55 protein-coding genes, 4 tRNA genes and 1 other annotated feature (1 of these 60 cut by a window edge) are annotated in these 57,671 nt (G+C 51.0%); of the genes, 7 read left to right on the forward strand and 52 right to left on the reverse strand.

Annotated elements, in window-relative coordinates:
* Positions 1–23: 23 nt before the first annotated feature.
* The 4 genes from T458_RS50875 to T458_RS50890 form a co-directional block, all read right to left on the reverse strand.
* Positions 24–100: transfer RNA gene (locus T458_RS50875), tRNA-Met, on the reverse strand.
* A gap of 47 nt (positions 101–147) precedes the next feature.
* Positions 148–223, reverse strand: a tRNA-Val gene (locus tag T458_RS50880).
* A gap of 46 nt (positions 224–269) precedes the next feature.
* Positions 270–346 (reverse strand) — tRNA-Glu (locus T458_RS50885).
* A 17-nt stretch (positions 347–363) separates the two neighbouring features.
* Positions 364–456: transfer RNA gene (locus tag T458_RS50890), tRNA-Ser, on the reverse strand.
* A gap of 752 nt (positions 457–1,208) precedes the next feature.
* Between T458_RS50890 and T458_RS50895 the strand changes: the two genes are divergently transcribed.
* Positions 1,209–1,652 (forward strand): GNAT family N-acetyltransferase, encoded by a 444-nt coding sequence (locus T458_RS50895; protein WP_023558870.1) that lies wholly within the window; start codon positions 1,209–1,211, stop codon positions 1,650–1,652.
* Positions 1,653–1,676: 24 nt separating this feature from the next.
* On the opposite strand, the gene T458_RS50900 is transcribed toward T458_RS50895, so the two are convergent.
* The 6 genes from T458_RS50900 to T458_RS50925 all read right to left on the reverse strand — a co-directional run bounded on the left by T458_RS50900 (position 1,677) and on the right by T458_RS50925 (position 6,715).
* Positions 1,677–2,444 (reverse strand): type III pantothenate kinase, encoded by a 768-nt coding sequence (locus T458_RS50900; protein ID WP_023558871.1) that lies wholly within the window; start codon positions 2,442–2,444, stop codon positions 1,677–1,679.
* A 12-nt stretch (positions 2,445–2,456) separates the two neighbouring features.
* Positions 2,457–3,302, reverse strand: a complete 846-nt coding sequence (gene nadC / locus T458_RS50905) for a carboxylating nicotinate-nucleotide diphosphorylase (protein WP_023558872.1) — start codon at positions 3,300–3,302, stop codon at positions 2,457–2,459.
* 165 nt (positions 3,303–3,467) lie between these two features.
* On the reverse strand, positions 3,468–3,893 hold the full coding sequence (locus tag T458_RS50910) for a Fur family transcriptional regulator (protein WP_023558874.1): 426 nt from the start codon (positions 3,891–3,893) through the stop codon (positions 3,468–3,470).
* 24 nt (positions 3,894–3,917) lie between these two features.
* The gene (locus T458_RS50915; RefSeq protein ID WP_023558875.1) at positions 3,918–4,766 is read right to left on the reverse strand and encodes a metal ABC transporter permease; all 849 of its coding nucleotides are present in this window, start codon (positions 4,764–4,766) and stop codon (positions 3,918–3,920) included.
* A gap of 29 nt (positions 4,767–4,795) precedes the next feature.
* Entirely contained in the window at positions 4,796–5,566 is a 771-nt protein-coding gene (locus tag T458_RS50920) for a metal ABC transporter ATP-binding protein (protein ID WP_023558876.1), read from the reverse strand.
* 147 nt (positions 5,567–5,713) lie between these two features.
* Positions 5,714–6,715 carry a metal ABC transporter substrate-binding protein gene (locus T458_RS50925; protein ID WP_023558877.1) on the reverse strand — a complete coding sequence of 334 codons (1,002 nt, stop codon included), beginning with the start codon at positions 6,713–6,715 and terminating at the stop codon, positions 5,714–5,716.
* A 184-nt stretch (positions 6,716–6,899) separates the two neighbouring features.
* Between T458_RS50925 and T458_RS50930 the strand changes: the two genes are divergently transcribed.
* The 3 genes from T458_RS50930 (at position 6,900) to T458_RS50940 (ending at position 9,193) form a co-directional block, all read left to right on the forward strand.
* The gene (locus T458_RS50930; RefSeq protein WP_031306180.1) at positions 6,900–7,406 is read left to right on the forward strand and encodes a PCYCGC motif-containing (lipo)protein; all 507 of its coding nucleotides are present in this window, start codon (positions 6,900–6,902) and stop codon (positions 7,404–7,406) included.
* 144 nt (positions 7,407–7,550) lie between these two features.
* On the forward strand, positions 7,551–7,886 hold the full coding sequence (locus T458_RS50935; RefSeq protein WP_023558879.1) for a PadR family transcriptional regulator: 336 nt from the start codon (positions 7,551–7,553) through the stop codon (positions 7,884–7,886).
* Positions 7,883–9,193, forward strand: coding sequence for an FtsW/RodA/SpoVE family cell cycle protein (locus T458_RS50940; protein ID WP_023558880.1), 1,311 nt, complete (start codon positions 7,883–7,885; stop codon positions 9,191–9,193). The genes T458_RS50935 and T458_RS50940 overlap by 4 nt, the downstream gene beginning before the upstream one ends.
* A gap of 66 nt (positions 9,194–9,259) precedes the next feature.
* Here T458_RS50940 and T458_RS50945 read toward each other — a convergent pair whose 3' ends face one another.
* The 15 genes from T458_RS50945 to T458_RS0129345 form a co-directional block, all read right to left on the reverse strand.
* On the reverse strand, positions 9,260–10,123 hold the full coding sequence (locus T458_RS50945) for a Cof-type HAD-IIB family hydrolase (protein WP_023558881.1): 864 nt from the start codon (positions 10,121–10,123) through the stop codon (positions 9,260–9,262).
* 51 nt (positions 10,124–10,174) lie between these two features.
* On the reverse strand, positions 10,175–12,145 hold the full coding sequence (gene ftsH, locus T458_RS50950; RefSeq protein ID WP_023558882.1) for an ATP-dependent zinc metalloprotease FtsH: 1,971 nt from the start codon (positions 12,143–12,145) through the stop codon (positions 10,175–10,177).
* A gap of 69 nt (positions 12,146–12,214) precedes the next feature.
* Entirely contained in the window at positions 12,215–12,754 is a 540-nt protein-coding gene (gene hpt / locus T458_RS50955; protein ID WP_023558883.1) for a hypoxanthine phosphoribosyltransferase, read from the reverse strand.
* Positions 12,751–14,181, reverse strand: a complete 1,431-nt coding sequence (gene tilS, locus T458_RS50960) for a tRNA lysidine(34) synthetase TilS (protein ID WP_023558884.1) — start codon at positions 14,179–14,181, stop codon at positions 12,751–12,753. The genes hpt and tilS overlap by 4 nt, the downstream gene beginning before the upstream one ends.
* Positions 14,153–14,605: a threonine/serine exporter family protein gene (locus tag T458_RS50965; protein WP_023558885.1), complete on the reverse strand. Its 453-nt coding sequence runs from the start codon at positions 14,603–14,605 to the stop codon at positions 14,153–14,155. Before T458_RS50965 ends, tilS begins: the two co-directional genes overlap by 29 nt.
* Before the next feature lie 6 nt (positions 14,606–14,611).
* Positions 14,612–15,361, reverse strand: a complete 750-nt coding sequence (locus tag T458_RS50970) for a threonine/serine exporter family protein (RefSeq protein ID WP_023558886.1) — start codon at positions 15,359–15,361, stop codon at positions 14,612–14,614.
* A 15-nt stretch (positions 15,362–15,376) separates the two neighbouring features.
* On the reverse strand, positions 15,377–16,312 hold the full coding sequence (locus T458_RS50975; RefSeq protein WP_023558887.1) for a protein kinase domain-containing protein: 936 nt from the start codon (positions 16,310–16,312) through the stop codon (positions 15,377–15,379).
* Positions 16,302–17,063: a VWA domain-containing protein gene (locus T458_RS50980; RefSeq protein WP_023558888.1), complete on the reverse strand. Its 762-nt coding sequence runs from the start codon at positions 17,061–17,063 to the stop codon at positions 16,302–16,304. Before T458_RS50980 ends, T458_RS50975 begins: the two co-directional genes overlap by 11 nt.
* 66 nt (positions 17,064–17,129) lie before the next feature.
* The gene (gene spoIIE / locus T458_RS50985) at positions 17,130–19,604 is read right to left on the reverse strand and encodes a stage II sporulation protein E (RefSeq protein WP_023558889.1); all 2,475 of its coding nucleotides are present in this window, start codon (positions 19,602–19,604) and stop codon (positions 17,130–17,132) included.
* 332 nt (positions 19,605–19,936) lie between these two features.
* On the reverse strand, positions 19,937–20,305 hold the full coding sequence (locus T458_RS50990; protein WP_023558890.1) for a S1 RNA-binding domain-containing protein: 369 nt from the start codon (positions 20,303–20,305) through the stop codon (positions 19,937–19,939).
* A gap of 43 nt (positions 20,306–20,348) precedes the next feature.
* Entirely contained in the window at positions 20,349–20,666 is a 318-nt protein-coding gene (locus T458_RS50995; RefSeq protein ID WP_023558891.1) for an FtsB family cell division protein, read from the reverse strand.
* Positions 20,667–20,675: 9 nt separating this feature from the next.
* The gene (gene yabQ, locus T458_RS51000; protein WP_023558892.1) at positions 20,676–21,248 is read right to left on the reverse strand and encodes a spore cortex biosynthesis protein YabQ; all 573 of its coding nucleotides are present in this window, start codon (positions 21,246–21,248) and stop codon (positions 20,676–20,678) included.
* Positions 21,245–21,529: a sporulation protein YabP gene (gene yabP / locus T458_RS51005; protein WP_023558893.1), complete on the reverse strand. Its 285-nt coding sequence runs from the start codon at positions 21,527–21,529 to the stop codon at positions 21,245–21,247. Before yabP ends, yabQ begins: the two co-directional genes overlap by 4 nt.
* A gap of 162 nt (positions 21,530–21,691) precedes the next feature.
* Complete coding sequence (locus tag T458_RS51010) at positions 21,692–23,728, reverse strand: copper amine oxidase N-terminal domain-containing protein (RefSeq protein ID WP_023558894.1); 2,037 nt, start codon at positions 23,726–23,728, stop codon at positions 21,692–21,694.
* A gap of 85 nt (positions 23,729–23,813) precedes the next feature.
* Positions 23,814–25,601, reverse strand: coding sequence for an ABC transporter substrate-binding protein (locus T458_RS0129345; RefSeq protein ID WP_031306182.1), 1,788 nt, complete (start codon positions 25,599–25,601; stop codon positions 23,814–23,816).
* Positions 25,602–25,710: 109 nt separating this feature from the next.
* On the opposite strand from T458_RS0129345, the gene T458_RS51015 reads away from it, so the two are divergent.
* Positions 25,711–26,976 carry an MDR family MFS transporter gene (locus tag T458_RS51015; RefSeq protein WP_023558895.1) on the forward strand — a complete coding sequence of 422 codons (1,266 nt, stop codon included), beginning with the start codon at positions 25,711–25,713 and terminating at the stop codon, positions 26,974–26,976.
* A gap of 27 nt (positions 26,977–27,003) precedes the next feature.
* On the opposite strand, the gene T458_RS51020 is transcribed toward T458_RS51015, so the two are convergent.
* From T458_RS51020 to glmU, 12 genes are all read right to left on the reverse strand, one after another.
* A complete protein-coding gene (locus tag T458_RS51020; RefSeq protein WP_031306183.1) occupies positions 27,004–29,139 on the reverse strand; it encodes a GDYXXLXY domain-containing protein in 2,136 nt (711 codons plus the stop codon).
* Between the two features lie 106 nt (positions 29,140–29,245).
* Positions 29,246–29,539: an RNA-binding S4 domain-containing protein gene (locus tag T458_RS51025; RefSeq protein WP_023558897.1), complete on the reverse strand. Its 294-nt coding sequence runs from the start codon at positions 29,537–29,539 to the stop codon at positions 29,246–29,248.
* On the reverse strand, positions 29,539–31,029 hold the full coding sequence (mazG, locus tag T458_RS51030) for a bifunctional methyltransferase/pyrophosphohydrolase YabN (RefSeq protein WP_023558898.1): 1,491 nt from the start codon (positions 31,027–31,029) through the stop codon (positions 29,539–29,541). The genes T458_RS51025 and mazG overlap by 1 nt, the downstream gene beginning before the upstream one ends.
* A 13-nt stretch (positions 31,030–31,042) precedes the next feature.
* Positions 31,043–32,722, reverse strand: a complete 1,680-nt coding sequence (locus tag T458_RS51035; RefSeq protein ID WP_023558899.1) for a putative polysaccharide biosynthesis protein — start codon at positions 32,720–32,722, stop codon at positions 31,043–31,045.
* Positions 32,723–32,869: 147 nt separating this feature from the next.
* Complete coding sequence (spoVT, locus tag T458_RS51040) at positions 32,870–33,412, reverse strand: stage V sporulation protein T (RefSeq protein WP_023558900.1); 543 nt, start codon at positions 33,410–33,412, stop codon at positions 32,870–32,872.
* Positions 33,413–33,660: 248 nt separating this feature from the next.
* Entirely contained in the window at positions 33,661–34,737 is a 1,077-nt protein-coding gene (locus T458_RS51045; RefSeq protein WP_031306184.1) for a peptidylprolyl isomerase, read from the reverse strand.
* 40 nt (positions 34,738–34,777) lie between these two features.
* Positions 34,778–38,326 carry a transcription-repair coupling factor gene (gene mfd, locus T458_RS51050; RefSeq protein WP_023558902.1) on the reverse strand — a complete coding sequence of 1,183 codons (3,549 nt, stop codon included), beginning with the start codon at positions 38,324–38,326 and terminating at the stop codon, positions 34,778–34,780.
* 165 nt (positions 38,327–38,491) lie between these two features.
* Positions 38,492–38,722 (reverse strand): anti-sigma-F factor Fin, encoded by a 231-nt coding sequence (locus T458_RS51055; RefSeq protein WP_023558903.1) that lies wholly within the window; start codon positions 38,720–38,722, stop codon positions 38,492–38,494.
* 71 nt (positions 38,723–38,793) lie between these two features.
* The gene (gene pth, locus T458_RS51060) at positions 38,794–39,360 is read right to left on the reverse strand and encodes an aminoacyl-tRNA hydrolase (RefSeq protein WP_023558904.1); all 567 of its coding nucleotides are present in this window, start codon (positions 39,358–39,360) and stop codon (positions 38,794–38,796) included.
* Between the two features lie 127 nt (positions 39,361–39,487).
* Complete coding sequence (locus T458_RS51065) at positions 39,488–40,108, reverse strand: 50S ribosomal protein L25 (RefSeq protein WP_023558905.1); 621 nt, start codon at positions 40,106–40,108, stop codon at positions 39,488–39,490.
* Positions 40,109–40,207: 99 nt separating this feature from the next.
* The gene (locus tag T458_RS51070) at positions 40,208–41,158 is read right to left on the reverse strand and encodes a ribose-phosphate diphosphokinase (protein ID WP_023558906.1); all 951 of its coding nucleotides are present in this window, start codon (positions 41,156–41,158) and stop codon (positions 40,208–40,210) included.
* 21 nt (positions 41,159–41,179) lie between these two features.
* Entirely contained in the window at positions 41,180–42,565 is a 1,386-nt protein-coding gene (gene glmU, locus T458_RS51075) for a bifunctional UDP-N-acetylglucosamine diphosphorylase/glucosamine-1-phosphate N-acetyltransferase GlmU (RefSeq protein ID WP_023558907.1), read from the reverse strand.
* Positions 42,566–42,759: 194 nt separating this feature from the next.
* On the opposite strand from glmU, the gene T458_RS51080 reads away from it, so the two are divergent.
* Positions 42,760–43,773 carry a CobW family GTP-binding protein gene (locus tag T458_RS51080; protein WP_023558908.1) on the forward strand — a complete coding sequence of 338 codons (1,014 nt, stop codon included), beginning with the start codon at positions 42,760–42,762 and terminating at the stop codon, positions 43,771–43,773.
* A gap of 45 nt (positions 43,774–43,818) precedes the next feature.
* Here the strand turns inward: T458_RS51080 and spoVG are convergent, their stop codons facing one another.
* From spoVG to metG, 11 genes are all read right to left on the reverse strand, one after another.
* Complete coding sequence (spoVG, locus tag T458_RS51085) at positions 43,819–44,106, reverse strand: septation regulator SpoVG (protein WP_023558909.1); 288 nt, start codon at positions 44,104–44,106, stop codon at positions 43,819–43,821.
* Between the two features lie 182 nt (positions 44,107–44,288).
* Complete coding sequence (locus tag T458_RS51090) at positions 44,289–44,675, reverse strand: RidA family protein (RefSeq protein WP_023558910.1); 387 nt, start codon at positions 44,673–44,675, stop codon at positions 44,289–44,291.
* A gap of 3 nt (positions 44,676–44,678) precedes the next feature.
* Positions 44,679–45,527 (reverse strand): pur operon repressor, encoded by an 849-nt coding sequence (gene purR / locus T458_RS51095; protein WP_023558911.1) that lies wholly within the window; start codon positions 45,525–45,527, stop codon positions 44,679–44,681.
* 55 nt (positions 45,528–45,582) lie between these two features.
* Positions 45,583–46,461 carry a 4-(cytidine 5'-diphospho)-2-C-methyl-D-erythritol kinase gene (ispE, locus tag T458_RS51100; RefSeq protein ID WP_023558912.1) on the reverse strand — a complete coding sequence of 293 codons (879 nt, stop codon included), beginning with the start codon at positions 46,459–46,461 and terminating at the stop codon, positions 45,583–45,585.
* A 226-nt stretch (positions 46,462–46,687) separates the two neighbouring features.
* Positions 46,688–46,879 carry a small, acid-soluble spore protein, alpha/beta type gene (locus tag T458_RS51105; protein ID WP_023558913.1) on the reverse strand — a complete coding sequence of 64 codons (192 nt, stop codon included), beginning with the start codon at positions 46,877–46,879 and terminating at the stop codon, positions 46,688–46,690.
* A 74-nt stretch (positions 46,880–46,953) separates the two neighbouring features.
* Positions 46,954–47,226 carry a biofilm formation stimulator Veg gene (veg, locus tag T458_RS51110; RefSeq protein WP_023558914.1) on the reverse strand — a complete coding sequence of 91 codons (273 nt, stop codon included), beginning with the start codon at positions 47,224–47,226 and terminating at the stop codon, positions 46,954–46,956.
* Positions 47,227–47,438: 212 nt separating this feature from the next.
* Entirely contained in the window at positions 47,439–48,335 is an 897-nt protein-coding gene (gene rsmA, locus T458_RS51115; RefSeq protein ID WP_023558915.1) for a 16S rRNA (adenine(1518)-N(6)/adenine(1519)-N(6))-dimethyltransferase RsmA, read from the reverse strand.
* Entirely contained in the window at positions 48,332–48,886 is a 555-nt protein-coding gene (gene rnmV, locus T458_RS51120) for a ribonuclease M5 (RefSeq protein ID WP_023558916.1), read from the reverse strand. The genes rsmA and rnmV overlap by 4 nt, the downstream gene beginning before the upstream one ends.
* A 199-nt stretch (positions 48,887–49,085) precedes the next feature.
* Entirely contained in the window at positions 49,086–50,186 is a 1,101-nt protein-coding gene (locus T458_RS51125; protein WP_023558917.1) for a 3D domain-containing protein, read from the reverse strand.
* 387 nt (positions 50,187–50,573) lie between these two features.
* On the reverse strand, positions 50,574–51,344 hold the full coding sequence (locus T458_RS51130) for a TatD family hydrolase (RefSeq protein WP_023558918.1): 771 nt from the start codon (positions 51,342–51,344) through the stop codon (positions 50,574–50,576).
* A gap of 26 nt (positions 51,345–51,370) precedes the next feature.
* Positions 51,371–53,401: a methionine--tRNA ligase gene (gene metG / locus T458_RS51135; RefSeq protein WP_023558919.1), complete on the reverse strand. Its 2,031-nt coding sequence runs from the start codon at positions 53,399–53,401 to the stop codon at positions 51,371–51,373.
* A gap of 51 nt (positions 53,402–53,452) precedes the next feature.
* Positions 53,453–53,704 (reverse strand) — a binding site (T-box leader).
* 411 nt (positions 53,705–54,115) lie between these two features.
* Here metG and T458_RS51140 point away from each other — a divergent pair.
* Complete coding sequence (locus T458_RS51140; protein ID WP_023558920.1) at positions 54,116–54,367, forward strand: AbrB/MazE/SpoVT family DNA-binding domain-containing protein; 252 nt, start codon at positions 54,116–54,118, stop codon at positions 54,365–54,367.
* Between the two features lie 166 nt (positions 54,368–54,533).
* On the opposite strand, the gene T458_RS51145 is transcribed toward T458_RS51140, so the two are convergent.
* The 4 genes from T458_RS51145 to rsmI all read right to left on the reverse strand — a co-directional run.
* Positions 54,534–55,130: a copper amine oxidase N-terminal domain-containing protein gene (locus T458_RS51145; protein ID WP_023558921.1), complete on the reverse strand. Its 597-nt coding sequence runs from the start codon at positions 55,128–55,130 to the stop codon at positions 54,534–54,536.
* On the reverse strand, positions 55,127–56,593 hold the full coding sequence (locus T458_RS51150) for a M56 family metallopeptidase (RefSeq protein WP_023558922.1): 1,467 nt from the start codon (positions 56,591–56,593) through the stop codon (positions 55,127–55,129). The genes T458_RS51145 and T458_RS51150 overlap by 4 nt, the downstream gene beginning before the upstream one ends.
* Positions 56,590–56,970, reverse strand: a complete 381-nt coding sequence (locus T458_RS51155) for a BlaI/MecI/CopY family transcriptional regulator (RefSeq protein WP_023558923.1) — start codon at positions 56,968–56,970, stop codon at positions 56,590–56,592. Before T458_RS51155 ends, T458_RS51150 begins: the two co-directional genes overlap by 4 nt.
* Before the next feature lie 170 nt (positions 56,971–57,140).
* Positions 57,141–57,671: the 3' portion of a 16S rRNA (cytidine(1402)-2'-O)-methyltransferase gene (gene rsmI / locus T458_RS51160; protein WP_023558924.1), read on the reverse strand. Its footprint extends 342 nt past the window's final position; the window shows 531 of its 873 coding nt (coding positions 343–873); its start codon lies beyond the right edge, outside the window; the stop codon is at positions 57,141–57,143.

Below are 57,671 nucleotides of genomic sequence, written 5' to 3' on the forward strand. Positions count from 1 at the left end.
CAAAGCAGTACAAGTGAAAAATTTGGTTGCGGGAGCAGGATTTGAACCTGCGACCTTCGGGTTATGAGCCCGACGAGCTACCGAGCTGCTCCATCCCGCGACGACTAGGACATTGTCCTGATAAAAGTTGCTATCCATTTTTTAAAATGGTGGAGGCTGACGGGATCGAACCGCCGACCCTCTGCTTGTAAGGCAGATGCTCTCCCAGCTGAGCTAAGCCTCCAGATACCCCAAAGCTTATTGGGGCCCCAACAACTAGTTGGGTAATATGGTGACCCGTAGGGGATTCGAACCCCTGTATGACAGCGTGAAAGGCTGCTGTGTTAAACCGCTTCACCAACGGGCCATCTTATGTAAGGATAATGGCGGATGGAGTGGGATTTGAACCCACGAGACGAGTTGACCCCGCCTACACGATTTCCAATCGTGCTCCTTCGGCCGCTCGGACATCCATCCACATAACGGGGCAACAAAGTAAATTTCGTTTATCCCCTGCAGAATCAAAATTCTATCACATCGAAAGTCCAATTGCAACTACTTTTTTAATTTCGCTTAAAAAGTTCAGTCCAGAAAGACTTATGTGCAATTGACACAATAGCCATTGTAGCGCCTTGATTGATTGCTGTCAAGTAAAAGAATTCAATTATCGGAGTAAAATCGACTACGGCATTAGCATAACCTCTAAGAAGGAATATAATCTTGTTTCTATTTCCCACAAACCAGGCTCTAGATGAAAAAAGTTCAGCAATATTGAAAGAGTGGTGAGGAGAGAAAAAGCTACAGAGGCCTTCCTGAAAATGGTATACTTACCCTCAAGACAAGATAGGCGGTGGCGAACCTCGGCGTAGCTCCTGATAAAGGGGGTGACGCTGATCGACACGCTCGGCACGCTCTACTTCTTCCTAAAGGTACTGGCAACCCTGCTCAGCCTCTGGTTTAGCAGCAGAAAACTGTACCGATGGTGGAAAAGGAAGCGTAACAAGCGAAAACCCACCGCCTAAGGTTGACCGCCCGACGGTGGATTCGCTGGTTTTGTAAACAAGCGCGCCGTGGGTGTTCCACAGCCTTCTTGTCCAGAGGAGCCTCCGCTGCAACGGCGGCTCCTTTATTTGTATGTCTGAATCAGCAATTGTTATACACCCATCTTATCACGCTTGTGGACCTCAAACAAGAAATCAATCCCTACGAGAAGAAAGGATGCGATCCATATGCCTCAGGTTCGCCCCGCTACCCTTCAGGACTATGCCGCCATTTGTCGCATCGATGCCATGATTTTGGGTAACACCAGCCGCTCTCAGGAATTGCATGATGCCATCTCTGCTGGACATGGCTATGTCGCTTCCCTCGACAATGATGTATCCGGCTTTGCCATCATGACACCGTCGTTTTACAATCAAGCCTTTGTCTCCCTGCTCGCTGTCCATCCACAGCACCAGCGCCAGGGAGTCGGCCAGGCACTCCTGCAGCATCTGGAAAAGAACTGTCCTACCGAAAAGCTGTTTACCTCCACCAACCTATCCAACAAGCGAATGATTCACCTCTGCCGCAAACTGAACTTTGTTGAAAGCGGTTCCATCGACAATCTGAACAACGACGGTGATCCCGAACTCTTGTTCTGCAAGTACATCAAAAAGCCGCAGTTCTCCAAATAAGCAAAGAAAGCTGCGGCTGATCCTCTAACCAAGATTACGCTCGTAAATAAAGCGAAGCCCTTTCAGGGTCAGGTTGGGGTCCACAATATGGATGCAATCCGTCTCATCGGCAATCAACGAAGCGAATCCTCCTGTCGCCACTACCTTTGGCTCAGACCCATTTTCGGCCATCATCCGGCGGACAATCCCCTCGACCTGGCCCACAAATCCATAAAAAATCCCCGACTGCATCGCCGCAATCGTATTTCGGCCGACGACTTGGGACGGCTTGGACATCCCAAAACGCGGCAGCTTGGAGGCGCGGCTCACCATCGCTTCGGTAGATGTACGGATTCCAGGAGCAATAGCTCCACCCCAATACTGACCTTTCTCATCTACATAGCAATACGTCGTAGCTGTTCCGAAATCGACGATGATCAGAGGCGCGCCATAATGGTGGATCGCAGCTACCGCATTCGCGATTCGGTCCGAGCCGACTTCGCGCGGATACTCGTATTTGATGTTCAAGCCTGTCTTGACTCCCGGTCCGACGACGAGTGCTTTGCGTTGCAGATACTTTTCACACATGCGTTCAATGGTAAAGTTCAGTTGTGGCACTACCGAAGAGAAAATCACCCCGCGCACCTGATCCAGCGCGAGTCCGGCACTGTCAAACAAACTTTTGACCAGCATTCCGTACTCGTCTTCTGTCTTTTCCCGATCCGTGGAAATACGCCAATGGCAGCGCAATTCCTCTCCTTCGTACACACCTATGACAATAGTGGAATTCCCGACGTCCATGACCACGATCATACAAGCCGCTCCTTATCGTTTCCGTGTGTTCAAATCAAGACTGATATCAAAAGCATTAATGGAATGGGTCAACGCACCGACAGAAATAATATCGACTCCCGTTTCAGCGATTGAACGAATCGTCTCCAGGTTGACGCCGCCTGATGCCTCGACAACTGCTTTTCCGCCGATCAGTTGGACCGCTTCCCTCATCTGCTCGTTCGACATATTATCCAGCATGATTGTATCTGCTCCGGCAGCCAAGGCCTCCTGCACCTGCTCAAGCGTCTCTGCTTCCACCTCAACAGTCATCGTATGGGGAATCGCCGCTCTCGCCGCCGCGACCGCCTGCGCGATCCCGCCCGAGCCTTTGATGTGATTGTCCTTGATCATGACCGCATCATACAGGGCAAAACGGTGGTTATGTCCTCCCCCTACGCGTACCGCGTACTTTTCCAAAAAACGCAACCCTGGCGTCGTCTTGCGGGTATCTACGACACGCGCCTTTGTGCCGGCTACGGCTTGGACATACTCGTTGGTTTTGGTAGCGATGCCGGAGAGACGCTGCAGCAAATTGAGCGCCAGCCGTTCACCGATCAAGATCGGGCGTACGGAACCGCTCACTTCCGCTATTTGATCGCCGACCTCCACCCGGGCGCCATCCTCTACGCCGGCGCTGAAAATCAGACTGGGATCGACCGTCGCGAACACCTGCTGAGCGATCGGCAGACCCGCGATGACTCCCGCTTCCTTGGCGTACAGAATGCCTACTCCTTGCTCGTCCGCAGGGATCGTGCTCATCGTGGTCACGTCACCGACTCCTACATCTTCTTGCAGCCACTCTTCTATTTTTCGTTGAAGTTCACGTGTATTCCACATCGTACGAATCACTCCTTGCCGGGAAAATTGCGGTTGCCTTCCCTGGCTTTGCCACCTATTATAGCAAATTTTTTCTTGGATCTACGCTGTTTTGCCATGCCAGCCAAAAGCAAAAAAAAGAAGCATTCGCCAGTAAAACCGGGATGCTTCCTTTTGGTAGTAAATTCAATTCGCATGGGCAACGCATTCTTTGCACATGCCATATACCTCAAATTTATGCCCCGTTACCTGAAAATCATCCGGAACCGACGACATGACATTCATCGGACAGCCCGGCAACGAAGATGTTTTGCCGCACTCGGTACAGATGACATGATGGTGGTGGTGGCCGTCAGCCGAGCAGGCCAAGCGGAATCTGCCTTCGCCTTCCAGCTCCGTCTCCTCCAAGATGCCCAGTCGAACAAAAGTGGAGATGTTGCGATAAACCGTATCAAAGCTGAGCGTAGGGTACAGCTCCCTGATTCGTTCCATGATATCCTTCGCCGAGAGGTAGCGCTTTTCTTCCGCGCAGATGCGGATCATCTCCTCCCGTTTGCCCGTGTACTTGTATCCATGTTCCTTCAGGATTTGCAGCGCTTCTTCTACTTTCATCGTCAAACACTCCTTCCCTTTGTTCTACAATCCTGTAAGCAAGAGGGCTTTTGCTTTTTTCACGCCCAAAACCGTCAACAAAATGAGAACGGCCATCAAGACAATTGTACCACCAGATGCCCAATCAAGCATGTAGGCAAAATACAAGCCCCCCAGCACAGAGATTTCCGCAAACAAAATTGCGAAAAAGATCGTCTGGCGAAAACTGCCTGAGATCTGCAAACTGGCTGCCACCGGCAAGGTAATCAGGGCGGAAATCAAAAGTACCCCTACTATGCGCATGGAAGCGGCAATCGTCAAGGCAACCAGCACCATGAACCACAAATTGATTGCCCTGCGGGAGACGCCGGACACGCGTGCGAATTCCTCATCGAACGAGACAGCAAACAACTCCTTGTAGATCAGGAACACCGTCCCCAGCACGACTGCAGCAACCCCCAACAGCGCGTACAAATCCTCAATCGTGACGGTCACAATTTTTCCGAACAGATAGGAATACAAATCCGCATTAAATCCGTCCGCGACACTGATCAGCACCGTGAACAATCCCAGACCGCTCGATAAAATAATCGGAATCGCCAGGTCCTGCTGCGCTTTGAATACCTTTCGCAACCGCTCGATAAACAGGGAGCCGATCACAGAGAACAGCATTCCGAAAAACAGCGGATTTACTGCGTTCAAAAAAGCTACCTTTTTCGAGAGCAGCATCCCCGCCGCCACACCGGACAAGGTCACATGCGACAAGCCGTCTGCCATCATCGACAGCTTACGGACGATCAAAAACGTCCCGAGGATGGGACAAATCAAACCTATTAAAATACCGGAAAACAAGGTATATCGCAAAAAATCATACTGCCACCAATCAGCAAGCATGGTCATACTCCCTTTTATCGTTTGCAGCCTTAGTGATGATGGGACAACACCTTCATGGAGCCGCCGTACATCTGCTGCAGGATTTGTTCTTGGTTATGCTCAAAATCATGGGCGGTTCCGTGGAAGTGGATTTTTTGCTGCACACATGCCACCTTGTTCACCCATTGCGTCATCACGCCTACATCGTGGCTGACGATCATCATCGTAAGACTGTTCTCTTCTTTCAGAGATCGCAACAGCCCGTAAAATTGTTCGATTGACTCCTGATCGACACCGACGGTCGGTTCATCCAGAATCAAAAGCTCCGGCTCCGCCACGAGGGCGCGAGCGATAAATACCCGTTGCAACTGCCCTCCCGAAAGGCTGCCAATCCGCTGATCCAGCTTGGCTGTCAGGCCGACTCGCTCGACGACCTCTTCTACACTCTTATGGTGATGGGCTTGCAGCCTCCGGAACAGCCCGATCTTGCCGACCAGCCCCGATGCCACCACTTCGCGTACAGTTGCGGGAAAACCGCCGGCGCCATGAGCGACCTGCTGCGCTACATACCCGATCCTGCTCCACTCGCGAAATTTGGACAGTGGCTGCCCAAATAGATGAACACTGCCTTTGGTTGGGCTCAGCAGTCCCAGGATCAGCTTCATCAGCGTCGATTTGCCTGACCCATTCGGTCCTACGATGCCGACAAAATCACCTTTCATCAGTGAAAATTGAACATCGTCGAGAACCACTTTGTCCTCATATTGAAAGGAGACAGAGCTCAGCTCCACTACAGCATCCTGTTTACCCTGTTGGTCCATTTCCTATCATCCTTTAAATCGGATTTGTTCTGATTTACTATCCTTCATCCTACTACGAATTTCCTGCGATCACAAGAGCATAAGGGGCAAAGGTGTACTTTTAAAAAAAGATGCCGCTCTACATCCGCGACATCTTTCGGGCTATTTTTATTTCAATGCTTCACGCAAGGTTTCCAGATTCTCGCGCATGATCGACAGATAATCCTTGCCGGCATCCACATCTGCTTGAGTCAGGCCTTCCAGCGGGTTCAAGGTTGCTGTCTTCACTCCCGCCTCTTTCGCGATGACTTCCGCTACTTTCGGAGAAACCAGTGTCTCAAACAGAACGTAGGACATCTGATGTTCCTTCACATGCTCCACCAGCTCCTTCATCTTGGCGGGAGAAGGTTCATCAGCCGGATTTACGCCGGAAATCGCTACTTGCTTCAGACCATATTGTTCGGCCAGGTAGTGGAAGGCGCTATGAGAGACCATGAACTGCTTTTTCGGAGCCTGGGCGACCATTTCCTTGAACTCTTTATCGAGTTGATCCAGATCGCTTGCCAGCTCGGTGAAGTTCTTTTCATAGTCTGCAGCATGGGCCTGATCTTTAGACACGAGTGCTTGCTTCACTTTTTCCGCCTGTGCTTTCAACAGGTTCGGATTGAGCCAAACGTGCGGATCATACTCTCCGTGGTCATGCTCATGGGCGTGTTCATCTGCGTGCTCGCCTTCATGCTCATGGGCGTGTTCGTCCTCATGTTCCGCCGCTTTCAGCAATTCCAGCCCTTCTGTTGTGTTGATGACTTGCGTATGATTTTTATCAAGGTTCTCTACTGCTTTTTCGACCCAAAGCTCCAAACCGCTTCCGTTGAATATAAAGAGATCGGCAGACGTCAAAGCAACCATATTTTTCGCAGTAGGTTCAAAATCATGCGGCTCTACTCCTGGCGGAACAATGTTTACCACGTCGACATGATCGCCGCCAATCCGCTTGGTAACATACTCCAGCGGATATATCGTTGTGAATACTTGTGGTTTCTCACTTGCCACTTGAGCAGCTTGCGACTGCGGTGCAGCCGGAGTGCCCGTAGTCGCTGTATTTGCGCCACAACCTGCCAAACCAACTGCCGTTGCAACACCGATCATAGCCAAAAGGCTTTTTCTCATCTCTCATCTCTCCCCACTAATCAAAATCATTCCGATTTACTCCACGTGATTCATTATAAGGATAACTGCCCAACTTGTAAATAGGATTTATTACGATTTGTAACAAAGATGTCCAGACCTCGCCTTTTTTCCCCTCTATTGACTGTGATACTATAAGCGAGAGGAGGTCTGTCCAAAGATGAAATTGAATCGAAAAATGTGGTTGCCGATCGCGCTTCTGACAGTCGCATTAGCGACCGGCTGCGGATCACAAGAAAACGCCAGTCCAGAAGTAGACGAACACGGACACAGCCACACCCAACACGCAGCAAATGGCGATTTGCAGGAAACGACTGCTTCCGTCGACGTTTTGCCAAGCTTCCTGGATAACCAGGACCCGGTCATCATCGCCTCTTACAAAGTTGCCGGCGCCAATCGTGAACTGCTCAAATCCATCCCTTGCTTCTGCGGTTGCGGAGAAAGTGCGGGACATGAGCACAACGGAAACTGCTTCATCAAAGAAGAACTGGAGGACGGCTCCATCGTCTGGGATGATCATGGCACACGCTGCGGTGTCTGCATGGAAATTGCCGTAGTTTCCTCCAAGCTGAAAGAAGCTGGCAAATCAACACTGGAAATTCGCCAATACATCGATGAGGCCTACAAAGAAGGATACGGCAAGCCAACGCCTACACCGATGCCCTCCGCCTAAATCCAGCCTATATCCATTCCCTTACAGTCTGGCATCTCCACTTGCCGGGCTTTTTTGCGTTTTTGTCCTTGCAAAAGAGGGAATCGCCCCTTATGATTATACCTAGATATACGATGCATCCACTATCAAGGCAAGGAGGCAGCCATGACGATCAATAAAGAACTGATGAAGGGCAGCACGGTCATCCTGATCCTGACGCTGCTGGATCGCAAGCCGATGTACGGCTATGAAATGAGCAAGGAAATGGAGAAAAGCTCAAGCGGCGTGCTTACACTGAAGGAAGGAACGCTCTATCCCATTCTGCACACCCTGGAGTCAGACGGAATGGTCGAATCCTACTGGAGCTCCGGTGAAGGCGAGCGAAAACGGAAGTACTATCAGATTACGAAAAAGGGGCAGGGCCTTCTGAAAGAAAAGCAGCGGGAGTGGATTTCCTTTCGCACAGCGGTCGATCAAGTTCTAGGGGGTGGACCAGCATGAGCCAACAACAGCGTCTCAATGAATACATACAGCAAGTATGCCGACAGATTCGCAATAAAGAGATGCACGCCTCTATTTCACAGGAGCTGCGCGGACATTTGGAGGACAAAATCGAGGATTATCAAGCGAGTGGCTTGACCTTGGAGAGCGCGATCGACAAGGCAATCGCTGACATGGGGGACCCGATCCAGATCGGCAAACACCTCCACCAGGCGCACAAGCCGCGTATGGAATGGAGCGTGGTCGCGCTCGTAGCCATGCTGATCGGATTTGGTCTGCTCGTCATGTACTCGTTGAGCCAATCCCAGACGGACGCAGGGCACTTGTTTACCAATAAAGTGGTCGGAATCCTCTTGGGGCTCGCTCTTTTCATTGCCTTGCTATTCTTCGATTACCGAAAACTTCAGCCATACAGCCTCTATCTGTATCTGGGAATTGTCTTGTGCATGCTGCTAACCAATCTCTTCGCAACGACGATCAACGGCAGGCCCATGTACCTCAATATAGGATTCCTCTTGAATGTGTACGGCATGTGTTCCGTGCTGCTCATCCTGTCCATGGCCGGGATGTTTGCAAAGTGGAACTGGGAGAAACTCACGACTCTGTTTAGAGCGGCTCTGACCTTCCTGGTTCCGTTTGCCATCCTGTTTGTCTCCCACCATACGTTTGAAGCGATCTTGCTATTGGCTGGATTTCTGGTCCTGGTGGCAGTCTCTCCTGCGCCACGTCGGATGGTCTGGAAGCTGTTCGGTGTGCTTTTCCTCACCATCGCAGGCACGGTTTTCTTGACGATCAAACCGTATAAGCTAGATCGGCTCTACTCCTTCCTGGACCCACACGCCGATCCGAATGGATCAGGCTATATACTGTTGCAGTCTTTGAAAACATTGCAGGAAGCCGGTCTTTGGGGCCATGGCTTCGGCGCATCCTTAAGCAGACTTCCCGGGACAGAAGCAGATTTGGTTTTCGCTTATATCGTGCATAGCTTTGGCCTCGTCACAGGTGCCGCGATCCTGCTTTTGGGCATCATCCTGCTGGTTCGCCTTCTGCGTGCCGTAAGATTGGTGCGGGATCGCTACGGCGTCATGCTGATGTCCGGATTGATGACCCTCTTTTTCATCCCGTATTTCTGGAGTATCTTGATGACAGCAGGCTTCCTGCCGATCATGTCTGTCAATTTGCCGTTTATCAGCTACGGCAATACGTCGTTTATCATGCAGATGCTGCTCATCGGCCTCGTTCTGAATGTGTATAGCCGAAAAGATATACAACCCATCGAAGCCTCCAAACCTCCTGCCCAGACCTAGACAAGAGAATTCAAAGCAAAAAAATAAAGGGAGTAAAGCCTGTTCTGGGCTCTACTCCCTTTTTGCTTATCTGCCTCCGATGATTCGCTCGTGAATAAACCGGGCGACACCCTCTTCATCATGATGCGGTGCGATATAGTTCGCAAGAGCCTTGATCTCCTGGGAAGCATTTTCCATAGCGACGGAATAGCCCGCATGAGTCAACGCCTCTCGGTCATTCTCGGCATCGCCGAAGACCATGACCTCCTCAGCTGCAATCCCCCATTTGCTGCAAAAATACTGCAGTCCCTCCCATTTGGAGACACCTTGGGGCAACAGCTCTACATTATGCCTTCCGGACGAAGTGATATTCACCTGACTGCCCAAAGGAGCCAGCTGCTCCCTCACCCACTCCAGAAGCTCGGGATCATTGTGCCAAATAAAGAGCTTTACCATCTCGGTCTTCGGATCATCGAGCATCTCCAGCATTTCCTGCAGGCGGATGATCTTTGCCAATTTGTAAAAGGCAAACTTCCGGATGGAGATCCCCTCAAGCGAGGTGTCTTCGTTCAGAAGCGCCTCCAGCCGCTCACGGTCCTCCTGAATCATCCAACGGTTGCTCGCCGTGTCATGGACTTCGTAATAAAGAACCTCCTGGCGCAGCGCTCGGATGGCATCAGCAACCAGATGATTGGGTAAAAGGGTTTGCTGCACCATCGTCCCATCGCTCTCCAATACGGTCGCCCCATTACTGCAAACAAAGCCATCAAACGGAAACGCGTCAATCGGAATCTGGGCGGAGCCAAAAGTACGTCCTGTCGACAATACCAGCTTGCATCCCTGTTGCTGCAATTTCAGACATGCCTCTTTGGTAACCTGGGTCATTTGTGATTCTTTGTTCAACAAAGTTCCGTCCATATCAAAAGCAGCCAGGCGCGGTTTCAGTTCCATCCGATTTTCCCCCTTCTGACCATAGTACAAAAGGAGCACCAGAGGTGCCCCTTATTGTTTCGGTTCATCGTGATTCGCGTCTTCCGCTGCCTCTGGTTTTTGGTCAGCTTCTGTCGCTTCTTTCACTTCTTCTTTTTTGGGTTGGATGTTGACGACCACTTCGGGATTGTCCGCTGGGTCATTGTCCATTTTTCCTGTTTCGATCAGTTGCTTGATCTGTTCCGCATCCAATGTTTCTACACGGAGCAGCGTGTTTGCGATCAAGTCAAGCTGGTCGCGGTGCTTGATCAGCAACTCTTTACACTTCTCGTAGCACTCATTGATGATCCGTTGCAACTCTTGGTCGATCTCATACGCGATCTTGTCCGAGTAGTTGCGGTCGGTACCGTAGTCACGGCCCAGGAAAACCTGTCCCTGGCTTTTCCCGAACTGCATAGGTCCCAGACGGCTCATCCCATACTCGGTAATCATGCTGCGTGCGATCGCTGTAGCGCGTTGGAAGTCATTGTGCGCACCGGTACTGATGTCGCCGAGCACCAATTCTTCCGCCACACGTCCGCCCAAGAGGCCGGTGATTTTATCCAGCAAGTCTGTTCTGGTAGCAAAGAAACGATCTTCCTTCGGCAAGAACACGGTGTACCCACCGGCTTGACCGCGCGGAATAATAGTGACCTTATGTACCATCTCAGCATTTTTCAAGTGGTAGCCAATAATGGTATGACCAGCTTCGTGGAAAGCGACCAGACGTCTTTCGTCTTCGCTGACCACGCGGGATTTTTTCGCGGGACCGGCAATCACACGGTCAATCGCCTCATCCACTTCCACCATGTTGATCTGTTTTTTGTTTTTACGAGCAGTCAGCAACGCTGCTTCGTTCAACAGGTTTTCCAGATCTGCACCGGTAAAGCCCGAGGTACCGCGTGCGATAACATCCAGCTTCACATCCTCGCCAAGCGGCTTGTTGCGGGCATGAACCTTGAGCACCGCTTCACGTCCCTTGATGTCCGGGCGATCCACTGTAATTTGACGGTCAAAGCGTCCTGGACGCAACAGCGCCGGGTCGAGAATATCCGGACGGTTGGTCGCAGCCACCATGATGATGCCTTCGTTGCCGCCAAAACCATCCATCTCGACGAGCAATTGGTTCAGCGTTTGCTCGCGCTCGTCGTGACCGCCGCCGAGTCCAGCACCACGCTGACGACCCACTGCGTCGATCTCGTCAATGAAGATAATGCACGGAGCATTTTTCTTTGCATTTTCAAACAAGTCGCGTACGCGGGACGCACCCACACCGACGAACATCTCAACGAAATCAGAACCTGAAATACTGAAGAACGGAACGCCTGCTTCACCTGCGACAGCACGTGCAAGCAAGGTTTTCCCTGTACCTGGAGGACCGACGAGCAGCACCCCTTTTGGAATACGGGCACCGACAGCGTTAAATTTGCGCGGGTCCTTCAAGAAGTCAACCACTTCTTCCAGTTCTGCCTTCTCTTCGTCCGCACCCGCCACATCGTCAAACGTGACGCGTTTCTTCTCTTCATTGTACAGCTTCGCACGGCTTTTACCGAAGTTCATCACTCGGCTGCCGCCGCCCTGGGCATTGTTCAACAGAAAGAAGAACAGGATGAAGATAATCACGAACGGAATGATTGAGGTCAGGAAGGTGAGCCAGATGCTGTTGCCCTCCGCCGGATTATACTCGACAAGCTTCACTTTTTTCTCATCGATCTTTTGGTCGATCAACGAGATAATATCGGATTGAGTCAATGGAACGTTGGTAAAAAACTTGTTGCTTTCCTGTCCCGAGGCTGGATTGATTAAGATCCCATCTACCCGATATGTGCCATTCTCAGGACGAAGGGACATCTCGGATATGTTATCTGCTTTCAATTGCACTCGGAAATCCTGATATGTAAGTTTCCCAACCTTATCAGTACCGGAGAGGATGAAATTTACGATCCCGACCGTGACAAGAAAAATAAGTAGGTAGAACCCGGTATTTCGAAAAAAGCGATTCATTCCTTACCTCCTCTCACGAACAGACACTTTTGCCATTTTACCATAATAAGCAGGGTCTTCACAACAAAGCTACTTGCTATAAACCTCAGGCTTCAACACGCCGATGAACGGCAGATTGCGGTACTTCTCGGCGTAATCCAATCCATATCCCACCACGAACTCGTCGGGAATGTCATATCCGCTGTAATCCGGCGAGATGTCCACCTTGCGCCGCTCCGGCTTGTTCAAGAGGGTCACAACCTTGACAGAAGCCGCTTCCCGATGGCGCAAAAGCTCCACCAGTCGGCTAAGAGTCTGCCCGCTATCCATAATATCCTCTACCACCAGCACATGCCGGTTCTGCACAGAGGTATCAAGGTCCTTCAAGATCTTCACCATGCCGCTGGATTCGGTGCCGCTACCATAGCTGGATACGGCCATAAAATCCATTTCGCAGGGAATATCCATGTGGCGAATCAGATCGGCCATAAATACAACCGCTCCTTTCAGCACACAGATGACCAAAGGATTCTTATCTCTGTACGCATCTGCGAGAGAGGCGCCCAATTCCTGCACCTTTTGCGCAATCTGCTCTTCTGATAGCAAAATCTTCTCGATGTCTTGATTCATGTAAAAACCTCCCGCCATTCTTCTCCAAACTCTACCCGCACGTGTAAAATACGCCTGGTCTGTCCCCGTATCGGCGCTGCGGCGGAACGGCGCACACCTGGTACCCAAATCACCTGATCGCCCGCTGTCAAAAGTGGAAGTCTGTCTCGCCAAGCACGAGGGAACTTGGCGTCGATCAACAACTCTTTCAGTTTTTTCTCCGATTCCAAACCAAACGTAACGAGGCGATCGCCCGGTTTGCGGTTGCGAACGACAAGCTCTCCAGGCAGACAATCCGCGTCGAAAACCGCTTCATTGTCAGAAAGCAATTTCCAGTCTACAGGACCATCCAGGTAACACGTATGTACTGCTGCCTTTCCATCCGCGATCCAGGTGACCCCCGGAACAGCGAGCTTATAACAATAAGTATGTATGTATTCGTCCTGTCCATTACACCGAAAATGGATTTGCCCATAAACTCGGCTTGCCACCAGTTTATTCGGCAAATGCAGTTCCGAAGAAGGACGCGTCCCCCTCGACATGTGCAAAACGGTCTCCACATGCTGCGAAGACCATTCGGTTTGCCTTGAGAGATAACTTAATATTAGAGTAATCATTCTCCTTTGTAAAGCAACGTCACAACTTTGAAACTTGTCGTTGTCAATTCCAATCCAGTCATTTTTCTGCCCGATAATCAACGTTTTTAGCTGCTCTCGAGCCAACCGGTCCAGCAGGGATTCGTCTTGTCGAATGGCTTCTGCCACATTCAGGATATGCTCCCTGTAACGACTGTTGACTTCTTGCAGAAGAGGCATAACCTCCAGACGCAGCAGATTGCGCTTGTACTTGCGCGATTGGTTGCTGCTGTCTTCTCTTGGCCGCAAGTCGTGCTCCCGACAATATCGTTCCAGTTCCTCCCTGGTTTTATGCAGCAGAGGACGCACCAACTCAATCCCAGCTTCCTCATCCAAAAAGCGCCGTCTGGGCATCCCGGACAAACCGTGCAGCCTCGTGCCGCGAACCATTCGAAACAGGATCGTCTCCACCTGATCGTCCGCATGGTGCGCCAACGCGACTTTGCTCGCTCCGTACGCGACCGCAACCTCGCGATACAAGCCGTAACGTAACTCCCTGCTCGCTTCCTGTCCGCCCATTCCGGTCTCTTCCATATAGGCGGGGACATCTCGCTCAAACAGGTGAAACCTGACACCGAGGCGCTGGCAGAGCTTTTCGGCAAACTCGGCGTCCTGACGAGCTTCTTCGCCGCGAAAGCCGTGGTTCAAGTGGACGGCATGCAGGCTCCAGCCGTATTGATAGTGTTGATTGAGACTTACCAGGATATGCAAAAGGGCAGTCGAATCATTCCCACCAGACAAACCGACTACAATCGTTTCATGAGGGGCGAGCAATGCCTCCCGCTCAATTTCGCTGTGTACGCTTTCCAGCATGACGTGCTCCCCTCCAGATCGTGAAGACAGAGATGCCCAGGATCAGACCCGAAGCGATTGCACCAGCCACCATCATCGTTTGGGTAGCGAGTGTGATCCCCCCCATATAATCATTGTTCACAAAAGCGAGCATCGACTTGTAGGCCAAGGAACCCGGTACAAGCGGAATGATTCCGGCTACGCTAAAATTCGTAGAAGGAACTCGCAAAAAGATAGAAAGAATCTGGCTGAGCAACGACACCACCGAGGCCGAGACCAAGGTAGACAGCAGCACTTCCGCACCCAGCATCGGAAGAGTAGAGAAGACCAGCCATCCGATCATTCCTGCCATCCCGCCCGCCAGAATCGTCCGCACCGGGACATTGAATAAAATGCACCAGGCCGTAGAAGAGACCAGGCTTAATGCCAATCCTTTCAGCAACATCTGCATTCACCCCCTAAACCATAGCGTAATCGCTGTAGCCACCGCTACGGATACAGCAGTCAACATGGCTTCTACACCGCGCGAAACGCCGGCAACCAAATCGCCCGCCATGAGATCGCGAAGAGAGTTGGTGATCGCAATACCCGGGAACAGCGGGAGCATGGCTCCGATAATCAAGATGCTCATGTGCAACTGAGGAAACAACGTTACAAATAATAAAGAAATCAGGCCGCCAAAAAGAGCTGCGGAAAACTCGGTAAAAAACTTCATCCGCACAAACTTTTCAAAATATTCCATGCTCAGATTTACCGTCAATCCGGCCAAGGCAGAAGGCCCCAGGTCGAGCCAGCTACCGCCTGCAAGCATGGAAAAGGCGCCGCTGGTCAGAGCGGCAGCCATATGCTGCATCCACTTCGGATAGATCGGTTTCATTTGATCAATCTCCCGAAGCCTACCATATGCTTCAGACAAGGTAATGCCTCCGCTGACAAAACGGCGGGAGACGTCATTGACCAAGGTGATTTTGTTCAGGTTGGTTGTTCGTTTTGGGGTGCGCACCATACGCGTATGATCCTGACCTTGGCATCGAAACGAAAGAATGACACTGGTAGGCGTAGCCGAGCTGTTCACATCATCCATCCCTGCCGCTTCCGCGATCCACGTCATCGTCTCTTCCGTGCGGTACGTCTCTCCCCCGCTTTTCAATATGATGGTCCCTGCCAATAGACATGTATCCATGACCAAATCCGCGGACACTCATCGTCACACCCTTCATAAAAACCAAGCGTAGTAAAGTGTGCCTGCCAACAACAGCATCGAAGCGACAAACAGACTGCTGATCCACATCCCGCCAGCCCCGGCAGGGGACTGTTTTTGTGCAGGTGCAGCAGGAGCAGACGCCGTCGATTCTCGCAATATGGCTAGCATCTCTGCCCGCATCTGGCGAGCAGTGGCATACTTCCCGTGAAATGCCTTGAGTAAAGGCACTCGATAGGGGTACAAGCCCTCACTTTTTCGTATTATATCACAGAGAAACTGGGTCTGACGCGGTTCTCCCTGGCTTGTTTGCCAAGTCTGTGAATCTACGCTGAGCCTGACCATCATGGCTGCTGTCGAGAATAAATCATAGGAGATTTCGGCCCGCCTGTCACCCTGATGCCAATAGGCCCGGTCGTACTCCTCTGTAAACTGGCGGACGGCATTGCCCAGCTTGGTTACACCGCCGAAGTCGATCAGTCGAACCTGCTTGTCTGAATGGGTGACGATGACATTTTCCGGCTTCAAATCTCCAAACACCCAGCCGTGCTTGTGCAAGATATCCAGCCTGGCGAGCAGTTGGACGATCAGTACCGGGACCCATTCTGTTCCCTTCTTCTGAACGTATTGATCCAATTGCTCGCCTTCCAGGTACTCCATCGCATAAAAGGTGCACGCCTTGCCGTTGATCACGAGGTCGTCCACGTCACACAAGAGCGGTCCCACTCGGGAGTCCCGCCCTTGCTGCACACTTTTCAACGCATGAACTTCCATCAACAGGTCCATGCCCTCAAAACCAACCTTGACCGCCTGCTTCACACCGCCCCGGGAAGTCAAATAGACCGCCCCGTTCGCACCGCGCCCCAACTCCCGCAAAACGTGGTACTCGTTTCTGTTCCACTTCCCATGAAAGTGACGGGGCAGCTCAGGAGTGGTTGCCTTAGAAGACATGATCACGCAGGTTTCCTTCGCCGTCGTCCTCGAAATGGGCATCGCGATAACGGTCCGACAGGGATTGCGGGAGCTGCACATGTTCAAACAGTGCAATTGCTTCAACAATGGCTGGACCAGTCGGGGTGATCCCGCTCATCGCCAAATCGCTCGATAATTGATGGGCTTGCTCTACCTTTTCTGTCCACGGTATACGGACTTCGAGATGCTTCCCTTTCCCAGGAAATGAACAGACCGCCATTCGGCTTTGTCCGCTCCGCGAGCGCAAGCTGATGCTAAAATCGTGAATCGCCTGCTGTACCGCAGACATTTTGGGCTTCATGCTGCCTGAGGTATCGACCAGCATGACGACATTCAGATTGCTTTTCTCCCCGAGCTCGTCCACCATACCGGCTACCTGCACACGTTTTTCGGGAGCCAGCTCTGTCATTCCCGAATCCCCGAGAATTTCTTGCAATTCTTTATTTACCACCTGGTGAATAGTGCGGGTCATCGCTTTTCTCGTGAGCATCTGCACCGTTTGCGCCAACTGCTGCGGGAAGACAATGTCACACAATCCCCCGCCTGCTTCCGCAATCTCGCGAATCTCCGTTTCTCCCTTTTCACCCAGTTCACTTTTGTCAATGACTCCGATGACGTTCACGGTAATTCCTTGCTCTCTCGCCAATGCTGCAGCTGCCACCGGGCTCATCCCTGAATTGGAGCAACCATCTGTTACCACCAGAATCTGTCGAAGTGTCGCTTCTTTCACAAATAATCTCCCCATTCTGCCTGTTTTAGCAACAGTATCGACGTGCAGGTGGGAAAACATACCTTTCTAGCTCACAATCCTGGGCCGCTCCAGCTTTTGCATGCCGTGGACCTGTATCGCCGACCATTGCGGCACAAAACGGTCGATGCGCGCAACGAGGACCGTCATGTCATCGACAATTTGTCCGGAATGCTGGCGAATCACCTTTTCCAGCAGCAGATCAGCCACTTCCTGCGGATCGTCCGTCTCCAGCTCTGCGATGATACGCTTCATCCACGCCTGTCTATTTTCGATATGCCGCGGCGCCTCGTAGATCCCGTCAGACATCATGATCAGCAGGTCACCCGGTTTCAGCATGCGGGAGACCACATCCACCTCGATCTCTTCCAGAATTCCTACCGGCAGATTGTTGGCTGAGATGGTGATTACATCGGCTCCCCTTTTGACAAAGCTGGGGGTAGAGCCGATTTTGACAAAGCGCGTATGGGCAGTCTGCAAATCGACCAAAGCCAGATCGACCGTTGCAAACATTTCATCTGTCGAGCGCAGGGCGAGGACAGAATTGACCGTCTTGATCGAGAGCTTTTCATCGATACCGGACCGCAAAAGCTGTTGGAGCATATCCAGAGCAGACTGGCTCTCGAGGAAAGCGCGTTCACCATTGCCCATGCCGTCGCTGATCGCCAGCGCCATCTTGCCGTTGCCCAGATCCATCGTGCGGAAGCTGTCACCCGACAATAGCTTTCCGTCCTTGGCTGCACCTGCGATGCCGATATCGATCTCGAATGTTTTGGCGGAAGCGAGACACATCGTGCAGGAGCCGTCTTTTTGCGCTTCGCAATGCCGTTCCCGGACGATGATATTTTCGCCCAGGATTTCCGTCAGCATCGGCGCCACGATTTTGGCGCACTCATCTCTTCCATAGCAGGAGGGTTGGCTGATCTCGATATCGACCTTGCCTTCCTCCAGACTGTGTATATCCACGCGCCGGACAGAGAGACCCAGTCCCTCCAATGCCTTCGAGACCTGTTTCTCCTGAAAGCTCAGCTCCATGCCCTCGCGCTGAATTTCCTGGGCAAAATCACGCATGACGCGCGATACTCCTGATAGCTGATCGGCTACGAGCTTGCGGCTCTCTTTTACTTGTTTTTTCAATATCTCGAATGATTGCTCCCGGTCGTATTCTTGCTCCATGACGGTCAGCACTTTCTCGGTCTTGACGCATTTTCGCTCCCATTCACGCGGCGGTGTAATGCCCGCCAAGGTCCCGTTTTCATGTACCTTTTCCGCCAGCCAGCGCATTCCTTCATAGGTCGACTGCATGTCTTTTTCCCAGCATTGCTCTTTCTTCCAGCATTTTTGACATGTAAATTCCGTGACCCTGCTGAGGAAGGCGTCCGCCTGCTCCTCGCTTTCCTCTGGGTCTGCTGTCTGGGCAAAGCTATGCGACAATTGCGTAAACAGATCGGAAAACTGCTGGATTTTTCCTGCTGTCACATCGCGTACGCGGCGCATGTATTCCTGGTGAGACTGCTGGTTTTCCACAGTGCCGGGAATGAACCGGGCCACCTTTTTCCAAAGGGCTGCTGGCGTCAGGATAAAAAGAACGATCGCCAGCGAGGTTTCCACCAAAGAGAGGTAGAGGATATCTTGCGCGCCCCCATAGATTGCCAAAATTGCAGTGCCAATCAGCAATCCGGCAGAGACGCCGACTTTTCCACCTTCCTTCAACAAGCCGGCCAATAAGCCCGAGAAAGCCAACAGATTGATTTGCTGCAAAGCTCCAACATTGGCGAGACTCAGGATGAGCCCGGTCACGACACCAACAGCGGCCCCTATGGTTCCGCCACCTACGAATGCAAATAGCAGCAGCAAGTAACGTGACAAAACATGCTCCATCGAGATGCCTTCGACTACCCAATCGACCGTCCCCGTCATAAGGGAAGCAAGCAGGATGACCAGGGAGACGATTTCTTCGTTTTTCAGCGGTTCATAAGGCTTGGCCAAATGGATGATGGACAAAGATTGAATGAAGATCAGCGTCAGGATAAAACCCAGTATGGATTCAACCCCGACCATTACCAGCTCATAGGTATTCACCTGATCGGTCAATACGTTGTAGAGCAGATGGCTGATAAAAACCGTGACCATCACGAAAAGCGGCGTTCGGGAAAAGTCCTTCTGGCGAAACCGCTCGCTTAGCTTGCAAGCCAGCAAGGCAAGAACCACACTCAGCACTGCTTGCAGCCCCACCGGCACGGTCTGGGAAAATGCTCCCGCGATCAAGGCTAGCCCGGTCGCTGCTAGCAAATCGCGTCGCAAATAGAACATCACCATAAAATAAGGGACGACGAATGGCGTCAGCTCTTCGAGAATCAACGCGCGCCCCAGTAAAAATCCCATTAACAAGGGGAGCACGTTCCACTTTTGTGCGGCTTGTGCCACTTTCTCCGTCCATGTATCCGCAGTGGTATGGACTTGTTCTGATACTTGACGAGCCCATGCCTGACTCGTTCCTGTTACGTTTTTGTTTGCGATCATGTTTGCACCACCCCGTCCTTGTTCGTTTTGTGTCTCCATTATACGGAGGCGGTTATGTAAAATTTGTCAAAATACCAAGGTGTATTCCAGAAATCGTGCGACAAAATCATTGACACGTTTGGACATCCGGACACGAAAAAACCCCTATACCGGAGTACAGGGGTTTCAAAAGAAAAAAGCCGACGTTATGGCGGACAACGTCGGCTGACAGGTGATTCGCGCTTCGCGAAACGGGCTTATATTACCTATTCGGCACGTTCTTCAAATGCCCTTCCTGATTTGGAAGAGAAATTGGATAATATACAAAGTGGGAATACTCGTAATATTTTGATTTATTTTCGGCTGCGGCCGCGCTTATCTGCATGCTTCCTGCGGGAAGATTGGCGGTCCTCACTCTCTTTCAAAAATCTGTTCAGCTTGTCTTCAAATGCTTCTCCTCGTTCACGCACGGGACGAGACGGTCTTTCCTGCTCTTTCGCCTTCTTGATCGACAACCCAATTTTTCCGTCTCTCAGATTCAGGACTTTGACAGTCACCACATCTCCTACCTTGAGGAATTGGTGGATGTCCTTGACGAAAGTATCCGCAATTTCGCTGATATGTACCAGGCCAGTCTCTCCTCCTGGAAGTTCTACAAACGCGCCGAACCTGGTGATACCCGTCACTTTCACTTCGAGTTTGCTCCCGATCTCGACTCCCATGAGCGTGGATGTCCTCCCTCTCCTAGAAGATCCGTCGTCTATTTTATTCGGGAATTACGTAAATGCTCTCCCCTGGTTTTGTAAAGTTAAGGCGCTTTCTTGCCAGCTCTGCCATGTATTCCTGGTCATTTAGCCGACTCGCCTCGTAGGTAAGCTCCTCATTCTGCTGCTTCAATACAGCTGATTCCTGCTGGAGCACCTCCAACTCTGCCTTCTTCTGGGCCAAGACCCCGCTTTGCATGTACATGGTATAGCCAGTCCAGATAAAGCATAAAAGGATCACAAAGAAAAAGAGCCGGATCCTGCGTTTCTGTCCTTTTCGATTCGTTGGAGAGGAAACTGCCTTCTTCACTTTGCTCACCTCTGATCTTTACTCCCGTTTTCTCTTTGATGGAAACCAATTCTTCCAATTTTTCCAAAACCCTTTTGTTTGACCGAGCATTTTTTTCCCCAAATGTTGACCCCATCTGGCAAAAGGCGAAGTGACAAAACGCGTCAACTTCCACACAAACCCCATGATCCAAAGCAATACCGAGTACAAAAATGCCAGCAACATCAGGATCGCTCGGTAAAAAAACAGAATGGGGCGAACCAAAAGCGTATCAATCACAAGTAAAATGGTTCGATATAACCACTGTGAAAATTCTATCACGCGATGCAGGAAATGAATATACTTCTTACTACCTACTACGAAATACAACCACGCGCCTATAATCACTCCGAAAAAGATAGGGAAACGGATAAAACCGTCGTTCACCTTGACTAAAATCAAAAAAACTAGTGCCATACTCCCAAGCCAGAAGAGAAGGTCGCAGATAAATACGATCCAGCCTGGCAGCCTGCTTTTTCCCTTGAAGACATGATACGTATCAAATCCCATTCCCATCAAAGCCCCACACGTCAACATGGCCAATACGGTTTGAAGCTGAACTCCGATGCTCACTTGAACAACTTGCCGAAGAACCCTCTCGACCGATCCCCGACCTGTCCTTGCTCCAGATAGGCCATTTCATGTACGAGACCCTCGATCGCCACTTCTCCGGTTTCCAGACTCAGATTTTTCATGTGCAAATTTTGGCCACGTATGGTTAAAAAGCCGCCTTCCGTCTCCAGGAGAAATTCCTCGCTGTCAAAGCTTTCAACGTTTTTTACCCCTGAAATCGCCAAACTGCGACGATTGATCATCACGACTTCATGCCGAGGCCGTTTTATGTGCTCATTCATGCTAACTTCCCCCCCTAAACATCCCCTTCTTGTACCATCGTATGGGAGGGGATGTCCGTTTATGAGAAGTTTTTGCGTCGAAAAGAAGCGAAAGACCCGCGGGATGAACACTCGGGCAAGTGTTGATCCTAACGGGTCTTTTCCTCATGATGCGAGTCAAGCTTATTTGTAGACGGTGTAGTTGCCGTTTACGTAGATGATGTTGTAACCGGTCCGATCCATGACAAAACGAAGCGGAATCACCGGAATATTGTTTTTCAATTGAACAGCGACAGGCAAGGTAATATTCTGACCGTTCACTGTGGCAATATTGGAGCCTACCTTGAACTGCATCGTGGTATTTCCGCTTACGATGCGAGCAGTAGAATTGTTCCAGGTGGTAGACAAACCGAGTCCATCCTTGTAGAAGGAGGCTGGCATCAATGTGTGCCCATTCACGGTATATGGAGCGGCGGTCAAGGCAAAGGTTTTGCCGCCTTTGGTATAGGAAGCGACATTTGCCTTAAAGCTGACTCCATTCAAAGCAACGATATTGATCGGACGTGCGAACAGCAGACCTTGTTCCTCAGAGGTAAAGACCGAGATGCTGTAGACGCCTGTAGTCGCGGGATTTACGATGCTCGCCGCTTCTGTCACGTTCACTTGCACAGCGGTACGTGCAGGAATGTCCTGTGATGGGTAGATAATCAGGTTTTGTCCTCGCACGCCGACATAGTTGGCAGCCATTCCGTTTACGGTTACGGTGTTTGGCGCAACGTAGGCAGGTACACGGAATCCTGCAGGCATCACGATTTCAACGAAGTCCCGTCCTTTGGCCAAAGGAACACCGAGACCTTTGATGCCCACCTGCAATCCAGCAGGTGTCGAAGCTGTAGCTCTTGTCAATGCAATCGTCGCCGTGCTGTTGTCTACTTGCACAGGAGTGACAGCAGAGGAGCCGCCGACGTCAAATTTTTTGGAACGGTAGGTTTTTCCGTCGACTTTTATGATCATTTCATACGTCCCTGCTGTACGCGGGTTGATCAGGTAGGCGTCTTGAGAGAATTTGATCGTGAGCGAGTTGCTGCTGGAAAATCCGCTCGGTGTGCGGAAGGATACGCGATTCCCACTTACCGAGATATTCGACACCTGTTCTCCGTTTACCGTGACGTTGTAGCTGGAGATGACAGGTGGAACCATCTCGATGCTCGGGAATTCTACCTGGATATCCGTATTGGCATACAGCTTGGAGGACAAATCGAGATCAAACGTATAGCTTGTTCGCGCTCCGGCACTTTTGTCGGAAAGCGATACATCGAAATTCGAAGAACTGCTGCTGGAGGAAGATTCCTTGATTTCGAATGTTTCGGAACGGTATGTCTTGTTGTCGTATTCGATCTCATAGGTATAGGATTTGCCTGAGGAAGAAGGGTTTACAATCCCCGCAGACGACGAGAAGTCCAGCTTCAGGGTTTTGTCCCCGTCTGCCCCGCTCGGCACTTCAATGCGAATGGTGCTGCTTCCGGATAACGTGACTTTTTGAGCCCGCTCTCCGTTTACCTTGACATCTGAACGGTCGATTTCTTTCGGAAGCATGTCCCTGCTCGGCATGGTGACATAAATATACTTTCCTTTGACCAGTTTGGAGCTCAGATTAAATTTGCCCAAAGAGACTGACGTGGTATCTCCGGCTGTGTTTTTCCCCAGAGAAACGTCAAATCGGCTGCTGCTGCTGTTTTTGCTCGAAGATTTTCCGATGGAGATTGTTTCGGAAACAGACTTTTCATTAGTGGTTTGTACACTGATTTTGTAGTCGCCCTTGCTTCCAGGGTTGGTAATGCCATCGATGGTCAGAATCAGCGACGTGTTTTTGCTGATTTTTTCCCCAAGTTCGATTGTTACTGTACGTCCGCTGACAGATACGTCATCGATGTCAATTTCATCATCGTCATCGTCCTCTAGCGTGACGTCCTTTACTTTCAACTTTTTGTCTACTTCATAGCCAGAGGGAAACTTGACAATAATTTCATCCCCGGATGAAAGAGCCTTCTCAATCGTAAATTCAATCGTATATTCAGTTTCTTCATCGGTATCTGTATCGTAAGCCGATACATCATCGATTTCAAGAGCATAAGCGGCATGGGGCAACATAACAATTGGACTGGCAAGGACCGATGTCGCCAGAAGAACAGACATGCTTTTTTTCAAACTTTTGCGCAAAAAAAACGCCTCCTTTTCCCTGCAATCTCCACTATGATAAAGAAAAGTTCGCGGGAAAGGGTTACAGACTGGTAACGATTGGGGATCATTTTACCCACATTTTTGAAAAATCTCCCCACCCAAACGCGTCGATCGCAATGCCTTGCAGCGCGGCATGAAACTGATCTTTGCGCTTGATATGCACGTGGAACAGCAGCCACAGCTCCTCATTCACCTTGTCCTCGATCCTGGCCAGAGCCTGCATCCTTTTTTCCCGGTTGGGCAGGCGAAGCACCTGAGACAAGCTTCTTTCCACGAAAGCTCGCTTGTCGTCATCCAGAAATCGGTGAACCATCGTGCAGTTGTTTTTATAGACCTCGATCAAGCCCATTTCTATATCACGCTGCAGCAATTCCCCCATCATCGCGATGTCAGCCTCCAGAACCATCCGATTGGAGGGTGACAAATATTCTTCTTTTCGCAACACTTCGATTCGGAGCTGGATCCCAATCTTTCGGCATCGCTCCTGCACCCATTTCGCCTCCTGAAGATGTGTTTGCCCCTCACTGACAAAAAATGTAAGCACCTCTCCGTGATAAGAGCTTTTCTGAAGCCAGACTGCAGCTTCATCCAAGGACGTCCTGGGAAAAGACATGGTCCTGCTCTTCTCCGGCAAAAAGCTGCCGGCTGGCGAATATTCCCTCACCTGATTTTCCTGATTCGCATGAAGATCGGCAATATACTGTCCGCGATCCAGCGCCAGGCGCACGGCCTTGCGGAAGGCGTAATCGTGCTGAACGCCAGAACGGTTAAAATTGAAGCCAAGGTAATAACAGCCTACCTCCTGATACTCCACGCGCTGATTTTCTGTTTGCCCCTCAGACGAACCCATCTCTTCGGGCAGCAGATACCTTTTGTCCGGATAACAAGACTCGGGAACCACCCAGATCTCCACTCGATCCAACAGCGCCCGCTCCCGGTAATACTCTTCGAAAGCCTCGAGAACCAGCCATTCACTCGTAAACTCGGCCATGCGAAATGGACCCGTACCGAGGATGGAGCGTTCCGAAAAGGGGACATCGTACGGCAGGATCGACATGGCAATCGAACCGACCAGATGAAGAAAAAAACCGTTGGGTCGGCTCAGATGAAAGGTGATTTTCCGGTCATGATGCTGCTCCAGCCAGAGCACGTCCTCCATCTGCCATTGATAGGGGGAATCAAGCTGTTGCAGCCTTTCCACGGTATAGGCGACATCTTTGCTTGAAAGCAGGCGGCCGTGGTGAAAACGAACCCCTTTGCGCAGGTAAAAGGTCCAGGCGGTCATTTCCTCATTGCATTCCCAAGCATGGGCGAGCTGAGGGATAAACTGCTGCTTCTGCGCGTCAAATTCAATCAGACGATGACAGATTTGCTGGAGGAAGTGGCTCTCCGCTGCCACCGCTACGAAGATCGGGTCCAGGGAACTGAAGGCGCGTGTTCTGGGGATGCGCAGGACATCTGCACTGACCTGTGCCGTCTCTACCGCGTGGAGGCCAAACTGATTGTCCCATACCTCCTGCAGTGCGCGCTTTGCCGCAACAGGCATACGTGGATGATTGATCAATCCCACTGCTTCTCCTACTTTGCCATCCGTAAGCAGCTTCTTGAAATGCGCAGTCAAAAAATCGGTCGTATCGCACAGAATCTCCAACGTAGAAGAATTGCCCCGCCCCACGCCTGCCTTCCAGCGAAGCAAGCCCTCGCTTTCCCATTTGCGCAGAATCAATTTCACGTTGCGGGGAGTACAGGAAAGCAGTTCAGACAACTCCTCAATCTTCATTACCTGCTCATGCCCGCGCTCCCAATCGGTCAGCCCCCATAGCATTTGCATGAAGTGTTCATTGCTTTTCACAAGCCTCACCAGTCCTTTAGCAAAAAGGTGAAATTACTCCTTTGACTTTGCACTTTTTCTTCCTCTTTTGTTCCGTAACAATGATAGCAGAGAGAAAGGAGAGATGCATATGGGCTTTCTACAATTGCATCCCAACATACGCATACGCATTATCACTTCTTTTTTGACCCGTGTCGTCGGGACGATGATCTTTCCCTTTATGGCGATTTACTTTTCCGACAAGCTGGGGCAGGCTTTGGCCGGATTTCTCTTATTCGCGACGATCTGCGCGCAGATCCTGACCAGCTTTTACGGGGGCTATATCGCGGATCGCTGGGGTCGAAAAAAAGTGCTGGTCTACGGACAACTCATTCAATGCGGCGCCTTCACCATCATGACGTTGGCCAATTCGCCGCTTCTGGACTCTGCCTGGCTGACCTTCGTCATGATGCTTTTGCAAAGCGCCAGCAATGGTTTGATCAACCCCGCCGCTGACGCCATGCTGATCGATGTCAGCACCAAAGAAAACCGGACCTTTATGTACAGCATCAGCTATTGGGCTTCCAACCTGTCGATCGCCATCGGTTCCGTATTTGGCGGCCTTTACTTTGCAACGCATCGCTTTGAACTGCTGCTCGCGCTCACACTTGTCGGTTTTGTCACCCTGATCATTACTCGCTTTTTCATGCAGGAGTCGTATCAGCCTGCCCGGCAGACTTCTCTCCCCTCTGGCAGCAGGCTGCTGGTGGATTTGGTTAAGAGCTACAAGAAAGTGCTCCAGGATCGGCTCTTCCTCCTGTACTCACTCGGAGGACTCTTCATTTTTGCTCTTGAGTTCCAGACTTCCAATTACATTGCCGTGCGCCTGTCGCAAGAGTTCCAGACACAGACCCTGCAACTTTTCGACTGGTTTGCCCTGGAAATCACCGGGATCAAGGTTTTTAGCCTGATTCAATTGGAAAACACCTTGCTGGTGGTGTGCCTGTCCTTGCTGGTGACCAAGCTGATCGGCAAAACACGCCCAGCCACTGCGATGTATATTGGAGCACTGCTGTACATCTTCGGCTACGCCGTCACCACGTACAGCAACTCCCTTTGGGTGATCGTCCTCACCATGTTTCTGGCAACTGTAGGAGAGTTGATGCATATTCCGACCCGGCAAACCTACCTGGCCGAGATCGTGCGCGACGATGCCAGAAGCTCGTACATGGCGGTAAATGGCCTCGTGCTCCAAGGGGCGAAGCTGAGTGGAGCCATCGGGATCAGCTTGGGCGCCTTTCTCCCCTCCTATGCCATGGCTTTATTATTCGCGGGATTGGGTGTCATGGGCTTATTGCTCGTCCGCCTCGTGGTTCACCGTTTGGAGCGGGAGAATATCAAAAAGGAAGCTGCTTGACAGTCGAGCAGCTTCCTTCCTTTGTTTTTACTGATTAGCCAAGCTTTCCAGAATGGCGTCTCCCTTTTTGCCAACCTTTACATACGCAAACCTGGCATTTCTTTCGACTTCCAGGCCGGTGCCTTCCGGGACAAAATAACTTTCGATCCCGTACTCCACCTGTGTCGAGCCAAGCGTCGTTCCATTGATGATGACATCGTCAGGCTGTGCCTGATATTCGCGGTTCCAGACACCGTCCAACTCGTAGTAACCACTGTACCCGTACACACCATCTGCCTGTTTTCGCAATACGACACGAATGTTTTTACCATGCTGCAGATCCTCGCTGTCCAATCTGGAGATCGTGTACCCCAGCTGGACGTAGTCGCCTTGCAACAGGGAGCGCGGATCGACCGGCTGCAGCTCCAGCTTGACGAGCGTGCCTTGCGCCAGAATGGTCTCGCTGCTCCAGACCTGGTAGCCGACAATCACCAATTGAAGCAGGATGACTGGTACGAGCAGCAGGCGTTTCATGGCAACAATCGGCGGCTTTTCCGACGTCCCTTCGTATTTTGCACGACGATCCAGCCACCCGCTGACAGCGAAAAATACGAGGCTCAACAGTAAGAGACTGAGCGACTTGTGCAACAGGCTCCAGACAAAGTCGTAGTATTTCATTGCGAGAAACGCAAACCAAAATGCGAGTGTAATCCCAAATTCCCAGCTTCCCCGCTGACGCTGCAACGTCCAGTACAGCAAAAAGGTACTGAGAGCAAAAAAGCCCAGGTTGGAGACCAGAAGGAGCGTCCCGTGATCAGACCATTCCGTCAGCAGCAGCAGGAAGAACAGAGCGTAGCTTAACGATGTGTTGCGCAGTACCGGCGAACCCCGCCACAGGACATACATCCCCATCTGAAACACGAACAGCAGCAGCATGACCCACTCATGCGGAAATATGTCAGTCAACTCGATGCCAAGCACGACGAGGAAGGTAAACTGCGTCAGCAGCCTCCCTGCTACGCTCGGAAGGATGAACCACACCACTCCTGCGACTGCTAGAAAAAGTATCCAGATCCCGCTTTCCAAAAAAATCGACGAGGATGCTCCCATCAGATACCCCATCATCAGCAGGGTATAGCGAACCGTAGCATTCATCCCTTTATACAGGACGACCGGACCCAAAAAGCCGACCACGGAAAGAAAAAAGGTGAAGTAGAGCACCGCAGTCGAATCCGTAAACACCAGAAACATGAATCCCGTGATCGAGACCGAGGCGATCAGGGAAGCCACTGTGGTGACGAGCACCATGAAAGCCTCCTGAAAAAAACGGAACCACATGCTCTCGTGGCGATTGGAGGATTTGAGCCATTTGATTGCCACAACCGCTCCCCATACAAGCAGCCCGGCTACCAGCAGACTGAGGGCAAAAAACCCTTCGGAGTAATACTCGGCCATGTACCAGAAGAAGTTGGCAATGACAAACAATGCGAGGAAAGCCGATTTGGCCACCAGCAAACCGCGGTTAGGCATCCATTTCAAAAACAGAAAGAACAAGGCCGCACCAGTCAGCATGTAGAGAAGCTCCGGGAAGGGGCCGTATACGTCTACGAAAGAAGAGCAAAAAAGAGCGAGACAGAAGACGGCAAAGGACAAGTATTGAATCGCCCTGGATCGCAGGCGCTGGGTATACGCCAACCAGAAAAGAATAAAATCCAAAAGGCCGATGATCCAAAAGGTCATGAACCACCAGGCATCCTCCCGTGCGACATGCACGACTGAGGGATCGAGGAAAAACCAAAGGGCCAGGTGTGCCAGCACAAAACTGATGACATAAAAGGGCTGGTAGCGCGTCAGGAACGAAAAGAGCAGGCTCGGAATCAGCCAAACGACAAACAGCATGTAGCTGTCAGCATGGGAATTATAAATTTGCCCCAGCAAGGCGACACTGACGCCGAATGAAAGACAGCCCGCGAGCAACAGCCAGTTGCTGATAAACGAATGCCTTTTCAACAGGTAAGCGACCAGGTAGGATACCAGATAAAAGAGAACCAGTACCGATACGCTGATCCCGATTTTGCCCCAGCGATCCAACGCAGGCCAGTTCGAAGCGAAAAAATACAAGAGTGCAGACAGAAGCAGTGAAATCGCAAGCAAATATCCTAGACGTACGACGTTGCCGTTCATTCCGATCACTCCTTTCCTCCTGTAATGCGAGCACCCTCATTATATTCTTATTCTTACCTAAAAAAGAAGAGGCTGCAAAAAACACAGCCTCTTCCTTCTCATCGCCTTATCCCTTGATGTAGGCATCTTCTTCTTTTTCGTCGCGCGGCACAGGTACTTCTCCCAATACGCGATACAGAGATGCTGCCTCTTCCTTGCGCGGATTTTCCTTGATATCCTCAACCTGCACGGTCACGATCTTCTGACCGAAGCGAATCGCCAGCTTGTCGCCGATTTTGACATTGCTGGATGCCTTGGCGGGGCGATCATTGATTTCCACCCGCGCTTTGTCGCACACCTCTTTTGCCAGCGTACGCCGTTTGATCAGGCGTGATACTTTCAGATATTTATCCAGTCTCACTACATTTCTCCCCCTTTTTCACGGTGCTTGGCTTCCTCCCACCACTTGTCCATCTCCTGCAGGTCCGTCTCCTCGAAGGAGCGTCCTGCCTCTTTCAATTTGCTTTCGATATAGGAAAAACGCCGTTTGAATTTCTTGTTGGTCATCGCGAGTGCTTCTTCCGGGTCGAGCTTGAGAAAACGCGCCAGGTTGACGACGGCGAAAAGCAGATCGCCCAGCTCTTCTGCCCGATCTCGCTCGGATGCTTCCCGCAGCTCGCGGTACTCCTCTTCGATCTTGCCGTAAACATCTGCCACATCGTCCCAGTCAAAACCGATCTGGGCAGCTTTCTTCTGCAGCTTGTAGGCGTACATCAATGCCGGCAAGTCGCGCGGAATGCCAGCCAATTGCGATTGGTTGGCCACTTCAATGCCCTTCGCTGCCTTTTCCTGCGCCTTGATCTCCTGCCAGTTGGCAAGGGCTTCTACAGCATCATCGGCATGTTTTTCGCCAAATACATGCGGGTGACGGCGAACCAGCTTTTCATTCAGTCCGGCGACGACATCCTCCACGGTGAAATAGCCATCCTCAGCAGCCATTTGCGAGTGAAGCATGATCTGCATCAACAAATCGCCCAATTCCTCGCACATCGCATCCGGATCCTCATCGTCTATGGTCTCGAGGACTTCATAGGTTTCTTCGATCAGGTTTTTGCGGATACTCTGATGCGTCTGCTCGCGATCCCACGGGCAGCCTTCCGGACTGCGCAGAATCGCCACGATCTCCTTCAGATACGAAAACTGCCGGTACCAGATCCGCTCTTCTCGCGCTGGCGGCACATAGACCAATGACAGGTTCCCGAAGTGATCGAGACGATCCAATTCGTAAAGCGGAACCGTCTCGATCCGCTCCTGACCCGCCACGCCGACCGCCGTCGCTGCGGTCACCGGGGAATCATCAGGCAGGACCTCCATCAGCGTCAGTTTGACATCGGACGCGATCATCGCATCGTATACTTGCGCAATGATGGTATGTAAGCCAGGTGATACTTCATCTGTCTTGAGCGCTGTACCGTCCAGCAGGGCAAATCCTTCGATCGGATCGATTTTCAACCGTGCAAACAGAGGATCGAGAAAGCTTTGCCCACCCATGATCTCGATCTGGACACCCTGAGCATCCCCTTTTTCCAGCAAGAGCTGTACCGTACGCTCTGCTACAAGCGGATGACCGGGAACAGCATAGACAATATCGCCGTCCTTTTCCGCAGCCGCTAACAATTGCCGGACAATCTCCTCATACACCTCAGCAAAGGAATCGTACTGCTCGTAGACATCATCATAGGAGGCAAAAGCGACTCCCTCTGCTGCCAATTGCCCAACGACAGGGTGTTCACGGGTCCGCAGGAAAAGGTTTTTGGCCTCTTTCAGCTTGCGGTAGATACCATACGGCAGTTGGTCGAGATCTCCTGCCCCCAAGCCCAATATCGTGATCGAACTTTTCTTTTTATCCACTCGTCACATCTCCTTATGCGTTCTCGACATGGTCCTTGCTGGGCGGCAACAGCCGCAAGCGGGTGAGGAATGCGGAGATACGCTTCCCTTTGGGCAAATAGAGAATGTCTCCTCTGGTCAAGCCGCCTGTCTTCAACAACGCCAACAGATAGACGAGGGCCCCTGCTCCAACAGCTATCAGACCGACCAGAGTATGGAACAGGCGCTCTGATTTGATTACCCCGCCCAAAAGCGCATAGCCTCCCCATTCCACCACCAGGACGACCACTGCCATCACCAGCACGGACAAGAAGGGCCTGAGCGCTGTCTGGCGCCAACTGATCTTCGCTCCTGTATATTTTTTCACGCCAAGTACATTGAGGCCCATCGCCACGAAGTAAGCCAATACCGTAGACAAAGCGGCACCTGTAATGCCCCAGAAGGGCACGAGCAACAGGTTGAACACCAGCTTGACCACGACCCCAATCAGCAAATTGCGGGCAGGGCGCATGACTCTGCCTAAGCCTTGCAGAATTCCGGCGCTGGCGATGCTTAATGTAGCGAACGCGATCGTCAGGGACTGCACCGCAATCGCCTGCGTCCCATTGCTGTCCCCGTACAGCATAACGTTTACAGGTTCCGCCAGCAAAGCCAGTCCGACTGATGCCGGAAGCCCCAACAAAAAGGTGAGGCGAATCGCAATCTCGGAACGCGTCGCAATCAACTGATGCTGGCGCTGAGCTGCAGCTTCGCTAATCGCCGGAACCAATGCCAGCGAGAGAGACGTCGCAAAAAAGGTGCCAAACTGAATCAGCGGCTGACTGCGGTCGAACGCGCCCTTCATCACCTTCGCCAAATGCTCTTCCATCCCGCTCCACTGCAGCATGTTGATAACAGTTATCGAATCGACCAGGGGGATCAGCGGCAGCACCAATGCACCAATGCAGATGGGCAGCGCATACCGCAACAGACTTGCGAGCACCTGACGATTGCTCCACGTAGGGTTGTTCTCGGATGTAGCATCGCCCTCATCCGCTGGTGTGTCGGCGTACAGGGCAGGATTGTTCTTTTTATCACGGCGCCAATACCACAAGAGGACGAGCACTGCCGCAACTCCCCCAGGAAAGGCAGCGAAGACAGCCCCTGTACCCGCGAGGTAAGCATCTTCATGGATATACATCGCCCAGTAAGCAGCCAGCAGAATGAAAACAACCCGAATCAATTGCTCCATGACTTGGGAGACGCCCGTCGGCATCATGTTTTGATGTCCCTGAAAATAACCGCGCAGAATCGCTACCATCGGCAGCAGCGGCAGCGACCATGCAACTGCTCGAAGCGGTGTAGTCAGGTGATCGTCACCCATGAAATCCGCAATATACGGTGCTCCGCCAAATAAAAGCAGGAAGAAAAAGAGCCCCAGAATCAATAAAGCGATGCTGGCGACGCGAAAGGACCTGCGTGCTCCCTGCACATCCCCGATCGCCGTGCGCTCCGAAACAATCTTGGAAATCGCGATCGGAAAGCCCGCTGTAGCCAGAATCAACAGGGTGGTATACAACGGGTAGACCTGCATATAAACGTACAAACCGATATCGCCGGCAATATTTTGATACGGAATGCGGTATACCGCTCCTAAAAGTTTGGAGACGAGACCGGCAACCCCAAGAATTGCGGCGCCTTTCACAAACAGTAAAGATGTCTTTTCCTGAGCCATAAACGTGAATGTTCTCCTCTCCAACCAGAAACTTCGTTCATTATATCACATGCCTTTGCGTAAGAAAAAAAGGCCAGGCACGGTCTGTATACAAAAAAGCAGCCCCGCGCATAAGAGGGCTGCTTCTTTGTGATACAGGCCAAAAACCTACTGCTCCATCTGCTTCGCAAGGAAGCCAGCTGCTGTCTCGGCCATCTTCATTTCGAGATCACTCATTTTGGTCGATTCATTCTTATTCAGAAGAATGACAGACCCGATAGGATCACCGCCTGCGACAATCGGTGCGACAACGAAAGAACCGTAAGTCTCACTGACATCACGACAAATCTCATACGTTCCAGCATTTTTCTCCAACCGCGTTTTGCGTTCCTCCAGGCTCTTCTCTACAATGCTGCCAATCGATTTTTCCAGATATTCCTTCTTGGAAGCCCCAGCTACTGCGATTACGCTGTCTCGGTCTGAAATCAACACAGTATGGTTCAAGCTCTCGTACAGAGAGTCAGCGTATTCTTTTGCAAAATCACCAAGTTCTCCAATGGGCGAATACTTCTTGAGAATGACTTCTCCGTCACGGTCCACGAAAATCTCAAGCGGGTCCCCTTCACGAATGCGCAGTGTACGGCGAATCTCCTTAGGAATCACGACCCTACCGAGGTCGTCAATTCGACGAACGATACCAGTTGCTTTCATGTCTTGTTGCCTCGCTTTCCTAAGAGAAGTGGGTAGTGAATAGGTGCTTGGTGGTTGGATACCTGTATTTTTTCCTGAAATTCTAATTTTACCTATGCGTATGGGCAGCAACTTTTTCCTTTTTTTCCAGCCTTTTCTCGGTTACTCTCCCCCGGGCGGTAGCGAGTGAGTATAGTATTTGTTCCCGTTTCAGGAATATGCGAGAAAACGGAAAAACAGGGAGTTATGTTCACCCCCTGTTTTTCTGATTACTTCGTAGCCGGTTGTTTTGGCTCAGGAATATGGTAAGCGACGACCAGCTTGTCCAGCTCGCTGTTGCTAAACGTATCGTATGCTCTCTCGAGGGCAACTCCGCGGAGTTGTTCCTTCATCTCATCAAAGGTTTTTTCCTTGCGGTTTTCCACTTTCACGATGTGGTAGCCGTAATTTGTTTTTACAGGAGGTCCTACTTCTCCGATCGGTTGTTTCAAAGCAGCCTCTTTGAATTCTGGCACCCATTGCGTCACCATGGTATCTGCATATAGACCGCCGTTCTCTTTACTGCCTGGGTCATCGGTGAATTCTGTAGCCAGCTTGGCAAAGTCTTCTCCTTTTTTCAGACGAGCTTCCAGGTCTTGTACCAGCTTCAAAGCTTCTTCTTCTGAGCGGCTCTCGGTGGAGATCAGGATGTGGCGCACGGAAGCAACGGTCCGGTTCGCCGGATCCAGAGCATCGTATTCTTTCTTGAGCTCAGGATCGCCGATCTCTTTTTTCAGAACATTGATCGAATTATTGATAATGGTCATCTGGTCGACGATTATCTCTTTCGATACAGCTTGCCCTTCCATGAACTTGTCAAATTTGGCCTCGTCCTTTCCAAAGAACGCCAGGTATTGCCCTTTGATTTTTTCAAAGGTTTGTTCTGCCATATCCTTGGATTCCTTCTTGACGGCGTCATCTGCGCGGTCAGACAGGATCTTGGTTGCAGTATACTCGCGGGCAAACGCTTTGAGCTCGTCTTTGCCTGCAACCTCGATCATGCCGCCTTGCTGCGGGTTCATGAAATTGATGACACGCAAGAACGTCTCGAACTCCTTGCCTGTCATCTTGCCGCCCTGATACTCCACAATGGTCGCATCAGGTTCAACGGTAAACGGCATATCGAGCTTCGGGAATTGGGCAAGCGGATCGTTAGGATCTTCTGCCTGCTGTCCGTTTTTCCCCGCATACGTCTGATTGGACGGCGTATTGCCAGCACCTTGTTCATTTTCTTTTGCATTCCCGCATCCGGTCAACAAGGCAAATGTCAATGCAACTGAAGATAGAATCGCCAAAGAACGGTTCATTTTCATCGTTTGGATCTCCTTTTCCGGCAAGCTCGCAGTCTTACGAGACTGGGCTTTCCTTACCAGTGTCTTTGCGCACCTGGTGAAATTGCCGCAGCAGTTTTTCAACCAATTGAACGCCTTCATCCTCTTGCAACCCTTTTACTTTAACAGTTATCACGATCTGTTGTCCACCGAACAGACCTACCCGTCTGCCCCAACCGCTGGTCATCGCGAACAAAGCTCCGCCGTCGATGTTCTCATTTTGGCTTGGATGCAGATACAATTTGATCTCATCCGGATTCTTTTGACTGATCTCTGTGATGTGATGCTGCAAGGCATAGACGCGCAATCGGGATATCGTCAACAGATTCTCCACTGGCTTCGGTATGGTGCCAAATCGATCCAGCAGCTCTTCGGAAAGATCCTCCACATCTTCCAGAGAAGATACAGCGACGAATTTTTTGTACATCTCGATTTTTTGACGGCTGTCCGTAATATACAGCGAAGGAAGATAAGCATCCAATTGCAGATTGATCTCGACTGGCGTAACGATTTCTTGTTTGGCTTCGCCCTTCAGCTCGTCTATGGCTTCCTTCAGCATCTGGCTGTACAGATCAAAACCGACGGAGTTGATAAAGCCGTGCTGCTCCGCCCCAAGCAAATTACCCGCTCCACGGATGGACAAGTCGCGCATGGCGATCTTGAAGCCCGATCCCAGCTCGGTAAACTCTTTGATGGCTTGCAGGCGCTTCTCCGCTACCTCCGTCAGAACCTTGTCGCGCTGATAGGTGAAATACGCATAGGCGATCCGGTTGGAACGGCCAACCCGTCCACGCAGCTGATACAACTGGGACAAGCCCATTTTGTCAGCATTGTAGATGATCAGCGTATTGACGTTGGGGATGTCCACGCCGGTCTCGATGATGGTCGTACTCACCAACACGTCGTAATTTCCTTCGAGAAAATCGAGGATGACGGCCTCCAGCTCACTCTCGTTCATCTGGCCATGCGCGACAGCGATTCGCGCATCAGGGACCAGCATCGAGATCTGCTCGGCCATCTGCTCGATGCCTTGCACCTGATTGTAGAGAAAGAACACCTGTCCGTCGCGAGCTAATTCCCGTTCGATCGCCTCACGGACGAGGGCCGGGCTGTAGTCCATGACGTAGGTTTGCACCGGAAAACGGTTTTCCGGCGGCGTCTCAATTACCGACAGATCTCGCACGCCCAGCATGGACATGTGCAAGGTCCGAGGAATAGGGGTAGCCGTCAAGGTGATGACGTCTACATTGGTCTTCATCTGCTTCAGCTTTTCCTTGTGGCTGACGCCAAAGCGCTGCTCCTCGTCCACAATCAACAGACCCAGATCGCGGAACGTCAGATCTTTGGAGAGAAGCCGATGTGTCCCGATAACGACATCGACCGTGCCTTCTTTCAGTCCCTTGAGTGTCGCGTTCTGTTCCTTGCGCGAGCGGAAACGGCTCAGTACCTCGACGCGAATCGGGTAGTCGGCAAAACGCTCACGGAAGGTCTCGTAATGCTGCTGGGCCAGAATGGTCGTCGGCACCAACACAGCGACCTGCTTGCCGTCCATGACGGATTTGAAAGCCGCGCGAATCGCTACCTCGGTCTTTCCGTAGCCAACGTCCCCACATACAAGACGATCCATCGGCCGCTTGCGTTCCATGTCGGCCTTGACCTCGCTGATCGCGCGCAGCTGGTCCGGCGTCTCTTGATACGGAAACATCGCTTCGAACTCGCGCTGCTCCAGCGTATCTGGAGAAAAGGCATGGCCCACTGCCGCTTCCCGGGAAGCGTACAGCTTGATCAGATCTTCTGCAATGTCTTTGACAGAGGATTGGACCTTGTTTTTGACGCGCTTCCAGTCATTGCCGCCCAGACTGTAAATTTTGGGCTGAGCTTCTTCGCTCGCCACGTATTTTTGCACGTGATCGATCTGGTCGATCGGCACGAAAAGGCTGTCTCCAGCCGCGTATTGAATATGCAGGTAATCTTTATGAATTCCGAGTATTTCCTTGGTTTCGATCCCAAGATACTTCCCGATCCCGTGATTTACGTGCACGACGTAATCGCCGGGCTTCAGTTCCAGATAATTTTTGATCCGCTCGGCATTGCTCATCGTCTGCTGGACTTTGCGCGCCTTGCGTTGTTTTGCCGTAAAGACCTCGCCTTCCGTAATGACGACCAGCTTGTTTAGCGGCAGCTCAAATCCGGATTGCAGGTTGCCCAAAATAATGGTCGGACGCCCGGGTGGAACCGTTTCCACGGAATCAAGCAGCAGATCGGCTTCCATCTCGTAATCGTGCAAAACGCGTTCCAGCCGCTTCGCCCGCTCTGCATCAGCCGCAACGAAGATAATCTGATCCTGCGACTTCTTCCAGCGTGCCAGTTCTGTTTTCAGCACGTTCATTTGACCATGGAAATTTTGCATGCTGCGGCAAGTCAGATTCACAATATTTTGCGGCTGTGTTTTCGGTGATTGTCTCAAGAAGAGGGACAGGTGGATCATCTGGCGCTTTTTGGATGAAAGCAATTCATCATATGAGCGGGACAGCGTCAGGTTGGCCATGTAATCACCTTGCATGATTCGCCCTGTCAGCCATTCCGCCTCCTCTTTCTGCAGCTGTGCTGCCGTATCGATCACGCGGGTAGGCTCATCCATGATCAACAGCGTATCAGCCGGCATGTACGAGAGCAAAGTGTCCTGTGTCGGATAAATGACGGAGATGTACGCGAACAGATTGGGAAAACGTTGTCCCTGAGCCATCCGCTCGACATCGGAACCGATTCGTTCTACGACCTTTTCCTTGGCAGCGCCATCCTTGAGCTTGGCGACTGTCTCACCCAGCTTTTGCTCCAATCGGACAGCTGATTCCTGCAAAAGAGGCGTCGACGCGATCATTTCTTTTGCAGGCCCCAGCAAATAGCTTTGTACAGAGGTCAACGATCGTTGTGTCGCCATGTCAAACATGCGAATGGAATCGATCTCGACATCGAACAATTCGATCCGCACCGGCCACTCGGAGTCGATCGGGTACAGGTCAATTATCCCCCCGCGAACGCTCAACTCCCCTTTTCGCTCCACCATGTCCACCCGCTCATAGCCAAGCTCAATACAGCGCAAGAGGAACGATTCGATGTCCAGCTCCTCGCCCACTTTCAGCTCGATCTGAGCTGCTTTCCATACATGGGGCGGCACTACCAGGCGGCGCAAACCGGCAAAAGGCGCAACCAAAAAACCCGTAAAGCCTTGGGCCAAACGGTTGAATACGTGAATGCGCTGCGCCAGCATCTCGGGGCTGGCAATCGCCAATTCGGAACCGATCAGTTCATTGCCGGGATACAGCAGCACTTGATCAGCAGGGACTAGCTCGATCAAATCTTCATATACTTTTTGCGCTTGATACATATTGTGCGTGACGACGCAAACTGGTCGATCGCTCATTTGCTTCAGAGCAACCATAAAGGCCTGTCTAGCTGATCCAGCCAAACCGGAAACCAACTGTTCGCTCAAGCCTTGTTCCAAACCAGCCACAATCGTCCCGACATTGACGTCTTGTTTTATCGGGTTAATGATGACTTGCATTCACTAATCCCCTCTCTAGTTCTTCTGTCGTACAGCATATTTCAATCTCCCTAACCATCACAAGAGATGGGGATCTGGATCAACCATGCGAAAAGAAGCCTTAGCTCCCCAAGCTAAGGCCTTGTCAATTCAAGCCTTCTACGTAATCTCAACGCTGTCCCACTATTATTGAAGCGGATTTCCGACCAGGGAAAGCTCCGGGTTCCAATTCAAGGCTTCACGGCAAAAATCACACGTGATGCGGACAATCGTATCGCCACTTTCTTCTCTCGATATTATAAGAGCCCGGTCTTCATCGGTCAAGGAATCTAAACCGAGCTGCGCTTCCGACACCTGCGATTCAGCAAATTCAGCAATCTTCATACCGCAACAGCGACATGTGTAGCGTATGCTCATGTATATGCCACCCCCACACCATTTATCGATAGTATGGTCGTGAGAGTGGAAAATCATACTAGGTACGCCGGCTACTTCAATGCATTGAAGTGATTCATCACTTTGAGAAATGGCTCTCGGACCCACATGTCGGCTGCATCTGCTGCACGGCTTACTGCCTCGTCTATTTCCTTGCGTTCCCCTGATGGGAATGACTGCAGCACGTAATCGCTGACGCTTCGGCCTGGTTCTGGTCTGCCGATGCCCACTTTGATCCGCTTAAACTCCTGTGTCCCCAGATGCTGAATCATCGATTTAATGCCATTGTGTCCGCCAGCACTCCCTTTTTCCCGCAAACGAAGCTGTCCCGTAGGCAGATCCAGATCGTCAAAAATGACGACCAGATCATCCGGCGTCAATTTGTAAAAGCGCAGGATCTCAGCAATCGATTCCCCGGACAAGTTCATATAGGTCTGGGGCTTGACCAAGAGAACCTTCTCTCCCTGCGCGCGTCCCTCCCCAATAAGGGCACGAAACTTATTGGAAGAGACGGGAATCCCCCAGTTCTCGCTAATTTTATCTATGGCCATAAAACCGGCATTATGTCTTGTATCCTCATATTTTTTCCCGGGGTTCCCGAGGCCGATCACTACTTTCACGCCGATTCCCTCCCTTGTTCTTTTCCCATTGTACCTGAAACCATTTGATTCGCAAGCCTTGAGCCATGCTCATCCGGGGGAGGAGTACAAAAAAAGCCCCGGTGACGGCAACACCGGGACATGTTTGCTACACTTTTTTCGATTCCTCCGTCGAACCCGCTGCTTCGGCTGTTTCGGCCGCATCCTCCGCGGCATCCAAGGATTCCTCCGAAGCTGCTTTGACTGGCAGTATGCTGATCAGCACTTCCATCGAGTCCAGACCAACATCTACGCCTGCCGGAATTTGCAGATCCTGAACCAGCACCACATCACCAATATTCAGCCCATCTACGTTTACCGTGAACGATTCGGGGATATTTCCCGGCAGACAACTGATCTCTACACTATGACGAACCAGCGTCGCTACACCAAGCTCAGGATCACCTGTCATCAGAACTGGAACCGTCGTGTGGATTTTTTCATTCATATTGATTGCTTTGAAGTCAGCATGCAAGATATTCCCGGCCAAGGGATGACGCTGCAATTCGTACACCATCACATCGTGCTCCTGACCGTCTACCACCAACCGAAAAGGCTTGTTGGTCGCTTGCGTGCGCAGGACAGCATCCAATGCCCTGCCCTCGATCTGGATGGCCAAATTACTGACATCCGTACCGTACACAACAGCAGGCACCCAGCCCTTGCGCCGAAGTTCCCTGACGTAGTTGCCCGACTCCCGTTCACGCACCTGAGCCTTTATCGCTTCCACAAAAAAACCTCCTCTGGCTGCTAGGTAAAGTTTCCTTTCCTAGCTTGTCCATCGGAGGTTATTTCATTCCCCTTTACCCTAGAGGAGGTTTTGGCTGATTTAGTCGAACAGCTTGCTTACCGACAGCTCTTCGTGGACGCGAATAATCGCTTCCCCGATGATTGGAGCTACGGACAGAACCGTAATTTTATCTGTCAGCTTTTCCTCACTGAGCGGAATCGAGTTGGTCACGATCAATTCTTTGATCTTGGAGTTGGTAATGCGCTCGATTGCAGGTCCGGAGAGTACAGGATGCGTACAGCATGCGTATACTTCACGAGCCCCTGCTTCCACCAACGCATTGGCAGCCAGTGTAATCGTTCCAGCTGTATCAATAATATCATCAATGATGATAGCCGTTTTGCCCTCGATGTTCCCTACGATGTTCATGACTTCTGCCACGTTTGGTTCCGGACGGCGTTTGTCGATAATGGCGATTGGCGCTTCCAGACGTTCTGCCAGCTTACGCGCACGGGTAACACCGCCGTGATCCGGAGATACCACAACGATATCCTCGAGACCTTTTTCGGCAAAGTGCTTCGCCAAAATCGGCACTCCCAACAGATGATCAACCGGGATGTCGAAGAAGCCCTGAATTTGAGTCGCATGCAGGTCCATTGTGATCACACGTTGTGCCCCTGCTGTCTCAATCAGATTGGCAACCAGTTTCGCCGTGATCGGATCGCGCGCACGAGCTTTGCGATCTTGACGGGCGTAGCCGTAGTACGGAATGACGACGTTGATGCTTTTGGCGGAAGCGCGTTTCAATGCATCCACCATGACCAAAAGCTCCATCAAATGCTCATTAACGGGAGCAGATGTCGGCTGAATGACAAATACGTCACAACCGCGAACACTTTCATTCAATTTAATTTGGCACTCTCCATCACTAAATTGAACAGCTTGCGCATTTCCAAGCGGCACTCCGATGTGTTCAGCAATTTCCTTTGCCAGTTGCGGGTTTGCGTTGCACGTAAATACCTTCAGTTTTGGGTCGCGGTAGTTAGCCATGATCTTCTCAAGAACCTCCCGTTATGATTGCTTTTTGCCCTTGCGAGGCATTCTGTTGGCATAATCCAATTTATTGACTTGTCTTTCCCGGGCGATAGCCAAGGCATCGTCTGGTACATCTTTGTTGATGGTAGAACCTGCTGCCACATAGGCGTTTTTTCCCACGGTCACAGGTGCGACCAGATTGGAGTTGCACCCGACGAACGCGCCGTCCTGGACCACTGTCTTGTGTTTGACAGCTCCGTCATAATTGACCGTAATCGTGCCACAGCCGATGTTGACGCCTTTTCCGATCTCGGCATCTCCGACATAGCTGAGATGGGGAATTTTGCTGCCTTCCCCGATTTTCGCATTTTTCAGTTCCACGAAATCACCGATCTTCACGCCTGGACCAATCTCCGAGCCTGGACGCACATAGGCGAACGGCCCTACCGTGCTATTCGCTGCCACACTTGCCTCTGCCAGAACCGCATACGCAATGCTGACCTGGTCGGCTACCTGAACATCCGTCAAATCCGCTTGAGGTCCAATGACGCAATCCGATCCGATGGTTGTCCGTCCGCGTAAAAAGGAGCCCGGCTGGATGATGGTATCCGCACCGATTGTGACATCTGCCTCAATATAGGTAGAGGCTGGATCTATGATGGTTACGCCGTTGCGCATATGCCCCAACGCAATTCGGCGGCGAAGATAGGCTTCCGCATCCGCCAATTGTACGCGGTCATTGATCCCCATTGTTTCATCCGGATCAGCGGCCGCGAACCCAACCACTTTTTCATGCTGATTCCGCAAAATACTTACACAATCTGTTAGATAGTATTCACCTTGAGCGTTCTCGTTTTTCACTTCTTTCAAGGCGTTCCATAATTTGCGGTTGTCAAAACAGTATATGCCTGTATTAATCTCCTTGATCGCCCGTTCCTGCAGGCTCGCGTCCTTGTGTTCCACAATTCGCAATACTTCACCTGCCGAATCGCGCACAATACGTCCGTATCCCGTCGGATCATTCAGAACAGCTGTCAGCACAGTCGCTGCCGCTTGCTGTTCCTCATGATAGGCACGCAACGCCGTCAGCGTCTGTGCTGACAAGAGCGGAACGTCCCCGTATAAGAGAAAGGTGGTGCCTTCTTTATCTAGTAAAAATGGCTCTGCCTGTTGGACGGCATGTGCCGTTCCCAACTGCTTCTCCTGCAGTGCATACGTAATCCCGTCGCCCAGTTCGGCACGGACAGCATCAGCACCATGGCCTACGACGACTACGATATCCTCGACCTGCATGGCAACCAGCGTATCCACGACATGCTGAACCATCGGCTTGCCGCATACCGGATGCAATACCTTGTGCAGTTTCGATTTCATCCGCGTCCCCTGACCGGCAGCCAGGACCACGGCATGTATCTTAGACATGTCAACCCTCCATCGTAGAAGTTCCACAATGACTATATCTTAATCATATGTGGATTTCAAGACACTCGATGCAGGATATCCCCGATTGTCTGAATATACCTTTGGGATTGACATACAACCGACAAGATTTAATCTTCTGGAAAAACTGTGATATATTGAGAAGAGAATTTGTTTTCGCTAAAAGGAGGCAAGAAATGAGTACGCAGATTTACTTGCTGACTGGCTTTTTAGGCAGTGGAAAAACAACACTCCTGCAAAACATGCTGGGCTCTTTGCGCGAGAAGGATGGCGAGGTCGTCATTCTGATGAACGAAATGGGAGAGGAAGATATAGACGGAGAACAGCTCCAGGGCTTCGGCTTTCCCGTGAAAAAAATGCTCGATGGCTGCATCTGCTGCTCCATCCGCGGCGAACTCACAGAAGGCTTGAAGGAAATCCTCAGCTCCTTTCAACCAGATAAAATTCTCATAGAAACAACCGGTGTTGCCGACCCGATCGATGTCGTCGACGGTCTGACCCATCCGGAGCTGTACGACAAGATTCAATTAAAAGGGATCGTCAGTGTAGTGGATGCCTCCCGCTTTTTGGACCTGAACTCCCGCTTTCAATCGACCGCCTCTCTGGTCAAGACCATTCGCAATCAGGTTCGGTATGCCGACCTGTTGCTGGTGAACAAGACAGATTTGACTGCACCCAATATCCTCGCGAAGGTGAAGGACAAACTTCGGGAGCTGAATTCCCAGGCTCCGTTGCTGGAAACGATACGAAGCGAAGTCGATCTCGAAGTCATCTTTTCCGTCAAACGAATCTCTCCGCCAAGCCGGGAAGAGCAGACACCGACAGTTGCCGTCCAAAAAAGCATCGGGCGCCTCTCTCCGATGGACAAGATCAAGCAATCTCTCGGGTTGAAAACCAGCTCTCCCTCCCTATACAACAGTATTGAAACCTTCGCCTATCACTTCACAGGGAAAGTGGACGGCGAAAAATTCGAGGATTTTCTCTACGATCTTCCGAAAAACGTATATCGGGCAAAAGGCTATGTCCTTTTCCACGGCAAAGAGGAACTGATCTCGTTTCAGCATACGGACAACCAGGTGCTGATGTTCCCTTTTGAAAACTTCGGGCCCAAGATGGTAGCCGTCTTTATCGGAGAAGGCATGGATCAGGAAAAAATCATCCGCGATCTGGAGAAGTGTTATGCCGGATAAGACAGTGAAGCACCCTGCCTAGTGACAGGGTGCTTGTTTGTTCTCTTACGCACCAGCTTCGATTGTGCTCTCTTCTTCTTGTCCAACGCGATCGTATTCATTCAATACAGCAGCTTGAATCTTTTCGCGTGTGGTCGACGAAATGGGATGGGCAATATCGCGGAATTCACCATCAGGTGTACGCTTGCTTGGCATCGCCACGAACATGCCATTGTTACCATCGATGACACGGATATCATGAACCACAAATTCATGGTCAATTGTAATGGACGCAATCGCTTTCATCCTACCATCCGTATTCACGCGGCGAAGTCTAACGTCTGTAACTTCCATCGAGTTCACTCCCTTTATCTATAAAAAACGTTTAGGAGTATTTCCACCCTTTGGGTAAATATTCCTGCTAACTTTATTTAAATTTTTCAAAAAAATATATAATAATAGGCAGGTCTGCAAATCTTTGCAAAAAAACAGCCCTATGCACAGTGGCATCGGGCCTTTTCTATGATCTTTTCGACCTATTTCTCTGCCAGATAGGCGACAAACTCGATTTCTACCTTTACATCACGAGGCAGTCGAGCCACTTCTACGGTGGAACGCGCTGGCTTGTGGTCGCCAAAATGCTTGCCGTAGATTTCGTTCATTGGGGCAAAATCGTTCATGTCCTTGATGAACACCGTCGTCTTTACGATGTTGTTCAAGCTGCCGCCAGCCTCAGCCAGTACCGCCTTGATGTTGGCAAGAACCTGTTCCGTCTGGGCTACGATGTCTCCTTCTACCAGCGTTCCGTCTGCACGCAGAGGAATTTGTCCGGAAGCATACAGGAATGGACCTACCTGTGCAGCCTGGCTGTACGGGCCAATTGCTGAAGGCGCTTTATCCGTCGATAAAAAAGAGATTGCCATGAATCAAAAACTCCCTTCTGTAGTTGGTTCCCTATCAAAAAAACTGCCCAACTCGATCTCGATCTGTTTGCCCTTCACATCCACATCCTGCAGCTTGGCAAGCGAGACGTAGTCGTCCACCAGACGCTCCGAAACATCTGCGGTCGTCTCCACCAATACCCCGCAGCCAACTACGGTCGCCCGAAATTCCTGCAGCAAATCGATCATTCCGCGCAGCGTACCGCCGGCTTTCATGAAGTCGTCCACAATCAGGACACGCGACTGTTCAGCCAGTCCGCGCCGAGCCAGCGACATCGTCTGGATGCGTTTGCTCGAACCGGAAACGTAGTTGATGCTGACCACAGAGCCTTCTGTCACTTTGTTGTCTCGCCGTACGATGACGACTGGCACGTTGAGGTATGTCGCTGTCGCATAAGCGAGCGGGATGCCCTTGGTCTCGACGGTCATCACGACATCCACGTTTTTGTCTGCATACGCAGTCGCAAACAGCTTGCCGATCTGCGCCATCGTAGAAGGATTTCCGAGAATATCGGACATGTACAGATAGCCGCCCGGCAATAGACGCTCCGGATTGGCCAATTGATCGATCAATACGCGCATGAAGTGAAGCGCTTCCTCCGTCTTCATCTGAGGAATGTACTTCACTCCGCCAGCCGCTCCCGCCACCGTCTTCAACAAGCCAACACCCTGGACTTCAAACGCTTCCTTGATGATCGACAGGTCTTCGCTGATGGATGATTTCGCCGCACCGTACTGTTCGGCAAAAAGAGTGAGCGGAATCAGCGTATGAGGATGGGCAAGCAAGTGCTGCGTCATATCCACCAGACGTGCACTTCTACGCAACTTCTTCATGGCTCTTCCTCCAAAACCGAATATTATGGTGCTAATGTATCATTTATATACGTGTTCATGCAAGCATTTCCCCATCTTGTGTCCCTAACATTCGGACGACGAATACATCCTTCACAAATCCGCGAAGAGCATTGTAGATCCGATGCACCTTCGCCTCCTTTTGTACAAGCGCAAACACAGTAGGGCCGCTTCCCGACATCAGCACGCCATCAGCCCCGGAGGCAATCATCAAATCCTTGATCTGCCGTACCTGCGGCTGCATGTCCAGCGTTACCGTTTCGAGCACATTTCCAAGAGACTTGCACATCAGCGAAAAGTTCTGCTCTGAGATGGCTCGCAGCATCTGCCCAGTCGGAGGATGCGTTTCAATCTCAGCGGCTCGCAGCTGACCGTATACATCGGCTGTAGAGACTCCTACAGGCGGCTTTGCGAGAATCACCCAGCAGGCCGCTGGGGCCCCGAGATGCTCGATCTTTTCTCCCCGCCCTGTGGCCAGCGCTGTGCCGCCATAGATGCAAAAAGGGACATCAGAACCAATCTGCGCTCCCAGCTCAGCCAACTCGTCTTGTGTCAACTGCAAACCCCAGAGCTGATTCAGCCCGCGCAGTGTGGCGGCAGCGTCGCTGCTTCCGCCTGCCAGGCCGGCTGCTACAGGGATTTGTTTGTCGATATATACATGAACGCCTTGGCTCACCTGGTAACGCTCTTTCAACAGCGTTGCCGCCTTGTACGCGTGGTTGCGAATATCATCAGGTACGAAGCTGGCAGAGCAGTCCAGCGTAATCAGGCCATCCTCGCGCAGAGTCAAGTCTACACGATCTGCCAAGTCTACGGTGGTCATCACCATCTCCACTTCGTGATAACCATCCGGCCGCTTGGCGAGTACGTCGAGTGTTAAGTTGATTTTGGCCGGCGCTTTGACCGAGATACGCACGTTGTTCACCTCTGCCTACGTTCTATGATTCCTAGTTTTTGACCATATCGCAACGTATAAACCCCGTCTGTCATGCGTTACGATACAGCACGAATCAACTTTGCTAACCTCTGAACTAACCTCGAATTACAGGTTTTCTTATTGTAGCATAGGGATTCTCTTCCTTGCCACTTGCAGCCTCAAAAGAATGCTGCCATAAGAAAAAGCCGGGGAATCCCCGGCCCTGTCAACGAGCTGATGTGTTGTTTTTATTGGCCAGTGCTTCCTCGGCAATCTGAACCGCACGTTTCACCAGGTTACCTGCGTCGCGTGTCGTGATGGCGCCCCAGCCTTCTGCTTTTACCGTATCGTAAAATCCCAGCTCTTTGGCTAACTCCATCTTGAACTCTTCAGACATAATGCCTCGTCTGCGACCCATAACCAACCTCCCTTTCGTTGACACTGGTAGTATGTACGCTACGGGCAAAAATAAAACAGTAGAACCCGAGGGCTCTACTGTTGTACAAATGTGATGCGAATGTGCTCGTTATCCCGGCACACCGTCAACTCTACTGTTTCTGTCAAGATGTCGGCATAGCTGTAAGAAACCCGCTCGAAAAGCTGATCATCATCCAGCTTTACTACAAACACAGATGGGTACGTTTCTTCGAGGATGCCACTTCGTTCGACGGTTTTGCGGCGGCCGCCATTTGCCTTCAGCATGATGCGTTCACCGATGTGTCCGTCTAAACTACGCTTAATGTCAAGCAACGCATTTCTTGCCATTGTTCCATCCACCTCGCTTGGTTCCATTATAACAGCATACGCTTATTTTGTCAAAGAAATAAAAAATTATAGCAATCCAGCCGAGATTTTGTCAACGGCCTTTTTTTCACTATTTACGTAGATATTTGTCATTAGGGTATTCACAACTGCCAGAAGATACATAAAAGCCCCCATTTTGGCGTTTATGGTCCAAAACAGGGGCTTTTTCCAATTTATTTCGCAATCAAACCGCGGCGAATGCTTTCGTTCGCCAGACGGGCAAACTCCTCCATGCTGAGCGTCTCACCCCGACGCGTCGGCTCGATCCCAATATCTGTAAGCATCTGTACTACTTCTTCTTTTTGCGTTTTAGGAAACAGACCGTTCATGAGGTTGTTCAAAAGCGTCTTTCTGCGCAGGGCGAACGAGCCTTTGACCACCCGAAAAAACACGTCCACATCATCCACTTCGACAGGCGGTTTCTCACGCACCTGTAAGCAAATGACAGCAGAATCTACGTTTGGTCTCGGTATAAACACACTAGCAGGAACAATCATCGCCACTTGTGTCTGGGCATAGAATTGGGCCGCTACACTCAGCGAACCGTATTCCTTGGAGCCCGGTTTGGCTGCGATACGCTCTGCTACTTCCTTTTGAATCATGACGACGATATTTTCCAAGGGCAGGCGTTCTTCCAACAGCTTCATCAGGATGGGCGTCGTCACGTAATAAGGGAGATTTGCCACCACGCTAATCTTGTCGAAGCCTGATAGCTTTTCAGCGAGCAAAGCATGCAAGTCCAGATCAAGGACGTCTCCGTGAACCACTTCAATATTTTCATAGGGTGACAGCGTGTCGGACAAAATCGGCAGCAATCGCTGGTCGATCTCGATCGCCATTACTTTGCCGGCAGCTCGTCCCAATTGTTCCGTCAATGCGCCGATCCCCGGTCCAATCTCGATGGCTGCTTTCTCCTTGGTCAGATCCGCTGCTTCTATAATATTGTGCAGGATATTGGTGTCGATCAGGAAATTTTGGCCCAGGCTCTTTTTAAAGGAGAAACCGTACTTTTCCAGGACCTCCTTGGTGCGTGTAGGCGTCGCGATGTCCTTCCCGGTTGTCTGCGTCATCCCTGCTCCTCCTCTTTGTCGATGGCTTCGATGGCTGCCTCAAAATCTTCACGGCTGATCTGGAAGGCATTCAGCCGCTGCAGCATCTGCTTGGCATTGGCGTATCCAATCCCCAACCGCTCCCCCAGCTTGACCCGGCGCTCCTTGGAATCCGGCCCCGAAGTCAGTCCGCAGGCGAGCAAATCATCAGAGGTAAGCTCTCCTGCCGTTTCCGCCATCTCGGTGTGGACATCGGACAAGGCTTTGATGATCACCTCTGGTGAGGCATTCTCCACGCCGATATCCCCTTTTCTCGTACCGTCTTCTCGTGTGATGAAAGCATGCTTGCATCCCGGTACAGCCCGGCTGATAATCTTGCGTATGCGTTCACCCGGGTAGTCGGGATCTGTAAAAATAATGACGCCGCGCTTCTTTTGCGCCAGGCGGATTTTTTCAATGGTCCTGTCGTTTATGGCTGAGCCGCCCGTCTCAATCGTATCGGCGTTGACAGCCCGCTTGATGGCTGCCGTATCGTCTCTGCCCTCCACTACGATGAGTTCCTTGATTTTCATCGACTTACTCCTACTTTCCTGCAAAATCACCAGCATGACTTTTCGGTGAAAAATGGTCGACGCAAACCCCAAAAAGACTGAAACGTTTCTCCCTTGGCTGCGTCTTATTATCAAATAGCTTACCACGATTTTTGTTTCCTCACCAAACGATCGATCTCTTCCCTTACAAAAACAGAAGACAGGAGCTTATCGCTCCTGCCTACGGTTTATGCGGTCCAATGATATAGACCGTTCGGTTCCGCTTGCGCCCAAACTGGACTGCCTCTGAATTGGTGTTCACAAACACGTCAATTTTATTGCCGCGTACGGCTCCACCTACGTCTTCAGCTCGACGGTATCCAACCCCGTCGATATACACCCACCATCCCAAAGGAATCACCTTTGGATCGACCGCAATGGTGTGACCCGGTTTTGCCATTACACCCGTCGCCGTACGGCCATAGCCAGGCGAATTCACAGGCTTTCCACCCCCAGCGGGAGAATAGGCTGTCAGGGTAACTCCGTTCAGTACTTTCTTCGGCCGAAATACTTTTCCACCACGGGAGACCATTCCCGCTGATGCGACCAAGGCAGGCTGCGATTCATCATCCAGACGATTTGGAGCTTCTGGAACTGCTGTGCCGACCGCCACGACCTTGTCTTTTTTTACTGTAAGTACATCTCGTTTCACCAGTTCACGGGAGACTTCTTTGCCGTCTTCCATGACCAGCTTGTAGTGTGCAATTGCCTTACCTTCTTGACCATCCTGAATGACTTTCGTGTTCCCCTTTGTCAAGGAGGCGTCATTCTTGCGGATCTCTTGAAAGGTGACGCGTTCTTCCTCTTGTACCATCTCGATCGCAACACGCTTCACTTGAATCGCGGACCCTTTGCTAAGAGAGGTATTCAACGCCGGTTCTACCCGGTCCAACTCACCTAGAGCAATGTTGCCGTCCTTCAACACACCAGCAACAGAGCGACTACGTGACTGTATCATTTTTGTCTGCCCGTCTACCTGGACAGGAATCGTCCAGCTTGTATCTAAAGTAATATTCATTCCGCTCGTAAGTTTTGTCTTAGGTGTTGGTTGAAGGGAATCCCTTTCCGTTACCGTAATGTTTCGTTCGGCTAGAAATTGCTCGACGGTATCTGCTTTTGAACCTACCGTCTGACTCTCTCCGTCTAACGTAAAAGTGACCATTTTTGGCTGGGTAGCCTGGGCAGAGAAATAGCCAATCATGGGAACGAGTACAAGGGCAAGAATGCCGAAGAGGATGAGTCCCCTGTTCTTATACCTGTCCCACATCCTGCTTAATTCCATTTCCCACACTCCTTTTTTACTCGAAAAGCCCGAGGGCCTTTCTCCGTCTAGCCAGGTAAGGGTCGATGTAATTGCACTAATATTCTGGAAGTGGCCGATACTGAAGAAGGTCGGTTTTGATTGTATGTTACTTTTTCGGCTTTGTCAAATTTCACCTTCCTGGCTGCAGCGATGCTGGTAACAGACTAGCAAAAACAGTCTGGCGAATGGAAGCTGTTTTCTGTCGAGTCTCTATGTCGATGCAAGCTGAATCGTTCGACACATTGTACATGGTATGCCAAGCAAAAAAAGAGTAGAACGGCGAATTCTTGACGCTTTTGATAGAAAAAACCGGGAAAATCACGATTTGATGCGTGATTGCCCGGTTTTTTTGGCGCAAATCTTTTTTTAGGATTCGAGACGGAACAGCCTTCTGGCATTGTCAGAAGTAATCTTCGCCATCTCCTCATAGGAAAGCCCGTGCAGGTTGGCCATTTCCTCGCAAACATAGCGAACATAGCCGCTCTCATTTCGCTTTCCGCGGAACGGATGAGGGGTCAAATAGGGGCAGTCCGTCTCGATCAGCAGGCGATCGAGCGGTACTTTGGCTGCCACCTCTTTGGGCTGCTTGGCGTTTTTGAACGTCAACGGACCGCCAAACGAGATGTAAAAATTCATATTCAACGCGAGCTTCGCCGTCTCCCAGCTCCCGGAAAAGCAGTGCATGATGCCGCCTACCTCGCTTGCCTTCTCTTCTTTGAGAATGGAGATGACATCCTGATGGGCGTCGCGATTGTGAATGATAATCGGCTTATCCAGCTTGCGGGCGAGGCGGATTTGCTTGCGGAACACCTCTGCCTGGACATCGCGAGGGGACGTATCCCAGTGGTAATCCAGACCCATTTCTCCAAGCCCAACGACTTTGGGATGGCGGCTCAGCTCCTCAATCCACTCCAGATGTTCGTCCGTCATGTCCTTCGCGTCCTGGGGATGCCAGCCGATCACGGCATAAATAAAATCATAGTTGTCCGCAAGCTCGAGGCAGGTCGGGATCGTCTCGGCATTGAAGCCGATGTTGACGATGGTATCCACACCGTTCTCTTTGGCACGGGCAATCACTGCTTCCCGGTCTTCGTCAAACTCTTTCGCATTCAGATGCGCATGTGTTTCAAATAACAAAGCAAGATCCTTCCTTTCCAGACCGCTTACTTGACGATGGCACCATTCGGCATGCTTGGATCTACGGTTGCCAGCGTCAATTGGTCTCCCTCAGATGCTGCCAGAATCATTCCCTGCGACATTTCACCGCGCAGCTTCACTGGCTTCAGATTGGCTACCAGGATCACTTTTTTGCCCACCATCTCTTCCGGGCTGTAGTACTTGGCGATGCCAGAGACGACCTGACGTTTTTCATAGCCGAGATCAAGCTGGAGCACCAGCAATTTGTCAGCGTTCGGATGTTTAGCACATTCTACGACTTGCGCCACTCGCAATTCTACCTTGGCGAAGTCATCGATGCCGATTTCCTCTTTGGCATCTGCCGGTTTCTCTGCAGTTGCAGCCGCTTTCTCTGGATTGTTTGTTTCGCTCACGCTTTTCCCTCCTGCCAATGCTTCCTGCTTCTTCTTGTTTTCCTCTGCCTGACGGCGTGCTTCTGCCGTAGATTCATCGATAAAGGCCAGTTCAGCCGCTACATCCAGACGCGGGAAGAGCAGTTCTTTGCGGCTGACAGTGCTGCCCGCCGGCAAGCCGCCCCATACACCTGCGGACTCCCAGCTTGTCGCTTCCGCATTTCCCAAGATCCCGAGCTGATCCCAAATTTTTGCCGGGGCTTTCGTCATGAATGGCTGGATGAGAATGGAGCTGATCCGAATGCTCTCGGCTAGATTGTACATGACGGTAGCCAGACGGCCTTTGGTTTCTTCGGACTTCGCCAGGTTCCACGGCATCGTTTCATCAATGTACTTGTTGGTGCGTCCTACCAGCTCCCAGATGTGAGCGAGCGCATTGCTGAAGCGCATTTCCTCGACGTGGCCCTCCACCAGCGCTTTGGTTTTGACTGCCAGGCTGATCAGGTCGTCATCTGGTTCTCCCGCATCCTGCGGAGCCGGAACGATTCCGTCGTAGTATTTTTCGATCATCGTCGCCGTGCGGCTCAAGAGGTTGCCGATGTCGTTGGCGAGATCGTAATTCAGACGTTGTACAAAGGACTCCGGTGTAAAGACGCCGTCTTGTCCAAAATTGATTTCGCGCAGCAGGAAGTATCGCACGCTGTCGGAGCCATAACGCTCGATCAACAGCTTCGGATCAATCACATTCCCTTTGGACTTGGACATTTTGCCATCCGGCATCAAGAGCCAGCCGTGTCCAAACACTTGCTTCGGCAACGGAATATCCAGAGCCATCAGCAGGATTGGCCAGTAAATGGTGTGGAAACGCAGGATGTCCTTGCCGACCATGTGCACGTCCGCTGGCCAGTAGCGGCGATACTTGCTGTCATCGTCCGTCAGATAGCCCAGTGCGGAAATATAGTTGGTCAACGCGTCGATCCAGACGTAGATCACATGCTTCGGATCGCTCGGAACCTTGATGCCCCAGTCAAATGTGCTGCGGGAGACGGAGAGATCCTGCAGACCAGGCTTCAGGAAGTTGTTGATCATTTCATTGCGGCGGCTCTCCGGCTGAATGAACTCTGGATGCTCTTCGATGTATTGGAGCAGGCGATCCTGGTATTTCGACATGCGGAAGAAGTAGTTTTGTTCTTTTACTTTTTTCACTTCACGTCCGCAGTCCGGACAGATGTAGCCCTTGTCCGTCTTGCACTGGGTTTCGGTCCAGAACGCTTCATCCGGCACACAGTAATAGCCCTCGTACTCACCCAGGTAAATATCGCCTTGATCGAGCAGGCGCTGGAAGATCTTCTCCACCACTTCTTTGTGGCGCGGTTGGGTGGTGCGAATGAAGTCGTCGTAGGAAATGTCCAGTCTGTCCCACAGGTCGCGAATCCAGCCTACGATCGGATCGATGAATTCCAGCGGCTGTTTGCCGTCTTCAGCTGCACGCTCCTGCAGCTTTTGCCCGTGCTCATCTGTCCCTGTCAGATAGTAGACATCGTATCCGCGCAGTCGTTTGTAGCGGGCTAACGCATCACAGGCGATGGTAGTATACGCGTTCCCGATGTGCAGCTTGTTGCTCGGATAGTAGATCGGTGTCGTAATGTAATATGTTGGTTTCATAGCGACAAAACCCCTCCAAAAAGACATGTAAATATAGAAAAGCCCGCCCCAGATTGGGGCGAGCTTGATCTCGCGGTACCACCCAAATACTCCGTTCCCTCACGGCGAACGGACTTGAGGAGTCAATCGTTGACTCCACCCATAACGCGGGCATGCGTCGCAAACTACTGCAGCCAAAAAGCCTGCCTGTTCATCCGCGAAACTCAGGGGCCATCTTCAGCCTGCTCGCTTATGCCGGTTTGCAGCTACCCCGGCTCTCTGCAATAAGGAGTGTCGGCTTACTCTTCCCTTCATCGTCTGCTCTCGATATTATCATCTATTTTACACGAGCGGCCCGTTTTGTAAACATCTCCTCGCCTATCTTTTAAGCGATAGCGTGATTCGACAAAACCGGGGAACATGCCTAAAAAACAGAGGAAATGTCGAATGTATACATATTATTCGACAAAATACGACTTTCTCTACAATTTCTTTTCCCAGTAATTTTTATCCATAAAATTTTCCAGATAGCTTTTTATCCATCAATAAATGCTGATATATCAATATTTACATTTTCAAAAAACGCTTTTCTCTTCAAAAAAATTACAAAATGATGTTGACACGTTTGGGAATCGCTGGTATGATAAACGCAATTGAAAATGTCGAATATTGACGATTAATAGTGGTATTCACAAAATAGCAAAACATCGATCGCTTTTGGGAGGAGATCAACCGATGATGAAATCAACTGGTATTGTACGTAAAGTGGACGAGCTGGGCCGCGTGGTGATTCCAATCGAATTGCGCCGTACGCTGGGAATCGCGGAAAAAGACGCTTTGGAGATTTACGTAGATGGCGAGCGTATCATCTTGAAAAAATACGAGCCAGCATGTATTTTCTGTGGTAACGCAGATAAAGTATCTCATTTTAAAGGTAAAATTGTTTGCCAAGAATGCCTGACTGAATTGCCTGTAGCAAAACGCTAAAAAACCGGATACGTATGCCAATAAGCCTTTTACCAGCTATCGTTTGATCTGTACTGGTTTGAGGCTTTTTTCATGCAAAAAAAGGGTATATCTCTCTAAAAAGGCCTGTAGACCTCGCTCCTTTTCGGAACTTTGGCTACAGGCAAAACGTATGCCAATCAGGATTCTACGGACGGGTAAACGTCGCGGTTCTTGTGTTACCATCCCAGTCCACCTGAATCCCAAGTATTTCTGCCAGCTTGCTTGCGGGTAAAAATGTCCGGTTGTTTTTTACCATCGGAACTGCCCCCTCAAAATGCACGGTTTGGCCGTCTACCAGGATCTCCGACTTCCCGGTATGCATTGTGATATTCCGCCCGTCTTTTTGCAGCGTAATTTTACCTTCGCCTGCGTCCCAATCCGTTGCAAACCCGAATACATCCGCAAGCGCACGAAGCGGAATCATCGTCCTGCCATTCTCGATAAACGGCTCAGCGTATCCGTCTGCTGTTAATCGAGTATGCAGATACTTCCCATCAACCAGGACCAAGACGCGATTTTTCTTCGCTTCTTCACAAGAGGGATCCTCCAGCGTAACTTTCTTGCCGTCTACCACCACCCCTATTTCATTCGTTTTGCCGTCTCGGCTTGTGTAGCAAGACGGGATAGGTTCAACTTCCGACCAAAAGAAATCGTCAGCGGCATAAGCGATGTTACCGGCAAATAAGACAAGCAGCATACTGAGCGCAGTTGCCCATTTCCATTTAGTGTTTTCCAACATCATTTTTCTCTGATCCCTCCCATTTTTTCATTCGACTTTTGCAGTTCCCAGCCATAAGTCTTATTGATCTCGTCTACTTCTTCTTGCGGGAGTGGATCGACATAGGCTTGGGGTACGGCATTTTTCTCAATGCCTCTTTTCGTAAGCTCTACTAGCTCCTCGACGGTTAAACGATCTGTGCGTGTAAGCTGCAAGCCATAAGTCCTATTGATCTCATCCACATATTCTTGCGGGAGTCTATCGAGATAATCTTGGGGTACGGGAGATTGATCGTTTAGCCATTGTTTGATCTGATCTACAAGCTCCTCAGGGGTATATTCCGGCGGCCTTACACTTTTTCGCATTTCGGGCACCTCTGTTACATTCCCATCCTTATCGTAGTAGAAGACTGTTCCGTCCTCCAATTGAATGGCAACATTGCTGCCTTGGAGTTCCTTACCAGTCGGGATTTGCGGCGGCACTACCCTCTCCGGTATTGTCGATCCGGCAGCAGAAGCGACCAGTCCGCCCATCCCAGCCATTGCGATGGTTGCAACAAGAGACAGCATCATAATCGATTTATGTGTTCTCTTTGCATTCATGAGGTTTACAAGTCTCTTTTTCATCACTTTTTTAGAATCGCAAAAACTGGTGGTACAAATCACGTTTCTCTGCATTACGCCATATTCCAGTATTGCTAACAGCGTTTCGCCGTACATTCTGCGGCTTTTTGCATCCATGTCCCGAACGACTTTTTCGTCACAAGAGAGTTCGCAAAGCGTATTCAACTGTTTATTGAGCAAAAAGACCGCCGGATTAAACCAGTGAACCGCGTTTGCAATCAGTACGACCAGTTTGATCAGCAAGTCGCCGCGCTGTAAATGAACGAGCTCGTGGGAGAGGATCATGGCGAGCTCCTTTTCGCCCAATGGGGTATCCGGCAAAACAACGATGGGTTTCCACAGCCCCATGACCATGGGGGTTTTCGCATGGGCACTGATGATTACCCGGGCAGGGCAGTTCATCGTCTCACATACGCGGCTGTTTTGCATAATCGCGCGCTTAAACGTCCAGTAGTTTCTTACATTCACAGCAAGATAGACAATGGTTCCCACTGCCCAAATCAAGATGGCGGTTACTACGATTTCTGGAAGATTTTCCAGGCGCGTCAATTGAGCAAACACTTGATCGAGAAACGAGCGACTACTGGCCGTATGTTCAAGTGGCAGGACGTTTACAAATGGTTCCGTCATCTTTCCCGCCTGCGCTCTTGTTTCAGTATCGGGCAAAATGGAGCGGATAACCTGGACGAGCCCGTTGATGATCTCTGAACCTCCCAGCAGAAAACATACAGGGATCAAGCCGGTGTAATAGTGCCACGTCTGTGAAAACAGCTTTTTCGTGAGGGGGCGGATGCTATTTTGCAACAGCCACATGATCGTTCCGACGACGGACGCCAGGATCAGGGACACGAGGAACGCCATCATTTCTTCCCTTCCTTGCGGGCAAACCACTCTTTTAACTCCGCTATGTCTTCGCGGCTGAGCTCATCATCATCGACCAGGGAAGCGATAAAATTTTTCACTTTCCCGTTGTACAAACGACTTAAAAACGATTGTGTTTCATGCTTTTTGTACTCATCCAGGGTCAAAACAGGATCGTAGTAGTTCACCTTGCCGGTCATCGATTTGGTCAAGTATCCTTTTTCGATCAGCCGTTTTAGTATGGTCGACAAGGTAGACGTCTTCCAGCCTTTACTCTCGAAAATATCGAGAAGCTGTGCAACCGTTACCGGAGCAGCTCCCCCCCAGATCACCTCCATTACCTCCATCTCAGTTTCCGATAACCTTCCCAGCTTTTTCATCGCGAACACCTCTGCTTTCTTGTGCGACAACTTGTCGTATTACCAAATTACGACAAGTTGTCGCACATGTCAATACGGTTATGGATAAATTTTCTGCAAACAAAAAGACTGTAAACAAATTGGCTTTGTCTACAGTCTTGGAGCACCGCCACAGGTTCGTGACCCATCCGCTATTCCTGATGGTATTCGTTATAGACATCCCGCTTGGAGACGCCGCGATCTTGGGCAACCTGCTTGATTGCATCCTTTTTGCTGATGCCCTCTGCGATGTAGTGATCGACATGAGCCACTACCCCCAGCTCCTGCCACCACAAACCTTCTTCGGCGTCTTCCGCCACTCCTGTGTAGCCTTCGACGATCAGGCAGAATTCTCCCCGCGCTTCTCCGTTTGCCAGCCACTCGATCAACTCATCCAGGGTCCCCCGGACAAACTCCTCGTATCGTTTGGTCAGCTCCCGCGCCAGAACGGCACGGCGATTGCCCCACGACTCTCTTATTGCCGCCAGCGTTTTGCTGATGCGATGGGGCGCTTCGTAAAAAATCAGGGTCTCCGGATAACGCTTGAGACGCTCCAGCTCTTCCCTGCGCTCCTTGTTCTCCCGTCCGAGAAAACCGCAAAACACAAAGCGGTCCGTCGGCAAGCCAGAGGCGATCAGAGCGGTCAAGCCAGCATTCGCACCCGGGACTGGAATGACGGGATA

The organism is Brevibacillus panacihumi W25 (genome assembly GCF_000503775.1).
Taxonomy (GTDB): Bacteria; Bacillota; Bacilli; order Brevibacillales; family Brevibacillaceae; genus Brevibacillus; species Brevibacillus panacihumi_A.

Bases quoted from the DNA above. Each gene is read 5' to 3' on its own strand.
- tilS (WP_023558884.1), bottom strand. From the start codon at position 14,181: ATGCTGGAAAGCGTACACAGCGAAATTGAGCGGGAGGCATTGCTCGCC.
- yabP (WP_023558893.1), bottom strand. From the start codon at position 21,529: ATGAATGAGCACATAAAACGGCCTCGGCATGAAGTCGTGATGATCAAT.
- T458_RS50920 (WP_023558876.1), bottom strand. From the start codon at position 5,566: ATGGACCAACAGGGTAAACAGGATGCTGTAGTGGAGCTGAGCTCTGTC.
- metG (WP_023558919.1), bottom strand. From the start codon at position 53,401: ATGAAACCAACATATTACATTACGACACCGATCTACTATCCGAGCAAC.
- T458_RS50965 (WP_023558885.1), bottom strand. From the start codon at position 14,605: ATGTTGCTGAAAGGATTGGCATTAAGCCTGGTCTCTTCTACGGCCTGG.
- T458_RS50915 (WP_023558875.1), bottom strand. From the start codon at position 4,766: ATGCTTGCTGATTGGTGGCAGTATGATTTTTTGCGATATACCTTGTTT.
- T458_RS51140 (WP_023558920.1), top strand. From the start codon at position 54,116: ATGATGAAATCAACTGGTATTGTACGTAAAGTGGACGAGCTGGGCCGC.
- T458_RS51080 (WP_023558908.1), top strand. From the start codon at position 42,760: ATGAGTACGCAGATTTACTTGCTGACTGGCTTTTTAGGCAGTGGAAAA.
- T458_RS50900 (WP_023558871.1), bottom strand. From the start codon at position 2,444: ATGATCGTGGTCATGGACGTCGGGAATTCCACTATTGTCATAGGTGTG.
- T458_RS51105 (WP_023558913.1), bottom strand. From the start codon at position 46,879: ATGGGTCGCAGACGAGGCATTATGTCTGAAGAGTTCAAGATGGAGTTA.
- T458_RS51045 (WP_031306184.1), bottom strand. From the start codon at position 34,737: ATGAACCGTTCTTTGGCGATTCTATCTTCAGTTGCATTGACATTTGCC.
- T458_RS50935 (WP_023558879.1), top strand. From the start codon at position 7,551: ATGACGATCAATAAAGAACTGATGAAGGGCAGCACGGTCATCCTGATC.
- purR (WP_023558911.1), bottom strand. From the start codon at position 45,527: ATGAAGAAGTTGCGTAGAAGTGCACGTCTGGTGGATATGACGCAGCAC.
- T458_RS51070 (WP_023558906.1), bottom strand. From the start codon at position 41,158: ATGGCTAACTACCGCGACCCAAAACTGAAGGTATTTACGTGCAACGCA.
- hpt (WP_023558883.1), bottom strand. From the start codon at position 12,754: ATGAATCAAGACATCGAGAAGATTTTGCTATCAGAAGAGCAGATTGCG.
- T458_RS50975 (WP_023558887.1), bottom strand. From the start codon at position 16,312: ATGTCTTCTAAGGCAACCACTCCTGAGCTGCCCCGTCACTTTCATGGG.
- spoVG (WP_023558909.1), bottom strand. From the start codon at position 44,106: ATGGAAGTTACAGACGTTAGACTTCGCCGCGTGAATACGGATGGTAGG.
- T458_RS51150 (WP_023558922.1), bottom strand. From the start codon at position 56,593: ATGATGGCGTTCCTCGTGTCCCTGATCCTGGCGTCCGTCGTCGGAACG.
- T458_RS50910 (WP_023558874.1), bottom strand. From the start codon at position 3,893: ATGAAAGTAGAAGAAGCGCTGCAAATCCTGAAGGAACATGGATACAAG.
- T458_RS50990 (WP_023558890.1), bottom strand. From the start codon at position 20,305: ATGGGAGTCGAGATCGGGAGCAAACTCGAAGTGAAAGTGACGGGTATC.
- T458_RS51055 (WP_023558903.1), bottom strand. From the start codon at position 38,722: ATGAGCATACGCTACACATGTCGCTGTTGCGGTATGAAGATTGCTGAA.
- T458_RS51155 (WP_023558923.1), bottom strand. From the start codon at position 56,970: ATGAAAAAGCTGGGAAGGTTATCGGAAACTGAGATGGAGGTAATGGAG.
- spoIIE (WP_023558889.1), bottom strand. From the start codon at position 19,604: ATGATCGCAAACAAAAACGTAACAGGAACGAGTCAGGCATGGGCTCGT.
- mfd (WP_023558902.1), bottom strand. From the start codon at position 38,326: ATGCAAGTCATCATTAACCCGATAAAACAAGACGTCAATGTCGGGACG.
- glmU (WP_023558907.1), bottom strand. From the start codon at position 42,565: ATGTCTAAGATACATGCCGTGGTCCTGGCTGCCGGTCAGGGGACGCGG.
- T458_RS50940 (WP_023558880.1), top strand. From the start codon at position 7,883: ATGAGCCAACAACAGCGTCTCAATGAATACATACAGCAAGTATGCCGA.
- ftsH (WP_023558882.1), bottom strand. From the start codon at position 12,145: ATGAATCGCTTTTTTCGAAATACCGGGTTCTACCTACTTATTTTTCTT.
- T458_RS51145 (WP_023558921.1), bottom strand. From the start codon at position 55,130: ATGATGTTGGAAAACACTAAATGGAAATGGGCAACTGCGCTCAGTATG.
- T458_RS51035 (WP_023558899.1), bottom strand. From the start codon at position 32,722: ATGGCTCAGGAAAAGACATCTTTACTGTTTGTGAAAGGCGCCGCAATT.
- spoVT (WP_023558900.1), bottom strand. From the start codon at position 33,412: ATGAAAGCAACTGGTATCGTTCGTCGAATTGACGACCTCGGTAGGGTC.
- T458_RS50945 (WP_023558881.1), bottom strand. From the start codon at position 10,123: ATGGAACTGAAACCGCGCCTGGCTGCTTTTGATATGGACGGAACTTTG.
- T458_RS51015 (WP_023558895.1), top strand. From the start codon at position 25,711: ATGGGCTTTCTACAATTGCATCCCAACATACGCATACGCATTATCACT.
- T458_RS51020 (WP_031306183.1), bottom strand. From the start codon at position 29,139: ATGAACGGCAACGTCGTACGTCTAGGATATTTGCTTGCGATTTCACTG.
- veg (WP_023558914.1), bottom strand. From the start codon at position 47,226: ATGGCAAGAAATGCGTTGCTTGACATTAAGCGTAGTTTAGACGGACAC.
- rsmA (WP_023558915.1), bottom strand. From the start codon at position 48,335: ATGACGCAGACAACCGGGAAGGACATCGCGACGCCTACACGCACCAAG.
- T458_RS51125 (WP_023558917.1), bottom strand. From the start codon at position 50,186: ATGGAATTAAGCAGGATGTGGGACAGGTATAAGAACAGGGGACTCATC.
- nadC (WP_023558872.1), bottom strand. From the start codon at position 3,302: ATGTGGAATACACGTGAACTTCAACGAAAAATAGAAGAGTGGCTGCAA.
- rnmV (WP_023558916.1), bottom strand. From the start codon at position 48,886: ATGAAAATCAAGGAACTCATCGTAGTGGAGGGCAGAGACGATACGGCA.
- T458_RS50895 (WP_023558870.1), top strand. From the start codon at position 1,209: ATGCCTCAGGTTCGCCCCGCTACCCTTCAGGACTATGCCGCCATTTGT.
- T458_RS51090 (WP_023558910.1), bottom strand. From the start codon at position 44,675: ATGGCAATCTCTTTTTTATCGACGGATAAAGCGCCTTCAGCAATTGGC.
- T458_RS50925 (WP_023558877.1), bottom strand. From the start codon at position 6,715: ATGAGAAAAAGCCTTTTGGCTATGATCGGTGTTGCAACGGCAGTTGGT.